We start from the raw sequence: 55,573 nt of genomic DNA on the forward strand, positions 1-55,573 counted from the left end.
CAGGCGCACCTGCCCGTCCAGCCACTCCTGGTTGCCGGCCAGGTGCGCCACGTCCCGGTGGCCGAGCTCGACCAGGTGGCGGACCGCCAGCCGGGCGCCCAGCTCCTGGTCCTCGTAGAAGACGGTCACCCCGGGCTGGCTGGCCTCACCGGGGGCGAGCACCACGACGGGGATCTCCGAGGGGGTCTCCTGCGCGACGTGGGCCAGGTCCACGCGGGGGGCGATGACCACCACTCCCTCGACGCCGCGCTCCATGAAGTCGCCGAAGGTGTCGGCCACGAGGTCACGGCTCGGGTGGCTCATCGTGACCACGAGCGCGGTGTAGCCCGCCTCGCGCGCGGCGGACTCCACCGCGGTGAGCGTGCTGACCGGACCGAAGCGCGGCGAGGCGTCGGCGATGACGCCGATCGTGCGGGACCGGCTCGTCTTCAGCGCTCGCGCGGCGTCGTTGCGGTGGTAGCCGAGCCTGGCGACCACCTCGAGGACGTGCGCGCGCGTGGCGCTCGAGACGCGCGGGCCGTCGTTGATGACGCGGGACACGGTCTGGTAGGAGACCCCGGCCTCGCGCGCCACGTCCTTCAACGACGGCGGACGGTTCCTCGAGATCCCCCGCCCTCCTGCCGTGCCCACCAGCGCATCTTCCACCGACCGCCTCCTCGGACAGCACCGACCCCGGTCAGCAGACCAGGTCAGCAGCCCAGGTCAGCTCGACAGCTGGTCGGCGGCCTCCTGCGAGGCCCGCCACACCAGGTCCCACCCCGGCGCCAGCGCCGCGGCCCGCTCGCAGGCCAGGACCAGGCTCGTCTCCCGCGCGACGCCGGTGCCGGCGATGTCGAACGCCGTCCCGTGATCGACCGACACCCGCACCACCGGCAGCCCCACGGTGATGTTGACGCCCTGGTCGCCGTACACCGCCTTGAACGGCGCGTGGCCCTGGTCGTGGTAGCAGACGACCACCATCTGGTAGCGCCCCTTCACGGCCGCCGGCAGCAGCGCGTCAGCGGGCAGCGGGCCCACCGCGTTGACGCCGCGGGCGCGGGCCGCGGCGACGGCGGGCGCCAGCACGTCGGCGTCCTCGTCGCCGAACAGCCGCGACTCCCCCGCGTGCGGGTTCAGCCCCGCCAGCGCCACCTCGGCGTCCGGGCGCCCGAGCGTGCGGGTGAACGCCCCGGCCAGGCGCAGCACCGCCTCGGTGCGCTCGGGGGTGACGTCGTCGATGGCCCGGCGCAGCGAGACGTGCGTGGTCAGGTGGAACAGGTACAGGTCGCCCGCGGACAGCACGAGGCTGAAGTTGGTCACCCCGAACTCGTGGGCGAGCAGCTCGGTGTGCCCGGGGAACTGGTGGCCCGCGGCGTGCATCGCCGCCTTGTTCAGCGGTGCGGTGACGATGGCGTCGACGGCGCCGCGCTTGGCGAGGTCGCAGGCGGCCACCACGAAGCGGTAGGCGCCGTCGCCGGCCACCAGGCTGAGCTCACCGATCGGCACCTGCGGCATCGGGTCGCCGACCTGCACCACCTCCACCGTCCCGGGCTCGTTGGTCGCGGCGCGTGGGTCGTCCACCTGCCGGACGGCGCCCGGGTCGCCACCGGCGGCGACGACGGCGCGCCGCATGACGTCGACGTCGCCCAGCACCACCGGGACGCACCGCTGGCGCAGGTCGTCGTGGCCGAGCAGCGCCTTGGCGGTGATCTCCGGGCCGATGCCGGCGACGTCGCCGACGGTCACCGCGAGCACGGGCGTGGTCATGGCAGGTCCCTCCTGGGGTCCGTGGTGTGGTCCGTGGGCGGGTGGCTGAGCCTGCGGACGACGTCGAGCAGCGTGCCAGGTGCCCCGAAGCCCCCGGCCTTGGTGGCCAGCGGCAGGCCGGCGGCCACCCCGCCGAGGAGCACGCCGTGCGGCACGCCCTCCGCGAGCGCCCCGGACACCGCCAGGCCCGTGGCGCCCCAGCGCCGCACCAGCGCCTCGGCGCCGTCCCCGCCGACCGCGACGACGGCGCGCAGCGGCTCCCGCCCGTGCAGCGCGGCCGCGACGTCGGCCAGCGCGGCCGCGACGCCCGGAGCGGCCGCCGCCCCCTGGCGCTCAGCGGGCGCGGTGAGCACGAGCACGTCGGGCCGCGGCGGCCCGTCGGCGGCGGCGAGCCACCGGGCGCGGGCCCCGTCGTCCGCGAGGACGGCGTGGGAGGGCGCCAGGTGGGCGATCGCCCCGGGCCGACCGGTGCGGAGCACCCCCGTCTGCTCCCGGGCGACGTCGTGCAGCGAGCTCACCAGCACAAGCACCGCTCCCGCGCGGCGCACCGGGGCGCCGGTCAACTGCCGGGGTGACGGCGGCGTGCAGCGCCAGCGGGTGGCCAGGGCGCCCGCCAGCCCCGCCGAGCCCACCGGGACCAGCGCCGGACCACCAGCGGCGACCGCGGCGGCGACGACGTCGAGGTCGGCCTCGTTCCCCGCGTCCACGGTGACCACCCGGGCCCCGTCCCGGCCGCTGGTGGCCGCGAGGACGGCGGCCAGCAGCGCGCGCCCCGCGCGCTCCGGCGGGCCGGCGCCGAGGTGGCCGAGGTGCACGGCCCCGGGCAGCAGCTCGCCCAGGACGGAGGTGACGACCGGGGTCACCGGGTCGAGCCCGGCGGGCCCCTCCTCGAGGCGCCGACCACCCACCAGCGCGACGCCGTCGACGACGGTGCGCCCCATGGCCGGGTAGGCCGGGCAGACGACGGCGACGGCACGCCGATCGACTCCGCCGCCGTCGTCCAGCGCGTCCAGCGCACCCGCCACCTGGCTCGCGACGGAGCCGCGCAGCGTGGAGTCGACCTTGAGGTACAGGTGGGAGGCACCGCGCCCCTGCAGCCGGCGCACCGCAGCCGCCGTCACCGCCCTGGCGCCCTCCCCCAGCGCACGGGCGTCGGTCGAGACGGCCACGACCCCGTCCGCAGCGCCGGCGGGCCCGTCGTCCACCGGCCCGTCGTCCACCGGCCCGTCGTCCACCGGCCCGTCGTCCACCGGAGGGCCGCCCGGCAGGGCCAGCACCGTGGGCCAGCCCGCCGTGGCGAACTGCACCGCGGTGTCGGCGGAACCGGTCAGGTCGTCAGCGACGACGCCGACCCGCACCGGCGCCCGGGCTGGCTCAGGCACGGGCTCGAGCACGGGGCCACCCTCCCCTGCCGCTCCCGGCGCCGCGCGCCGTCGTCGTGCACCGCCAGGTGCGCGCGCGACGAGGCGGTCCGGGACCTTCCCGAGGTGGCCCTTCTGGCCCGGGCGACCGCACCACTCCTGAAGGGCCATCTCGGGAAGGTCCGCGAGGTCGCTCCCGCGAGCGCGCCGGGGAGGTCACCACCCCGCGGCGACACGGGTGAAGAAGGCCGCCTTCCGCACCTCGTACTCCTCGACAGGCAGCGCCTTCAGCGCGTCGCACCCCTCGCGGGGCCCCGCGTCCGCCGCCAGCAGCGACGTGCCGCCGACCAGGCGCAGCTCCCCGCCCAGCCTGGCGCCGTCCAGCAGGAGGCGCTCGGCCGCGAGCGCGTCGGCCGCCTGCTGCAGCAGGGCCTCGGAGCGCACGAGGTGGGCAGCGGACACGGTCGTCGACTGTCGCAGACGAGGGGCGCGTACGCGCTTCGCCGTACAGACGGCCGCGCTGCGCCTGCCTAGCGTCCGTAGTGCCCAGGAACGACGAGCAGGGAGGTCACGATGGCTCGCATGAGGGTCGTCCTCGAGGACGTCTCGTGCGCCGACACCGAGGACGTCAGCGGCGGCGACGAGTTCTACCTGGCGGGGGCGGTCACCGACGGGGCGCAGAGCAGTGGGGTGCTGACGCGGCCGCTGTCCATCAACGACCGGCAGACCCAGCGCTTCGGCGTGGGCGGGGGCACGGTCTTCGACGCCGACGTGCCCGACGGCCGGCTGCTCAAGGTGGCCCTGGTCGCCTTCGACGAGGACGCCGGCAAGGACTGGGAGCGGCGCGGGGAGACGGTCACGAAGATCGGTCAGGCGGTCTCCGCCGGCCTGTCGAAGGTCCCCCACCCCTACACGACGGGGGCGGCGGTGGTGCTGCCCTTCGCGATCGCCGCGGTCGGGGGCGTCATGAGCCTGGACGGCGACGACGAGCTCGGGCAGCACCTGCGCGAGTTTCCCGTGGGGGCGGTGGCTGCCGGGTCGCACCAGCAGGTGTGGTCGCTGCGCGGAGGGTCGAGCTGGTGGTCGCGCTGGCGGTACACGGTGCGGTACCAGGTGCTCAAGGGCTGACCGCGCCGACCGCTGCGACGGGGCTGGCCGTGGTGGTCGTGGCGCCTCCCGGGGCGCGGTCGCGCCACCGGGCGAGCGCCTCCAGGCGCGTGGAGGCGCCGAGCTTGGCGTGGATGTGCTCCACGTGCTTGCTGACCGTGCGCGGGCTGCACCCGAGGAGGCGCGCCGCCTGCCCGCAGGTGCGCCCCGCGGCCAGGAGCGCCATCACCTCCTGCTCCCGGGCGGTGAGCAGCGGCGGGACGTCGACGACGGCGTCAGCCACGACCACCCAGCGCGGCGTGGGGACGGCCTGCAGGGCGAGGTGCCAGCCACCGCGGCGCTGCAGCCGCCCGGCGGCCGCGACCAGGAAGGGGCGCACCGCCGCCAGCCTGTCGCGCTCGCGGTCGGTGAAAGGCGCCCCGACGCGGAAGCAGCTGACCGCGCGGCGCACCGACCCGGCGGCCGTCAGCAGGCAGGCGAGCTGGTCGTCGGCACCCAGGCCGCGCAGCGACTCGCGGTAGACCCGCGACCTCTGCCAGGTGGCCTGGCTCTGCAGGTCGGTGATGCGCAGCACGGGGTGGGTGTGCAGGTGGTGCAGCTGCTGGATGAAGGGGTGATCCGGCATCTCCGCGGCGTAGCCGTCCAGCCTGCTCAGGGGGAAGGCGTCGGCGGGCCAGACCACGTTGAGCTCGCGGGGCAGCGCGAGGTCGACGTCGTGGTGGACCACCCCGTCGGCGCCGACGAGGGCGGCGAGGGCCGGCATCGCCGCGGACTGGAAGTCCTCCCAGGTGTCCACCGCCGCCAGCAGGCCGGCCACCTCGAGGACCTGCAGCAGGTCACCGGAGGCGAGCCCGGACATGCCGCGAGGGTGAGGCAGTCACACACAGTTGTCAAGAGGTCACACGACGGCAGGGATGACTGACGCACGAGGAGGCAGGCGTGAGCACGGACGTGGACGTCGACGCGGTCGGCGGTGCGACCGCGGGCGGCGCCGGGGATGACCTGGCTCCACCGGACGGCCGCCCAGCAGGGGCGGACGGCGCAGGCGAGGCGCCGTCGCACCTAGCAGCACCGCGTGCCGAGGCCGCCCCCCAGCAGTGGCCCCCGTGCTGCGCGGCCCGCACAGCGGTCTGCCCGAGGCTCGAGGCCGGGTGGACAGCGCTGCCCAAGGCTCCCGATGTCCCGGCACGGCCGCTGCACGTCTGGCAGGCGCAGGTGCTGACCCGCTGCGGCGAGCTGCGCGCGGGCTGGGAGGCGCTCCCGGCGGTGTGCACCGTCCGGCACGCCGCCTCCTTCGGCGCCCTGCTGCGGGCGGCCGAGGAGGCCGCGAGCACCCGGCCCTCGTGGCTCGCCAGGCTGCGCGGTGGTCAGGTGGAACGCGCCTGGGGCAGCGTGCACACCGCGGAGGCGCTGCTGCTGGGCTGGCGCTCACCCGGTTCCGCGTGCGCCGGCGCCGCAGGGCTGCGAGGGCCTGCCGGCGGAGGCGGCGGCGTCGGTGGAGGCGGCCCGACGGCCCCGCCCCCCACGCTCCTCACGAGCACGCTGCTCCAAGCGCGGGGCGCCTCCGCCGCCCGCCACGTGCGCGCCCGCAGCTTCCGGAACAGCGTGCTGCTCGCGGCAGGGGCCCTGCTGGTCGCCGTCTGCACGCTGGTCGCCCTCGGGGCCGTGGCGCCCGGCGCACTCCCCCTGCGCGACGCGGGCCCGCGCGGTGCAGACCTGCTGGTCGTATCGCTGGTCGGCGCCGCTGCCGGCGCGTTCACCGGGCTGACCTCCTTCTCGCGCCTGCGCGGCACCTCGACCCCGTACGCGGTGCCGATGGCGCTCGCGCTGCTCAAGGCGCCGGCGGGAGCGCTCAGCGCCGTCCTCGGGTTGCTGCTGGTCCGCTCCGGCCTGGGGGTGGGCGTCCTGGGCGCGGGCACCTGGACCGACGTGCTGGCGTGGGCCGTGGTGCTCGGCGCCTCCCAGCAGCTGCTGACGAGGCTGGCGGACATCCGCGGCCAGGCGGTGCTCACCTCGGCGCAGGGCCCGAGGACCGGGCCGACAGGTGGACCGGGCGGCGGAGGCGGACCGGGTGGAGGCGGCGCACCGCCGCCTGACGGCCTCTGACGCGCGCGCCCCGGCGCGCGTCCCCCGCAGCGGCTCGGCGCGGCCCTAGCCTCCGCTCACCACCGCTGCGCGAGCCGTCGAGGAGCCCGTCGTGAGCCGTCCGCTGCCCTGCCAGCCCACCGCCGCGGACAGGTCCGGCCCCCCGTCACGGCCTAGGCCGACGACGACGGCGCGCGTCGCCGCCGTCCAGCTCGCGCCGGCGCTGCTGGACCTGCCCGGCAACGCCCGCAGGACGGCGGCGGCCGTCGCCGAGGCCGTCGACGCCGGGGCCGACGTCGTCGTCCTGCCCGAGCTGGCGACCTCCGGCTACGCCCTCGCCGACACCGCGGAGGCCCGCTCGGTGGCGGTCCCGGCCGACAGCGCGGTGCTCGCCGGCTGGGCCGCGGCCTGCCGGCGGCGCCCCGGTGCCGTGGTGGTCGGCGGGTTCTGCGAGCTCGGCGAGGACGGGCGGGTGCACAACAGCGCCGCCGTCGTCGACGGCTCCGGGGTGCGCGCGGTCTACCGCAAGGCGCACCTGTGGGACGCCGAGCGCCTGCTCTTCACCCCCGGCGACGCTGCGCCGCCGGTCGTCGAGACCGCGCACGGCCGGATCAGCACGCTCATCTGCTACGACCTCAGCTTTCCGGAGTGGGCGCGCACCGCCGTCCTGGCCGGCGCCGACCTGCTCGCGGTGCCGACCAACTGGGCGCTCGGAGCGCGCCCGGCCGGTGAGCGGCCGATCGGGCAGGTGGTGGCCATGGCCGCCGCGCGCGCCGGCCACCTCGCCGTGGTCTGCACCGACCGCACCGGGCACGAGCGCGGCACGGAGTGGACCGAGGGCACCTGCGTGGTCGGCGCCGACGGCTGGGTGCTCGCCGAAGCGGGCCCCGGTGCCGCCACGGCGTGGGCCGACGTCGACCTGCGCGCCTCCCGCGACCGGCGCGCCGGCGCCCTCGGCGACCTGCTCGGCGACCGGCGCCCGGAGCTGTACGGAGCCCTGTCCGCGCCGCGCGTGCACCTGCCCGCGCAGCGCGACGCCCACGACCCGGTGCCCGTGGGCACCGGAGGCCGCTGAGCGGGCCTGCCCGAGGGGTCGCCCCAGGACGTGGCAGGAACGGTCAGGCCACCGCGCGCGAGCGGTGACGCCAGAAGGGCCACCTCCGGAAGGTCCGCAGCGGTGCTCCCGCCGCGGTCACCGAGGTGGGCCGCCCCGCCCCCGCGCCGGGTTGACGACGGTCACCTCCACGCCGGCGGCGCGCACTTGCTCGAGCACCTCGGGGTCGGCGGAGGTGTCGGTGACCAGGGCGTCGACGTGGTCGAGCCCGACGACGTGGGCGAAGGCGAGGTGCCCCACCTTGGAGCCGTCGGCGACCACCACCACCCGCTGGGCGTGCACGACCATGGCGTGGTTGGTGCGCGCCTCGGTCTCGTCGTGGGTGGTGACGCCGGCGGCGGTGATGCCGTCGGCGCCGAGGATCGCCGTCCCGAGGTTGATGGCGGAGAAGGTGTTCTCCGCGAGCTGCCCGACCAGCTCGAGGGACTCCGGGCGCAGGATGCCGCCCGTCATCATGATCTTCATCTGCGGGAAGCTCGTCACCAGCTGGGCGATGGAGAGCGAGTTGGTGACGATCGTCAGCTCGGTGTGGCCCGACAGCGCCCGCGCGACGGCGCCCGTGGTGGTGCCGCCGGAGAGGGCGATGGCGTAGCGGTGCCGCGGCACGGTCTGGGCGACGGCGGCGGCGATGGCGCGCTTGGCCTCCTGGTGGCGGGTGCCGCGCAGGCTGACGGGGACCTCGCCGCCTGAGTCGACGGCGCGCGCTCCCCCGTGGGTGCGCAGCAGCAGCCGCTGGTCGCCCAGGGCGGCGAGGTCGCGCCGGACGGTGGCGTGGGAGGTGCCGAGGGCCTCGGCCAGCTCGGTGAGGGAGACCTCGCCGCGCTCGGCGACGAGGTCGAGGATCGCCAGCATCCGCCGCGAGCGCTTGCCCGAGGCCGCCGGCCTGGCGTCACCGACCACCACCGCCACCCGCCCGCCCCCCTCTCGTCCCCGTGAGCGCCCCCGTCAGCGACCCCGTCAGAGCTCTAGATCGCTCACTATGATTGCACACCTTGCACGCTTTCTGCTCATGTCGTTGCGCGGAGTGCGCGGCTGACGCCACCATCCGACCGTGATCCGAGCATGAGCCGCATCGTCTTCATCGGCGCCGGCAGCGCCGTCTTCACCCGCCAGCTGGTCACCGACCTGCTGCGGATGCCCGACCTGCCGGTGCTCGACCTCGTCCTGCACGACGTCGACCCCGACCGCCTCGAGGTCGCCCGCGGCACCGCCGAGCAGCTCTCCCGGCGCCTGGGCCGCGAGCTGCGCGTCAGCGCCGAGACGGACCGCCGCCGCGCCGTCGACGGCGCCGACGTGGTGGTCAACATGGTCCAGGTCGGCGGCATCGCCTCCACCCGCACCGACCTGGAGGTGCCCGCCCGCCACGGGCTGCGCCAGACCATCGGCGACACCACCGGCGTCGGCGGCGTCTTCCGGGCGCTGCGCACCTTCCCGCTGCTCAGCGGCCTGGCCCGCGACCTGGCCGAGCTGGCGCCCGAGGCGTGGCTGCTCAACTACACCAACCCGATGACCATGAACGTCTGGTGGCTGGCGGCGGTGGCGCCGCGGCTGCGGGCCGTGGGGCTGTGCCACTCGGTGCACTGGACGGCCGTGGACCTGTGCGCGCTGGTCGGCGTGCCGCTGGAGGGCACCACCTACCGCGCCGCGGGCGTGAACCACCAGTCGTGGCTGTACCAGTGGGAGCGCGACGGCGCCTCGCTGTACCCGCTGCTGCGCGAGCGCATCGCCGCCGACCCCGAGCTGGAGCGCCGCGTGCGCGTGGAGGTCTTCCGGCGGATCGGGTACTACCCCACCGAGACCTCCGAGCACTCCAGCGAGTACCTCTCCTGGTTCCTGCGCGACGACGCGCAGGTGGAGCGGTTCCGGCTGCGCCCCAGCGAGTACCTGGGCATCAGCGAGGACAACGTCGCCGAGTACGAGGCGGCCCGCGCCGCGCTGGCCGAGGGCCGCGACCTGGAGCTGCACGACGCCGACGACGCCGCCGAGTACGCCCCGCAGGTCATCCACTCCCTGCTCACCGGCACCGAGCGGGAGATCCACGCCAACGTCGTCAACCGCGGGCTCGTCGAGAACCTGCCGCAGGGCGCCGTGGTGGAGGTGCCCGCGCGCCTGTCGGGCGCCGGCGTCGAGCCGGTCGCGGTGGGTTCGGTCCCGCTGGCGGGAGCGGCGCACAACCGCACCCAGCTGTCCGTGGCGGAGATGACCGTGCAGGCGGCGCTCACCGGGGACCGCGACCTGGTGCGCCAGGCGCTGCTGGTGGACCCCAACGCCTCCTCCACCCTGACGCCCGCGCAGCTGTGGGACCTCACCGACGAGCTGTTCACCGCCCACGCCGACCTGCTGCCCACCACCCTGGGCGGCCGCACCGAGCTGGTGCTCCCGTGACGCTGCGGGCCACCGAGGACCTCGTGGCCGCCGCGGTGGCGCGCGGGGGCGCCGTCCCGGCGGTCAACGTCATCACCCTCGAGCACGCCGAGGCGATCGTCGACGGCGCCGCCGACGCCGGTGCCGACGTGCTGCTCCAGGTCAGCCAGAACGCGGTGAAGTACCACGGCGGGGCCCTGCGGCCGCTGCTCGCGGCGTGCCGGGAGCTGGCTGCGGGCGCCCCCGTCGGCGTCGCCGTCCACCTGGACCACCTCGACGACCCGCAGCTCGTGGCCGCCGCCATCGACCTCGGCGGTGGTCCCGGCGGCGCAGCGGGCGGAGCGCAGCACGGCCCGTACGGGCACAGCTCCCTCATGGTCGACTTCTCGGTGCTGCCCTACGCCGAGAACCTGCGGGCGACGGCGGAGGCCACCGCGCGGGCGCACGCCGCCGGCCTGTGGGTGGAGGCCGAGCTCGGCGAGGTCGGCGGCAAGGACGGCGCGCACGCCCCCGGGGTGCGTACCGACCCCGGCGAGGCCGCGGCGTTCGTGGCGGCCACGGGCGTGGACGCCCTCGCCGTCGCCGTGGGCTCCTCGCACGCGATGACCTCGCGCACGGCGTCCCTCGACGTCGAGCTGGTCGCTCTCCTGGCGGCGGCCGTGCCGGTGCCCCTGGTGCTGCACGGCTCCTCCGGGGTGCCCGACGACGTGCTGGCCGCGGCCGTGCGCGCGGGCATCCGCAAGGTCAACGTGGGCACCGCGCTCAACGTGGCGGGGACCGCAGCGCTGCGGCGGGTGCTGGACGCCGACGCCGCCCTGGTCGACCCCCGCCGGCCGCTGCGGGAGTCGCGGGCGGCCATGGCGGGGGTCGTCACGGCCCTGTGCCGCACCCTCAGCGCGGCGTGAGCCCCAGCACGCTGCGGGCGTTCTCCCGGTAGAGCGCCCGCAGCGCGCCCTCGCCCAGGCCCAGCCCGGAGACGGTCCAGCGCCCCTGCGGCGGCACGTCCTCCTCGGGGGCGTAGGGGAAGGCCTCATCGAGGGTCTCGAAGAACCGGAAGTGCAGGCGCAGCGCGGCGGCGTCGAGGGGGAAGGCGTCGGTGCCGAACAGCACCCGGTCCCCGAAGCGCTCCAGCAGCGCCGCGGTGCGCCGGGGCTGGCGCCCCAGCTCGGCCAGGCGCCCGCCGGTGTCGACGCTGTAGTGCGGCGCCGCGGCCAGCAGCGCCTCGACCAGGTCGAGGCGCTCGGCGGCGCACCCGACGTGCGCGCCGACGACGCGCGTGCCCGGGCACGCGAGCACCAGGCGGGCGTGCGCGGCGAGCAGCTCGTCGAAGCCCGGGTGCACCGCGGGGTCGCCGAACCACCACTCGGGGTTGCCCAGCAGCTCCTCCAGGCGCTCGTTGCGCTCGTCGAGGGGGTCGAAGAAGGCGACCGGGTCAGCGGTGTGCACCAGCACCGGCAGCCCGAGCTGCCCGGCGGTGGAGAGCACCTCGACCACGCGCGGGTCGTCGGGGGCCACCAGCGCGCCGCCGGCGTCGCGCACGGACAGGCCGAGGTCCTTCCACACCTTGACCCCGCGCGCCCCGCGGGCTGCGGACTCGCGCAGCTGGCCCACCAGCGCCTCCAGCCCGCCCGGCTCGGCCAGGCGCGCCCACTCGACCTGGCAGAACGTCAGGAAGCGCCCCGGGTGCGCCTCGTCGTAGCGGGCCAGGTTGGCGGACAGCTCGCCGCCCCACATCCCGTCGAGGTTGACGACGGCCTCCACGCCGGTGGCGTCCAGGACGGCGACCAGCGCGCCGACGTCCTCGACCATCCACGGCGCCGTCCCGGCGCGCCAGTCCCCGCCGGTGAGCCAGCGGCCGAGGTGGTTGTGGACGTCGACGGCGGGCACCGCGGCGCGCCGGACCTCCGTGGCCGGTGCCCGCAGCTGCTGGCGCGGCGTCCACCGGGTCAGGGGCAGGTCGCGCAGGCGCTCGAGGTCGGGCGCGGACGGGTCTGGTGCGGACAGGTCCGGTGCGGGCGGGTCGGGCGTGGTCATCGGAAACCTCCCTGCAATCAACGATCACCAGGACTGAGCGTTTTGCGCAGAGTGCTTGTCGTTCGCTCAGTTGGTGAGCATCATCGTGGCACCGCTGCGAGGACGCAGCCCCGGACGCCGCACAGACCGCCAGACCACCCAGCAGGGAGCCCGACACCGATGAGCCTGACCTCCGACGAGATCGCCAGCCAGCCCGAGGTGTGGCGCGAGGCCCTGGCCGGCCTGGCCGCGGCGCGCGAGCTGCTCGCCGCCCCCGGCGAGCGGGTGCTGGTGCTCGGCTGCGGCACCTCGGCCTTCGTCGCCGAGTCCGTGGCCGCGCTGCGCGAGGCCGCGGGCCTGGGGGTGACCGACGCCGGCTACGCCTCCGAGCCCCGCGCCTGGCGCGACTGGGACCGCGTGGTGCTGCTCTCGCGCTCGGGCACCACCACCGAGGTGCTCGAGGCGGCGCAGGCGCTGCCCGCGGGGGTCCGCACGGTCGCCGTCACCGGCGTGGCCGACTCCCCCGTCGCCCGCCTCGCCGACGACGTGCTGCTGCTCGACTTCGCCGACGAGCGCTCGGTGGTGCAGACCCGCTTCCCCACCACCGTGCTGGTGCTGGCCCGGGCGGCCTTCGGGGAGGACGTCGCCCCCGCCGTCGCCCAGGCCGAGCTGGTGCTCGGCGAGCCGCTGGACCTGCCGGTGGCCCTGGACGAGCTCGACCACGTCGTCTACCTGGGCACCGGGTGGACCCGCGGCCTGGCGCAGGAGGCGGCGCTGAAGGTCCGCGAGGCGGCGCAGGCGTGGGCGGAGTCCTACCCGCTGCTGGACTACCGCCACGGGCCGCTGGCCGTGGCCCACCGCGGCAGCCTGGTGTGGATGCTCGGCGCCGCCGACGAGCGGCTCGCCGCCGAGGTCGAGGCGACCGGCGCCGCCGTCCGGCTGGGCCACCTCGACCCGCTGGTGGAGCTGGTGCAGGCCCAGCGCCTCGCCGTCGAGCTGGCCGGGCACCGGGGACTGGACCCCGACAGCCCCCGCCACCTGACGCGCTCCATCATCCTCGCCTGAGCCCCCCACCCACCGACGACGACGGGAGCGGAACTGTGATGAAGCAGGCCCTGCGCACCACCGCGGCACTGGCCGCGGCCCTCCTCGCGGCCGGCGGGCTCGCCGCCTGCAGCGGCGGAGGAGGCGGCGCCACCACCCTGGACCCCGAGGCCGACGTGACCATCACCTGGTGGACCGGCCAGACCGACGAGGCCCACGACATCCTCACCGGCCTGGCCGAGGAGTTCGAGGGCGAGCACCCCAACGTCACCATCGACGTCTCCCAGGGCGCCTCCAGCACCGAGGAGCTGCTGCAGAAGCTCTCCGCGGGCTTCGCCAGCGGCTCCTACCCCGACATGTCCTACGCCTTCGGCTCCTGGGCCAGCCAGCTGGAGTCCACCGGGCGCACCCTGGACATCACCGAGGCCACCCAGGACCCCGAGCTGGGCTGGGAGGAGTTCAGCGAGGCCGCGCGCGCCACGGTGCAGCCCACGGGGGAGAAGGTCATCGGCTTCCCGGCCCTGGTCGACAACCTCTCCCTCATCTACAACAAGACCGTGTTCGACGCCGCGGGCCAGCCCTACCCGACCGAGGACTGGACCTGGGAGGACTTCCGCGCCGCCGCGAAGGCGACCACGGACGAGGCCAGCGGCACCTACGGCTACGCCTACTCCGTCTCCGGCTCGGAGGAGACCACCTGGCAGTTCTGGCCGCACCTGTGGCAGCGGGGCGGCTCCATCCTCTCCGAGGACGGCACGACCGCCGCCTTCGACTCCCCCGAGGGCGTGGAGGCGCTGGAGTACCTGCGCACCCTCGCCGTGGACGACCGCAGCGTCTACCTCGACCAGACCGACACCAAGTTCGCCCAGCTCTTCGCCGCCGACAAGATCGCCATGATGACGTCGGGACCGTGGCAGCTGTACGACCTCGGCGTGGCCGGCACCCAGTACGGCGTGGTGCAGCTGCCGGGGGTCGACGGGGACCACCAGACCGTCTCCGGGCCCGACATCTGGGCGCTGTTCGACCACCGCGACGCCAACCGCGCCTACTGGACCACCGAGTTCGCCGCGTGGCTGACCTCCCCCGAGCAGGACGAGCGCTGGAACGTCGCGTACGGCAACCTGCCGCTGCGGGCCAGCGAGATCGACTCGGCGGCCTTCGCCGAGCAGGTCGCGGCGATGCCCGGCCTGGAGGTCATGGCCGCCAACGGCGCCAACGCCGAGCAGGCCCGGCCCACCGTGCCCGGCTACGTGGGGCTGTCCGAGGCCGTGGCCCGCGCCATCGGCCAGGTGCTGCAGGGACAGGGCACCCCGCAGGAGGCGCTGGCGCAGGCCGCCGACGAGGCCGACGAGGCGCTGGCCCGATGACGCTGCTGCAGCGGCGCACCGCCGGACCGGAGCACCCCGGCGGCCCCGAGGACGACGACGGCGCGGGCGCGGCCGTGCCCGCCCGCCGGCCGAAGGGCTTCGTGGCCGGGCTGCGCGCCGACCTGCCCGGCTGGCTGTTCGTGCTGCCGGCCACGGTGCTGGTGCTCGGCCTGTCGGTCTTCCCCGCCGGGTGGGCCTTCCTCATCTCCCTGCAGGACTGGGACGGCTTCAGCCCGCCGGAGCTGGTGGGGACGGCGAACTACGCCGAGCTGGCCACCGACCCCGGCTTCTGGGACGCGGTGCGCAACAGCGGGGTCTACGCCGTGCTCTTCGTGCCCGCCTCGGTGCTGGCCGGGCTCTTCCTGGCCGTGGCGCTGAACCGGCGGATCCGCTTCATCGGCTTCTACCGCACGGCGATCTTCGTGCCGTTCGTGGCGTCGGCAGCCGCCACCGGCATCCTGTCGACCTACCTGTTCTCCCCGCAGTTCGGACTGGTCAACAACGTGCTGCGCCACCTGGGGCTGCCCCCGCAGGGCTGGCTGGAGGACCCGGCGCAGGCGATGGTGGTCATCGCGGTGATGTCGCTGTGGGGGCAGGCCGCCTTCACCACCGTGCTCTACCTCGCGGCGCTGCAGGACGTGCCGCCCGAGCTGGTCGAGGCTGCGCGCATCGACGGCGCCACCCGCTGGCAGGCCTTCTGGATGGTCGTGTGGCCGCAGCTGTCGGCGGTGACGGTCTTCACGACCATCTGGCAGACCATCGGGGCCTTCCAGCTGTTCGACCTCGTCTACACCACCACCCGCGGCGGACCGCTGGACGCCACCACCACGGTCGTCTACTTCCTGTGGGAGAAGGCCTTCCGCAGCCTGGAGTTCGGCTACGGCTCCGCGGTGGCCTACGCGCTGTTCGCCATCACGCTGCTCGTCACCGCCGGCGCGGTGCTCTACGCGCGCCGGCGCGGGACGGAGGCCTTCTGATGCGGGTGCGCCGCCGGCCCAGCGGCTGGCACCTGGTGCTGGCGCCGCTGGCCTTGCTGTTCCTGCTGCCGTTCGTGCAGATGGTGCTGGCCTCGCTGTCCCCCGCCAAGGAGCTGGTGACCTACCCGCCGCCGTTCGTGCCCTCCCGGCTCGACCTGGGCGGGTACCGCTCGCTGCTGACCGACACCGACGTCCTGCGGTGGCTGCTCAACACCGCCGTGGTGGCCGCCACCGCGATCGCCTCGCACCTGGTGCTGTGCTCGCTGGCCGGCTACGGCTTCGCCCGGCTGCACTTCCGCGGGCGCACGGTGGGCCTGTTCCTCGTGCTGGCCACCATCATGATCCCCACCCAGCTGCTGATGATCCCGACCTACGTGCTGTTCGCCCGCCTCGGGCTGGTCGACGGGCTGGGGGCGGCGATCGTGCCCTGGCTGGCCAGCGCCTTCGGCATCTTCCTCATGCGCCAGTTCTTCCTCTCCATCCCCCGCGAGGTGGAGGAGGCCGGCCGCATCGACGGCGCCAACCGCTGGCAGGTCTACCGCCACCTCGTGCTGCCGCTGGCCCGCCCGGCGCTGGCGACCCTGGCGGTCTTCACCCTGCTCGGCTCGTGGAACGACCTGGTGTGGCCGCTGATCGCCATCAACGACGACAGCGCCTTCACCCTGCAGCTGGGCATCGCCAACTTCCAGAGCACCCGGCGCACCGAGTGGTCGCTGCTCATGGCCGGCAACGTCGTCGCGACGCTGCCGCTGGTGCTTTTCTTCCTGGTCGCGCAGAAGCAGTTCGTGGCGACGATGACCCTGTCGGGGCTGAAGTGAGCGGGCCGCTGCCCGTGCTCGTCGTCGGCGACGCCAACGCCGACCTCGTGCTGCGCGGCGACGTCGTCCCCCGCTTCGGGCAGGCCGAGCAGCTGCTGGAGGCCGCCGACGTCGTCCTGGGCGGCAGCGCCGCGATCGTCGCGCACGGCCTGGCCCGCCTGGGTGTGCCCGTGCGGCTGGCCGCCGTCGTCGGCGACGACGCCTTCGGGGAGGCGACGACGACGGCGCTGCGCGCGGCCGGCGTCGACACCTCCGGCGTGCGGGTGCAGCCCGGCGGGGCCACGGGCCTGTCGGTCGTCCTCGCCCCGGCGCACACCGGCGGTGACCGCGCGATCCTCACCCTGCCCGGCACCGTGCCCGCGCTGCGGCCCGACGACGTCGAGGTGCGCGACGCCACCTGGGTGCACTCCGCCTCCCCCTTCCTCATGCCCGCCTTCACCGAGCACCTCGCGGCGGTGCTGGCGAGCGCCCGGGCCGCGGGCGCCCGCACCAGCCTGGACACCAACTGGGACCCCGCCGAGCGGTGGACGGCGGTGGGCGAGGCGCTGCGGCACGTCGACGTGCTGATGCCCAACCGCTCCGAGCTGGCCGCGCTGCGCGCCAGCGGCGCCCTGGCGCACGCCGGGCGGCTGCGCGTCGTGCTCAAGGACGGCGCCGCCGGGGGCCGCTCCAGCGGACCGGACGGGCCGGACGTCGCGGCGCCCGGCCTGGCCGTCGACGTCGTGGACACCACCGGCGCGGGCGACAGCTTCGACGCCGGCTACCTCGCCGCGGTCTCCCACGGCGTGCGCGACGAGGCCGAGCGGGTGCGCTGGGCCGCCGTGGCCGGCTCGCTGTCCACCCGCGCCGCGGGCGGCACCGCCGCCCAGCCCGACCTCGCCGAGCTGCGGAGCCACCTGTGAGCGGCCTGGTGGTGCTGCTGGCGGCCCCGGCGCTCGACGTCACCCACCTCGTCTCCGGGGTGGCCCCCGGGGCGGTGCACCGCCCGCAGGAGGTGCTGCGCCTGGCCGGCGGCAAGGGCCTGAACCTCGCGAGGGCCGCCGCCGCGCTGGGCACGCCGGTGCGGGTGGTCGCGCCGCTGGGCGGGCCCACCGGGGTGCGGGTCGCCGAGGCGGCCCGCGCCGAGGGGCTCGACCTGGTGGCCGTGCCGGTGGCCGGGGAGACGCGCACGTGCTTCACCGCCGCCACCGGCGACGGGGCGCCCACCGACTTCTACGAGCCCGCAGCACCCCTCGCGGCGCCGGAGGCGGCGGCGCTGCTCGCGGCGCTGCGCGACGCGCCGCTGCGCGGGTGGACCGTGGTCTCCGGCAGCCTGCCCGCCGGCCTGGACCCCGCCGCGGTGGCGGCGGTGCTGCGCGGGCGGCGGGCCGCCGGTGACGCCGTGGCCGTCGACACCCACGGCGCCGCGCTGGCGGTGCTCGTCCAGGACGGCCCCGACCTGGTCAAGGTCAACCGCGCCGAGGCCTCCGCGCTGCTGGGCGAGGAGCACCTGGACCTCGCCGCGGCGACCGCAGCGCTGGTGCGCCGCACCGGCGGCGCGGTGGTGGTCACCGACGGGGAGGCGGGCGCGGTGGGCGCGGACCCGTCCGCCGTCGTCCGGGTGCCGCCCCACCCCTGCCGGGGCGGGTACCCCACCGGCAGCGGCGACGCCCACCTCGCGGGCCTGCTGACGGCCCTCTCCCGCGGGCAGGACCTGCGCAGCGCCCTTTTGGCCGCGGCGGCGGCGGGCGCCGCGAACGCCGCCGTGCCGGGCGCGGGGCGCCTGGCGCAGCACGTGCTGACGGCCTGAGCGGCCCGGGCTGAGGGGATGGGGCCCGCCTGTTACGGCTGCGTCACCATCTGGTGACCTCCGGCTCGCCTCCCCCCGCGGCGGCGCGAGGGCGCGCACCATCGGCAGACGGCGTCGGGAGCCCCCGCAGGGGGTGGCGCCGAGCGCCCTGCCCACCGCGAGCCAGGAGGAGCCACCATGCCGACACCCGAGGAGTTCGCGCTGGCCTGGGCGCGGTCCTGCTACGCCGAGTCCCGCCTGGACGGCAAGCGCGCGCTGGACGCCCTCCTCGACGAACGGCTGGCCGAGGAGGCCTGACCCCGCTGGGGCTCAGCGCGGGTGGGCGACGTCGATGACGAGGCGGGGGTGCGCCCCACCGATCTCGAAGACCCGCAGCCCGCTGACCCGGGACGCTGCCCCGGTCCGCACGCCGACGCCCACCTGGACGGTCGCCTCGAAGCTGGGTGAGAGGTAGGTCGAGCGGACCGCGGGCAGCCGCGGCGCCGTGCGGCGGGCCGCCTCGAACCTGTCGGCGCCGAGGAGCACGACCTCCAGCACCCGCTCGCCCTGCAGCGGCACGACGCGGCCGCTGCCGTCGGCGCGCAGGCGCTCGCCGCGGGCCAGCCAGCGCACGCGGTACTCCGGGACGCCGCCGGCGAAGTCGATGACCACCCTGTCGAAGCAGGCGTGCCGTCCGGTGCGCAGGCCGGTGACCGTGGCGTGCGCCACGGCGCCGTCCGAGCGGGGCGGCGAGGTGCGCGGGGAGCTGTCCGTGGGCGCGCCGAGCCCCGTGCTCCCCGCCTGCGCGCAGCGCACGGCCGCTGGGGCCGCCTGCACCGTGCTGGTCAGCGCCGCCGGGCGCGTCTGCGCCTGGGCGGCAGGAGTCGCGCCGGGGAGTCCCGCCGCACCGCCCACGACCAGCGCCAGCGAGCAGCCCCCGCTGGCCACCACCCGCCACACCGCTCGGAAGCGCCCCGCGTCCATGCAGGTGAGTACCCGTTCCCGCACGACGCGCCACCACGACACGCCGTGCGCCGACACACCGGCCGGCGCCTCGTCAGCGGCCCGGGTGCGGTCCGTCGTGGTGGCCGTGGTGCTCGACGTCCTCGTGCGGCCCGGGGTTGCCGCTGCCCTGGCGCGGCGCGTCGGCGTCGAGGTCGTCGGGCCCGGGGTTGCTGTCGCCGCGGCGGGGCAGGTCGGCGTCCAGGTCGTCGGGGCCGGGGTTGCTGTCGCCCCGGTGCGGGACGTGGGGGCCGAGGTCGTCGGGGCCGGGGTTGCTCGTCATGTCGCGCCTCCTCGCGCTCGCGGCCAGCAGCGCCGCTGACCACCGCCCACCCTGCCCCCGCCCGGGGCGGAGCGCCAGGGGCCGGCGGGCGTGAGACCGTGGGCGATGGCCCGGAGGGCGCACGAGGACGTCGAGGTCCCGCTGGTCGACCTCGACGCGCCCTGCCCCCGCGCCGCCAGCGCGGCGCAGGCCCCGCCCCGGCACGTCCAGCGACGGCGGCGCGCCGCCGTGCTCGCCGCTGCGGCGCTGCTCGCCGCCGTCGTCGTCGACCTGCTCGCGCCGGGCCGGCCGGCGCCGCCGCCGGGGCCGCGGCCGCCGGTGACCGCCGAGCAGCAGTTCACCGTGCTGTCCCAGCCGCAGGTGCCCGGCACGGGGCTGCCGGACGCCTCGCTCGCGGCGGCGGTGGGGGTGGTGCCGGGGTCGGAGCGGCTGCTGGCGGTGGCGCCGGACGCCTCGTTCTGGGTGTCGCGCGGCAGGGCGGGCAGGGTCTGCCTGGTGGTGGTGCCCTCCCGTCCCGGAAGCAGCCGTGGGGGTGCGTGCGCTGCGCCGTCGGTGGTGGCGCGCGGTCTGCGGTACAGCACCGCGTCGGGCCCCGGCGCGGCGCTGCTGCCGGTGGGCAGCGACGCCACCGCCACCGTGCGCGCCGGGTACGCCCAGCTGGCGCCCGGGGTGTGGGTGGACGCCCGCACGGCCGAGCGCACCGCCGAGGCGCGGGTGCGCAGCGCCTCGCGGCAGACCGTGGTGGTGCCGGCGGACGGGCGCCGCGGCAGCAGGGCGCTGCCGTACATGCTCACCACCGAGGGCACCCGCTACGCCGTGGTGCTCACCTGCCTGCGGCCGGCGCCGCTGGAGGTGGCCGTGGACGGTGAGGCGCCGCAGCGGCGGACCTGCCCGGCGGGGGGCACGGTGGGCCGCTTCACCGGGCGCGGGCAGCTGGTGCAGGTGAGCGTCGAGGTGCCCGACGACGTCGTGTGGGCCGCCGAGGTGGTCGAGGACTGAGCCTCCGCGGGACGGAGCTAGACCGTCTCGCAGCCGACGCCGTCGCCGTCCCTGTCGAACTTGTCCTCGAACCCCGGGTCGCCGCGGCGGATCGGCGCCTTGCCGGCGGCGCGGACGGCGTCGCAGTTCGCGTACAGCGACCCGCCGGAGGGCGAGGGCGCCGGTGACGAGGACGGCGCGGGTGCCGGGACCGCCGCCGGCAGGGCGCAGACCCGCCCGCGCAGGGCGTCCTCGCTGAGCACCGCGGTGCCGCCCAGACCGACGACCTCCTCGACGCCCATCGCGCCGATCGCGTCAGCGGTGACCTGCGGCAGGCAGTCCGGGCGGGTCAGCAGCAGCGGCACGCCCAGCGCGGCGCCGGCGAGGGCGTCGGGGAAGTTGAGCCCGCTGGCCAGCAGCGTGCCGGGAGAGGTGGGGCTGACGTCGCGGGCGACCTTCGCGGCGGTGGCGTACCGGTCGCCGCCGCTGATGCGGCGGACCGTCCCGGGCCAGGCGGCCTCCAGCTGGGCCTGGACCGCCGGGGAGATGACGGCCTCGCCGCCGACCACGGTGATGCGGGTGGGCTCGAGGGCCTCCAGCGCCGCGAGGCTGCTCGGCGGGAGGGCGCCCTTGGTGGTGAGCACCAGCGGCGCCAGGTCCGCGGCGCCCGCAGCCCCGGCGGCGAGGGCGTCCGGGAAGCCCTCGCCGGAGGCGACGTAGACCTCGTCGGCTCCGCCGGCGAACTCCTGCTCGGCGACGGCCGCCGCGGTGCCGTAGCGGTCGTCACCGGAGATGCGGTGGGCGCCGTCGATGGTCCGGGAGCCCACCTCGCCGTAGACGGCGTCGCTGACGGCGGTCCTGCCGCCGACCACCAGGGCGCGGTGTGGCCGCAGGCGCACCAGCTCCTTGGTGGTCGCCGCGGGCACGCGGTCGGCCGTGACGGTCAGCAGAGGCGCGTCGTACAGCGAGGCCAGCGGCGCCGCCGCCAGGGCGTCGGCGAAGCTGGTGCCGTTGACGACGACGACGTCGTACGCCCCGTCCGGCCACGCGTTCGCCGAGACGGTCGCCGCGGTGGCGTAGCGGTCGTCGCCCGCCCACCGGTCGGTGGTGAGCGCCTGCGCCGGCGCGCCGGCTGCCACCAGCGCTCCCACCGCCAGCGCTGCCGCCGCTGCGGCCCGCGCCCCGTGCCGGACCCCTCGTCTGTCGACCACACCAGCACCCTCGCAGGCGGCAGGCCCGCGGCGGAGGAGAACGCGCCGGTGAGCCTCAGGCCCTGCGGATCAGGAGGAGCGCTGCACGTCGTGGAGGTGGTGCACCGGGTCGTGCAGGAAGTACAGGGCGAGGCTCTCGACGGTGAAGGCGCTGCCGTCCGAGCGCAGGCCCGGCCGCTGCAGGTCCTCGGGCGGGACCGCGGCGAAGGCGTCGGCAGCGGCCTCGCCCGCCGCGAGCAGCTGCTCGGCGACCACGGCCGGGTCCTGCTCGGCGTAGCGCTCCTGCTCCGCGGTGGCGTCCTGGTCCCAGTTGGCGAAGCGCGGGGCGTCCTGCTCGCGCATGAGCGCCAGCCGCTCGGTGAAGATCGTGAAGACGTCGCGGACGTGGGCGGCGTACTCCAGCACCGACCAGCGGTCCGGGCTCTGGCGCTGCGCAGCGCCGGGGCGCTGCAGCTCCGCGGGCCACGCGGCGGCGTTGCGCCGCACCAGCGCCGGGACGTCGGAGAAGGCGACGGCCGCGGCGTCGAAGCCGCACTCCGCGCAGGGGCGCTGCAGCACCCAGGTCCAGTCCTTGGTGTCCGGGACGATCGCCACGCGCGGAGGCTACTGGCGCTCGCGGTGGCGCCAGCGGTCCGGGTCGACCTCCAGCGCCGCCCTATCCCACCCGGCGCGGTCGGCCGCGGCCTCGTAGGTGCGCTGCAGGAAGGCCATCAGCGTCGCGTCCGGGTCGGCCGCGGTCCGCACCGCCTCGTACGGCAGCCGGTACTGCCCGCCCTCGGTGCTGTAGACCGACCCCTCCGGCAGCCCGGTCGCCTCCTGGAAGCCGTCGGGCTCGGGGTAGGCGTAGGCGTAGAAGGCGCCCTCCTCCCCGCCGCCGGGCCAGAAGCCGCAGCTGCTGAGCTCGTGGGAGTAGCCCTCGACCATCACCCAGTCCCCGCAGTTCGGGGCACCGCCGGGGTGCTCGGGCGCGGGCCGCCCGGAGAAGCGGGTGCACGCCAGGTCCATCGAGCCCCAGAAGAAGTGCACCGGGCTGACCTTGCCGGCGAAGCGCGCCCGGAACCGTCCCAGGACGCGGTCGGCGGCCAGCAGCTGGCGCCAGAAGAGGTGCACGGCGTCGGGGTCGTAGGCGGTGTGCTGGTGGTCGTCCGCGAACGGGATGGACGGGTCGACCTCGTTGGGCCGCGGCTGGCGCGGCCTGTCGATGCCCAGGGCGTCCAGCGCGGCGACCACCTCGGCGTAGAAGTCGGCCACGGGCCGCTCGCGCAGCGCCACCTCGCGCCGCTCCCCTCCGCTGGTGCGCACGACCAGGCGGTGGTCGACCAGGTCGAGCTCCAGGTCGGCCACACCGGAGCCGACCGGCAGCGCCGACGTCGTCAGCCCGCGCGCGCTGACGTACAGCGCGCTGTTCCACCAGTGGTTCACCAGCGGCGCGTGCGCGAGACGCACCTTGCCGACCACCTGCGTGACCATGTGCAGCGTCTCGCGGGTGGGCGCCCAGTCCCCCACGCGCAGCGCGGGCCACGCCTCCGTCGTCGTCATCTACGGCGTGGCCTCAGGCGTGCAGGTGCTGCTGCCAGTCGGCCGGCACCGCGCCGGCCGGGCCGGGGGCGGGCTGGTCGGCGGGGTGGCTGCGCGGCTCGCGCAGCTGCGGCCCGCGCGCGTAGGTCTGGTCGCGGTAGTCCCACATCCAGTCCTCGCCGGGCTCGAAGCTCTGCACCACCCGGTGCCCCGTGGCCTGCGCGTGCGCGGTGGCGTGCTGGGACGGGGAGGAGTCGCAGCACCCGACGTTCCCGCACGCCGCGCAGCGCCGCAGGTGGAACCACCAGCCGGTCGGCTGCGCCGCGAGGCAGTCCGCGCAGCCGTCCCCGCTGGGCGCGGCGTCCGGGTCGACCACGGGCTCGGCGTCCCACTCGACAGGCACGGAGGTCCTCCTCGTCTCGCGGCGCCGTCCCCCGGCGCCTCCGGCGGCGCTGCCGCCCATCCACGGCCACACCGCCGCCCCGCGTCAAGACCCCGCGGCCACGGCGCTGTCACCGCGGGGTGGCAGCCTCGGGACATGGCCGACGACGACGATGACGCCCGCCCCCGCCTGCGCCTGACCGCGCTGACGTTCGCCTCCTCCGACCCCCGGCGCCTCGCGGGCTTCTACGCGCGGCTGCTCGGGCACGAGGTGACCACGGACGAGCCGGGGTGGGTGCAGGTCGGTCCCGGCCCCGCCTTCGGCGGGACGCTGAGCTTCGAGCTCGACCGCGCCTTCACCCGCCCGGCGTGGCCGAGCGTGCCGGGCGGGCAGAACGCCACCGCGCACCTCGACATCGAGGTGGACGACCTCGAGGCCGCCGTCGCGTGGGCGGTGCGAGTCGGCGCGGAGGTCGACAGCTTCCAGCCGCAGGACGACGTGCGCGTGATGCGCGACCCCGACGGGCACCCCTTCTGCCTGTACCTGCCGGAGCAGGACGACTAGGCCCTTCTGCGGGGGGCCTCGCGGGTCTACCGTCGGGACCGACTCGGGAGGCCCCCATGGCGGTGGACGTCGACGACTACCGACCGGCGCTGCAGGCGGCAGCCGGCCACGCGCAGCGCTGGCTGGAAGGGGTGGGCACCCGGCCGGTGCGTCCCAGCGCGACCGCCGACGAGCTCGCGGGCCGGCTGGCCGTCCCTCTCCCCGCCGAGGGCGCGCCGCCGCAGCAGGTGGTCGACGAGCTGGCCACCACCGCGGAGCCGGGACTCCTGGCCATCCAGTCCGGCCGCTTCTTCGGCTGGGTGATGGGCGGCACGCTGCCCGCGGCGCTCGCAGCGGACTGGCTGGTCAGCGCGTGGGACCAGAACGCCGGGCTGCGCTACGCCACCCCTGCGGTCGCGGCGCTCGAGGAGGCGGCGGCGGGCTGGGTGCTGGAGCTGCTCGGCCTGCCCCGCGGGTCCGGAGTCGGCTTCACCACCGGCGCGACCACCGCGAACTTCACGTGCCTCGCCGCCGCACGCTCCCGCGTGCTGCGAGACGTCGGGTGGGACCTCGACGCCGACGGCCTCACCGGCGGCCCGCGGGTGCACGTGCTGGTGGGCGCCGAGCGCCACGACACCGTCGACCTCGCCCTGCGCTACCTGGGGCTGGGCCGGCCGGCGGTCGTGGCGGCCGACGACCAGGGGCGGGTCGAGGTGACGGCCCTGCGGACGGCGCTGGCGGCGGTGCCGCGCGAGGCGCCGCTCATCGTCTGCCTGCAGGCGGGGAACGTGCACTCCGGCGCCTTCGACCCCTTCACCGAGGCGGTCGCTGCAGTCCGAGAGTCGCGCAGCCCCGGTGGGAGGGCCGGCGAGGGTGGTGCAGCCGCGACGTGGGTGCACGTCGACGGCGCCTTCGGGCTGTGGGCAGCCGCCTGCCCGGAGCTGCGCCACCTGACCTCAGGCGTGGCGGGCGCCGACTCGTGGACCACCGACGCCCACAAGACGCTCAACACCCCCTACGACTGCGGCATCGCCGCGGTGCGCGAGCCGGCCGACCTGCGCCGGGCGATGGGCGTGCACACCAGCTACCTCGTGGCCGACGTGACGGGCGCCGGTGATCCCCTCGAGCACGTGCCGGAGCTCTCCCGACGGGCGCGGGGGGTGCCGGTGTGGGCGGCGCTGCGGTCACTGGGCTCCGACGGCGTCGCGCGGCTGGTCGGCGGGCTCGCGGCGAACGCGCGCGCTCTCGCCGGGGGGATCGCGGACGTCCCGGGCGCGACGGTGCTCAACGACGTCGTCCACACCCAGGTCTGCGTGGCCTTCGAGGACGACGAGCGCACCCGGGCGGTCACGCAGCGCCTGCTCGCCGGCGGCGAGGCGTGGATGTCGGGCTCGCGCTGGAGAGGGCGCGACGTCATGCGGATCTCGGTGAGCAACGCGGCCACCGACGCCGAGGACGTCCGCCGCTCCGTCCAGGCAGTCCGAGCAGCAGCGACGGAGCGTGCGCTGACCGGGTGAGCAGACCACGTAGCGTGACGGGGTGCACTTCCCCGGCACCCCTGGCTTCGCCGTGCTCGACCTGGAGACGACCGGCCTCTCCCCGCGCACCGAGCGCGTCGTGGAGGTGGCCGTCGTCCACGTCTCCCCCGGCGGCGAGCTGGGCGCGCAGTGGTCGACGCTGGTCCACCCCGGCCGCCCGACCGTCGGGGCCACGCACGTGCACGGCATCCGCCCCGCCGACGTGCGCTCGGCCCCGCGCTTCGCCGACGTCGTGGCACCGCTGGTCGAGGTGCTGGCGGGCCGGGTGCTCGTGGCGCACAACGCCCGCTTCGACGTGCCGTTCCTGCGGGCCGAGCTCGAGCGCGCCGGCGTGCTCATGCCCGAGGTCGCCCAGCTGTGCACGCTCGCCGAGAGCCGGCGCCACCTGCCGCACCTGCTGCGGCGCAAGCTGGCCGACTGCTGCGCCGCCGCGGGCGTGCGGCTCACCGGCGCCCACTCCGCCCTCGGCGACGCGCGCGCCACCGCGGAGCTGCTCGCCTGCTACCTGCGCGCCGGTGGGCCTGACGCCCACGCCGACCTCCTGCGCCGGGCGACGACGACGGCGTGGCCGCCGGTCGCACTGCCGGCGGCTGCTGCGGCGCTGAGGCCCCGCGGGTCGGTGGGCGGGGACAGGTCCAGCAGCCCGGTCCCGTTATCACGATCCGTGGCAGCGCCCTCCTCGCAGCCGCTGCCCGCGCTCCGCGCCGGCGACGCCGTCGTCTTCACCGGCGGCGACCCCGACGTCCGCGCCGACCTCGAGGCCCGCTGCCGCGAGCGCGGCCTGCGCGTCACCAGCGCCGTCTCGCGCCGCACGGTGCTGCTCGTCACCGACGACGTGCGCTCCGGCACCCGCAAGGCCACCCGCGCCCTCGAGCTCGGGACGCCGGTCGCCGACCTCGCCACCGCCGCGGCGCTCGTCGACGCCCTGCCCGTCGACGCCCTGGCCCTCGACGCCCTGGCCATCGACGACAGCTCGCTCGGGAGCGCGCCGGCCGTCATCGACCTGCGCCCGCGCCGCGCCGGCTCGCCGGCCGCGGCGGTCGGGCGCACGATGGCGACCCGGACGCGGTAGGGCCGCCTCGCAGCCCGCACCCGGGGGCGAGGAGGCCATGTGCACGTCGACGTCGCGGCCGTCACCAGGACGGCCCGGCTCGTCCTCGCCGGGGTGCTCGCCTACCTGCTGACCACCTGGCTCACCGACGGGCCCGTCGACCTCACCGGCGCCCTCACCGCGCTGCTGGTGCTGCAGGCCTCCGCCCACGCGAGCCTGCGGATGGCGGCCGTCCGCGTCGGGGCGGTGCTGACCGGAGTGCTCGTCGCCGTCGTCCTGTCCACCCTGGTCGGGCTGACGTGGTGGAGCCTGGGCCTGGCCATCGCCGCCTCGCTGGGGCTGGCGGCCCTGCTGCGCCTCGGCGCGCAGACCCTGGAGACCCCGATCAGCGCGATGCTCGTGCTGGCCGTCGGCGGCCAGCAGCTCGCGGCGGAGACCCGCGTGGTGACCACCCTCATCGGCACGGGCGTGGGCATCGCCCTGGCCCTGCTCCTGCCGCCGGCGGTGCCGACGCGGCGCGCGGTCGCCGAGGTGCGGGAGGTGGCCGAGCAGCAGGCCGCGTGCCTGGAGCTGGCCAGCCGGTCCCTGGCCGAGCGGGCCGTCACCCAGGCGGAGGTCGCCCAGTGGCTGGGGCGGGCGCGCGCGGTGGCCACCACGGCCGCGGCGGCGGCCGAGGCCGTCAGCGAGGTCGGCGACCTGCGCCGCTGGAACGCCCGCGCCCTGGGCACGAGGGAGGTGGAGCCGGCGCTGCGCACGGGCCTGGACGCCCTGGACCAGTCGGCCCTGGCCCTGCGCGCCCTCTTCGTGGCCGTCCACCACGAGGCGCCCCGGGCCCCCACCCCCGACGACGGCTACGGCGAGGACGTCCGGCCCGCGTTCGCGGTGCTGCTGGAGGAGGTCGCCTCCTGCCTGCGCGCCTTCGGCGAGCTCGTGGCCGCCGAGACCGAGGGCGCCGAGGCCGACGTCGCCCGCCAGCTCGCCGAGGGGCTGGAGCGGGCGCGGGAGGCGCGGGCGCTGCTGGCCGAGCTGCTCTTCGTCGACGCGCGGGCGCAGACCTCCCTGTGGCTGCTGCGCGGCACGCTGCTGACGGCGGTGGAGCAGGTGCTGGTGCCGCTCGACCTCGAGGAGCGCGCCCGCGAGCGCGAGCAGCACACCGGTCCGGTGCCGGCGACGGCGGTGGTCGCGCCGCTGGTGCGGCGCACGCTGGCGCAGCAGCGGCGGGGCCCGTGGCCGGCGACCTGGCGGAGGGCGTGGCCGGCGTGGCGGCGCCGGGCGGCGGCGCTGCGGCGGCTGGCCGGCCCGGCTCGCCGCGGCCGGGGTGATCGGCGAGGGTGACCGGGTGCGCCTGCCCACCCCGCCGGTCGACAGCAGCGGCGACAGGGCGCGGGTGGTCGCCTGGGTGCGCGAGCACCTGGGCCACCTGGCCTGCGACGACGTCCGCGCCTCACCCGTGCGGGGCGGGCAGGCCGCCGCGGACGCGGCGCTGGCCTCCCTGGACCTCACCGGCTACGCCGCGCGCCGCAGCACCGTGCTGCCCGAGTCCAGCCGCGGGGCGAGCCAGCTCTCCCCCTACATCCGCCACGGGCTGCTGACGCTGCCGGCGGTGTGGGAGGCCGCCGGCGCCGCGCCCCACCGGGACCGGGAGAAGTTCCGCGACGAGCTGCTGTGGCAGGAGTACTCCCGCCACGTGTACGCCCGGGTCGGGCGGGCCAACGGCGCGCCGCTGCGCTTCGGCGCCCCCGTGCCCGTCCCGGGCAGCGGGCGGGGCAGCGGGCGGGGCAGCGCGTCCTGGGACGGCGACCCCTGGCCGCGGGAGATGGCCTGCATGGACGCCACGGTCGGTGAGCTGCAGGAGAAGGGCTGGCTGGTCAACCAGACCCGGATGTGGCTGGCCTCGCAGTGGGCCGTGCGCGCCGGCGCCGACTGGCGCGAGGGCGAGCAGCGCATGTACCGCCACCTGCTCGACGGCTCCCGCGCCGCCAACCGGGTCGGCTGGCAGTGGGCCGCCGGGATGGGCACCGGCAAGGTCTACGGCTTCAGCCGCTGGCAGGTGGAGAAGCGCGCCCCGCAGCTGTGCGCCGGGTGCGCGCTGCGCGACGCGTGCCCGGTGCAGGACTGGCCCGAGGTGCAGTCGGGCCCCAAGGTCGAGGGCCCCGCCTCGCTGGCCGGAGGCCCCACCGACGCGGGCCCCGTCGAGCCGCTCGTCAGGGGCGAACCGGAGTCGGTGTGGCTGACCGCGGAGTCCCTCGGCACCGACGAGCCCGCCCTGGCCGCCCACCCCGACCTGCCGGCGGTGTTCGTCTTCGACGAGCCGCTGCTGACCCGCCTGGCCCTGTCGGGCAAGCGCCTGGTCTTCCTCACCGAGGCCCTGGCCGACCTGGCCGCCGAGCGGGAGGTGCAGGTGCACCTCGGCGACCCGGTGGCCGAGCTGGCCGGGCGCCCCCTGGCCACGACGTGGACCTACGTGCCGGGCTGGAAGAGGCGCTCGGCGGCGCTCGACGTCGTCGCCCTGCACCCCTGGCCGTGGCTGCGGCGGCCGGGGTCGGGCTCCCTGCGCTCCTTCAGCGCCTGGGTCGGCAGGCCGCCCCGTGGCGGCGGGAGCAGGCGACCGCGCCGCTGACCGCGCGCCCAGCGGCGAGGGAGCGAGGGGGACCCGGACGGGCGGGTCCGCGGACGTCGGGCGATCGGCCCCTCCACCGTGACGGACCCGTCACCGCCAAGGGGCCGGTCTTCCGAGGCCCGCTGCACCGCCTCGCACCGCCGGGGCTGACCGCGTCGCCCGACGGTGGTCGGTCGACGAGGCTTGCCCCCGAGGGGCGCGCGGCGCCACGCTCGGGGCGTGGCCACGCCGAAGACGCAGCGCACAGGCACCGACCTGGCCGGCCACCTCGACGCGCTACCCCCGGCGCGCCGGGAGGGCGCGCGCCGGCTCGCCGACGTCTTCGCCGCCGCCACCGGCGAGCAGGCCGTGCTCTGGGGCTCGATCGTCGGGTACGGCACCACCACGACGTCGTCCTCGGGCGGGCGCACGCACGAGTGGCCGGCGGTCGGCTTCGCGGTCCGCGGCGCCCGGCTGGCGCTCTACGGCCTGCGCAGCGGCCCCGACGCCGAGGAGCTGCTGGCCCGGCTCGGCCCGCACGAGACCGGCGCCAGCTGCGTCTACCTCAGGGGTCTGGACGACGTCGACGTCGCCGTCCTGTCCGAGCTGGTCCGCCGGGGCCACGCCCGCAGCGCGGTCAGGCCTCGGTGAAGTCGTTGGCCCACCACGAGGTCGGGCGCACGACGAAGGCGACGAAGCCCTCGCGCTGGGGGTAGTCCTCACCGGTGTAGGCGCGCGAGACGCGGTCGACCACGGCCATCGCCGCCTCGCCGGTGAGCCGCTCGGCGACCTCCCCGCGCACCGTCGCCAGGCTCAGCGGGTTGGCCGGGGCGGTGACGGAGAAGGCCAGGCGCGGGTCGCGGGCGAGGTTGCGGTCCTTGACGCTGCCCTCCTCGGTGAAGAAGAGCAGCTCGCTGCCGCGCACGTCCACCCACACGGGCACGGAGCGGGGCCCGCCGTCCTTGCCGATGGTCGCGAGGTGCGCCACGGCGTCGGTGGAGAAGTACCTGACGACGTCGTCCCAGTCGGCCACCCCACCACCCTGCCCGACCGCCTCCGGAGGCCGGGCAGGGGGTCCGCCTCAGAGCTGCTGGCCGCCGGAGACCTCGATGCGGGTGCCGCTGGCCCAGCCGAAGCCGTCCGACAGCAGCTGGGGCACCACCGCACCGATGTCCTCGGGCAGGCCGACGCGCCCGAGCGCGGTGGCCCGCGCGACGACGTCGCCCACCGCCGCGACGTCGCGCACCACGCCGCCGCCGAAGTCGGTGGCGATGGCCCCGGGGGCCAGCACGTTGACGCGGATGCCGCGCTCCCCCAGCTCCGCGGCCTGGTAGCGGGTCATCACCTCCACAGCGCCCTTGGCCGCGGCGTACGCGGCGTAGCCGGGGTTGGTGAAGCGCGCCAGGCCGCTGGAGACGTTGACCACGCGGCTGCCCTCGCCCAGCAGCGGCAGCAGCGCCTGGGTGAGCAGGAAGGGCGCCGAGACGTGCACGCGCAGCAGCTCCTCGAGCTGCTCGGCGGTGGTCTCGGCGTACGGGGCGTGCACGCCGTGGCCGGCGAAGTGGACGACCGCGCGCAGCCCGTCGGCGCCGGCCCGGCCCAGGGCGTCGCGGACCGCGGCGACGAACGCCTCGCGCACGGCGGCGTCGGACGCGGCGGCGCCGACGTCCAGCTGCAGCGCCGCCGCCGGCACGCCCTGCCCGCGCACCTCGGCGAGCACGGCCTCGGCCTCGGCGCGCTCGGACCGGTAGGTGCCGATGACGCCCCAGCCGGCGCGGGCCAGGTGCAGCGCGCTGCTGCGGCCCAGGCCGCGGCTGGCTCCGGTGATGAGAGCGGTCTTCGGGGTGGTCTGCGTGGTCATGGGAGGTGCTCCGTCCGTCGTCGTCCTGGTCGGTGTGCCACCACCCTGCGACGCGACGGACGCGCGTCCCGCGCACGGCTCATCCCCGGACGGGCCGTCCGGGGATGGACGGCCGGAGCGGCAGCACACTGGGCCGGTGAGCGAGCAGAGCAAGGACGCGCTCGGGGAGTTCCTGCGCCACCGGCGCGAGCTGCTGCAGCCCGCCGACGTCGGCCTGGTCGCCGGCGCCCGCCGCCGGACCCCGGGCCTGCGGCGCGACGAGGTGGCGCTGCTGGCGGCGATCTCCACCGACTACTACGAGCGCATCGAGCAGGGCCGCGGGCCCCGGCCCTCCCCGGAGGTGCTGGGCGCCGTCTGCCGGGCGCTGAGGTTCACCCTGGACGAGCGCGACCACGTGCACCGCCTGGCCGGGCAGCCCGTGCCGGCGCGCCACCGCGCGGTCGGGTACGCCGACGCCGGCCTCATGTGCGTGCTGGACGCCCTGGCACCGACCGTGCCGGCGATGGTCACCGACGACCTCAGCGTGGTGGTCGCGCAGAACCCCCTGAACCGCGCGCTGCTCGGGTCGATGACCGACGCGCGCGGGCTGGACCGCGCCTTCGTGTGGCGCTGGTTCACCGACCCCGCGATCGCGGCGCTGTACGCGCCGGAGCAGCGCGAGCAGCTGGGGCGCGAGCACGTCGCCGACCTGCGCGTCACGAGCGGGCAGCGCGGCGAGGACGACGACGTGCGCGCCCTGCTGGCGGCGCTGCACCGCGAGAGCGCGGAGTTCCAGGAGATCTGGGCGCGCCAGGAGGTGGCGCTGCGCCGCTCCACGCGCAAGGTGCTGCTGCACCCGCGGGTGGGGCGGCTGGACCTGGAGTGCGACGTGGTGGTCAGCCCGCCGTCGGGGCAGCGGCTGGTGCTGTTCCGCCCGCAGCCGGGCACGGGCACCGGCGAGCGCCTGGACCTGCTGCGCGTGGTGGGCGTGCAGGACCTCGAGGCGGTCAGCGCCGCCGAGTGAGCAGGTCCGGGGCGAGCGCCACGAGGGTGGCGACGGCGAAGCCGGGAACCATGAGCGCGGCCATCGCCAGCACCGACTCGTCACCGACCAGGCCCGTCAGCGGCGTGACGGCGGCACCGACGAGGAAGCCCGAACCGCCCAGGAGGGAGGAGGCGGTGCCGGCCGAGCGCCGACCGGCCTCCTGGGCGAGCACGGTGCTCGCCGGCAGGGTGAGGCCCATGCCGGCGACGACGACGGTGAGCAGCGGCCAGACCGCCCCCAGGGGCACCTCCTGCCCCCGCCCGGCGGCGGTGGCCGCGACGGCGAGCAGCGCCAGCGCGCCCGCGGTGGAGGTGAGGAGCCCGACCTGGCGCAGCGCCCGTGCGCCCAGCCGGGTCACGGTGAGCCGGAAGGCCAGGCTGGTGGCCGCCATGGCGGCGGCGTTGGTGGCGAAGACGAGGGAGTAGGTGCCGCTGGACAGGCCCAGGGCGTCCTGGAGCACGATCGAGGAGCCGCCGATGTAGACGAAGAAGCCGGCGGTGGCCAGGCACTGCACCACCACCGGGTGCACGAAGCGGCGGTCGCGGGCGAGGTCGGCCACGCGCGCGCCCAGGGCGCGCAGCCCACCGGGCTGGCGGCGCTCGCGCGGCAGGGTCTCGGGGACGCCCACCAGCGCGGCGCCGAGCATCAGCGCACCGAGGGCGCCCATGAGGCCGAACACGGCCCGCCAGTCGGCGACCTGCAGCACCAGCCCGCCGGCTGCCGGCGCGATGACCGGTGCGAGCAGGGTGATGGCCGCCAGGGTGCCGAACGCCTTCGCGGCGGCCGGGCCGTCGTGGGAGTCGCTGACGACGGCCCGCCCGACGGCCACGCCGGCCCCCGCGACCAGCCCCTGCAGCACGCGCAGCACCACGAGCAGGGGCGCGCTGGGGGCGAGCACGCACAGCAGCGAGACGGCGGTGAAGGCGGCGGCGCTGCCGACGACGACGCCGCGCCGCCCCCGCCCGTCGCTGACCGGCCCGGCGACGAGCTGGCCGACCGCCAGCCCCACGATGAAGCCGGTGATGGTCAGCTGCGCGCCCGCCGAGCTGGTGGCCAGCGCCTCGCGGACCTGCGGCAGCGCGGCCAGGTAGGTGTCGGTGGCGAAGGGGCCGATCCCGGTGACCAGCGCGAGCGCCAGCAGCGAGGGCCTGCGGACGCGGGTCTGCTCACCGGTCGCCATCGCGGCCCATCCTGCGCCGGTGCCGTGGTGCCCGCCTCCCGGCTGGCGCTCGCGGGCGACGTCGTCACGCGGCGGGCCGGCAGTGGGGAGCCTCAGGTCCGGTGGGGAGCCTGAGGCCCGCTTCCGGGCTCGGACCCGGGCGTGAGGCTCCCCACCGGGCGTCAGGCTGCCCAGCCCCGCCGCGCGGGTGGAGGTGGGTCAGTGGCGGGCGGCGCGGGCGAGGGCGCGGACCCCCAGCGCGGCACCGGCGGCCGCGGCCACCCACGGGCCGGCGACGAGCACCGGGTCGAGCATCTGGTGGCCGGTGTCGGTGCGGCTGCCGCGCCGTCGGGAGGCGATGCCGTGGTGGCTCACCTCGGCGGCCACGCCGGTCTCGGTCAGCGGCTGGTCCGGGCGGGCGCTGGCCAGGGAGCGCCCCCGCGCGCCCCAGGCCTCGATGCGGTCGCCGGCGATGAGCAGCAGCCAGTGCGCCGCGCGCCCCTCGCTGTAGCGGCGGTAGGCCAGGCGCCTCACGGCGCCGGACAGCCCGTGCAGCGGCTGCGCCGTGCCGTAGACCGGCGTCAGCTGGGCGTGCTCGACCGACCGCTCGCGCCGGGGGTCGCGGGGCTGCTCCGGCGGGTACTCCCAGCGGGCGCCGGAGTCGGCCTGCCACTGCATCTTGGGGAAGGAGGGGCGGTCGGCGGGGTCGAGGTCGGCGCCCCACCCGGGGATGCGGGCCCGCAGCTCCTCGGCCGAGGGCGTCGGGCGCCGGCGGTGGGCGACGTACGGGGTGGCCGGACCGCCGGCCGGCTGCCCGGTGCTGCTCGGCCCGGTGCCCGTCGGCTCGGTGCTGCTCGGCTCGGTGCTCATCGTCGTCGTCCTCCTCAGGCCGCGTCGGGGATCACGAGCGGCTTGATGCAGCCGTCGAGCTTGCTGGAGAACACGTGGTAGGCCTCGGCGATGTCGTCCAGCGCGAAGCGGTGGGTGACCAGCTCGCTGGGGCGCAGGTGCCCGGCGCGCACGTGCTCGAACAGCCGCGGCCACTGGCGCTTGACCGGCGTCTGGTTCATCCGCAGCGTCAGGCCCTTGTTCATCGCGTCGCCGAACTTCACGGCGCTGAAGATGGGGCCGTAGGCGCCCATCACCGAGACGGTGCCGCCCTTGCGCACCCCGTCGATGGCCCAGTTCTGCGCCACCGGCGAGCCGCCCTGGAGCTTGAGCTTGGCGGCGGTGAGGTGCTGCAGGAGGTTGCCGTCGGCCTCGGCGCCGACGCAGTCGATGACGGAGTCGGCGCCGAGCCAGTCGGTCTGCTTCTTCATCTCGACGACGACGTCGTCCACGTGCGTGAAGTTGATCGTCTCGGCGTAGGCCCAGGTGCGGGCGCGCTCGAGGCGGTCGTCGAGGTGGTCGACGACGATGACGCGCCCGGCGCCCATGAGCCACGCCGACCGGGCCGCCACCAGGCCCACCGGGCCGGCGCCGAGCACCACCACGGTGTCGCCCTCGACGACGTCGGCCAGCTGCGCGCCGAAGTAGCCGGTGGCCGTCATGTCGGTGAGCAGGACGGCGTCCTCGTCGGACATCCAGTCCGGGACCTTCGTCGGGCCGACGTCGGCGAACGGCACCCGCACGCGCTGCGCCTGGCCGCCGTCGTAGCCGCCGGTGGTGTGGGAGTAGCCGTAGATGCCCCCGACGGCCGTCGCGTTGGGGTTGACGTTGTGGCAGTTGGAGAACAGCCCCCGCGCGCAGAACCAGCACGTGCCGCAGTAGACGTTGAACGGCACCATGACGCGGTCACCCACGGTGAGCTCCTCGACCGCCGAGCCGACCTGCTCGACGACCCCGATGAACTCGTGGCCGAAGGTGTGCCCGACCCGGGTGTCGGGCATGAGCCCGTGGTAGAGGTGGAGGTCCGAGCCGCAGATGGCCGCCAGGGTCACCCTGATCACGGCGTCGCCCGGGTGCTCGATCCGCGGGTCGGGCTTCTCCTCCGCCCGCACCTGGTACGGCCCTCGGTACACCATCGCCTTCATCGGGACACCCCCTCGCGCTCGGCTGCGCCCCACGCTGCCGCAGCGTCGGCGCGGGGGCGAACCGATCACGCACGGTGATCACACGGCCCGGCCGGCCAGCACCTCCAGCAGCTGCAGCCGCTCGTGGCTCTCGCTGCCCGGCGCGGCGGTGTAGACGAGCAGGCGGTGCCCCTGGTCGGGGTCGAGCAGCGTCTGGCAGCTCAGCTCCAGCAGGCCCACCTCGGGGTGGACGAAGCGCTTGGTCTCCCGCGGCCTCACGCCCACCTCGTGGGCCTGCCAGAGGGCGGCGAACTCCGGGCTGCGCCGCAGGAGGTCGTCCGCGAGCGCCGCGGCGCGCGAGCCGCGTCCCCGCAGGGCCACCAGCTCGCGCAGGCCGGAGGCGAACAGGCGCGAGAGGTGCTCGTGGTCGTCGGCGGCGTACAGGGCCCGCGTGCCCGGGTCGGTGAACCAGCGGTACCCCAGGCTGCGCGCCGGCCCGGAGCGCTGCGAGGCGTCGCCGGTGAGCGCGACGCCGAGCCGGGTCTGGCGCAGCGTCTCGCCGACCTCGGTGACCACCTCCGCGGGGGTGTCGTCGAGACGGTCGAGGATGCGCAGCATCCCGGGGCTGACGTGCTCCCCCGCGGCGCCGCGCAGCGGTGCGGCGTGGCCGGCGAGGCGGAAGAGGTGGTCGCGCTCGGCCACGGACAGGTGCAGGCCCTGGGCGATCGCGGCGAGCATCGCCTCGGACGGCTGCGGCCCGCGCTCCTGCTCGATGCGGGTGTAGTAGTCGGCCGACATGTGGCACAGCGCCGCGACCTCCTCGCGGCGCAGCCCCCGGGTGCGGCGGCGCGCGCCGCGCGGCAGGCCGACGTCCGCCGGCTGCAGCGCCTCACGACGACGGCGCAGGAACTCCGCCAGGCCCGCCCTGTCGATCACGCCGCCTCCCGTGGTGTGCGTCCGCCGCCCATCCTGCGCGACGGGCGCCACCGGGCACGACGGCCCAGCCAGGGACCGCCGGTCCCCGGATGCGCCGGTCCTGGAGGGGCGCCGTCCCAGGGCCCAGGCTCGGGGCATGGCGAACGAGCGAGCACAGCAGCCGTCACAGGGACGGGCCGAGGGACGAGCCGGGGCACGGGCGCGGGCGGCGGCGGACGCCGTCGTCGTCCCCGACCTGCGCGGGCGGCGGGCGGTGGTGACCGGGGGCAGCGACGGCATCGGGCTGCGGATCGCCACCCGGCTGGCCGCCGCGGGCGCGCAGCTGGTGCTGCCGGTGCGCTCGCGCACCAAGGGCGAGGCGGCGGCTGCGGGCATCCGGCGGTCGGTGCCGGGGGCGGACGTGGTGCTGCGCGACCTGGACCTGGGGTCGCTGGCCTCGGTGGCCGCGCTCGGGGAGCAGCTGCGCGCTGAGGGCTCACCGGTGCACCTGCTCATCGGCAACGCCGGGGTGATGACCCCGCCGACCCGGCAGACCACCGCCGACGGCCACGAGCTGCAGCTGGGCACCAACCACCTGGGGCACGTGGCGCTGGTGGCGCACCTCCTGCCGCTGCTGCGGGCGGGCCGGGCCCGGGTGGTCTCCCAGATCAGCGTCGCCGCGGCGCGCGGGTCGGTGCACTGGGACGACGTCGACTGGGAGCGCTCCTACGACGGCATGGCCGCCTACCGGTCCTCGAAGATCGCCTACGGCCTGTTCGCCCTCGAGCTCGACCGGCGAAGCCGCGCCGGCGGGTGGGGCCTGACCAGCGTGGTCTCCCACCCCGGCGTGGCGCCGACCAGCCTGCTGGCCGCGCGCCCGGAGGTCGGCCGCAGCGCCGACACCCCGCAGGTGCGGGTGATCAGGTGGCTGTCGGCGCGGGGCGTGCTGGTGGGCACCCCCGAGACGGCCGGGCTGCCGGCGCTGCTGGCGGCCACGGTGCCCGAGGACGCGGCGGCGACGGCGGCCGACCGGGGCGTCATGTACGGCCCGCGCGGGCCGGGCCGGGTGGGCGGTCCGCCGGCGGAGCAGCCGCTGTACCCGTCGCTGCGCAGCACCACCGAGGCGGCCCGGGCGTGGGAGGTCTCGCAGGCCCTGGCCGGCGTCAGCCTGCCCTGAGGCCGGGTGCCGCTCAGTCGACGGTGAGCGTGCCCTCGCGGATGGCGGCCATCACCGCGCCGTGGCGGGTGCCCACCTCGTACTTGGCCAGGATGTTGGACACGTGGTTCTTCACCGTGTGCTCGCTGATGAACAGCGTCGCGGCGATCTCCGCGTTGGTGCGCTCCTGGGCCAGGAAGTGCAGCACCTCCCGCTCGCGCCGCGAGATCCTCGTCTTCGGCGCCGGCGGCGGCCCGGGCGGCTCGACCACCTCGGCCATGCGGGAGAAGAACATCTCCATCGACTCCGAGCCCTCCTGCCGGGACAGGCGCGCGGCGAGCAGCCGGCGCACCCGCAGGTACAGGTCGAGCAGCTCGAACTCGGACAGGCCGTCGAGGTCGTCGTGGACCCTGAGGTCCACCACCTTCACCGACGTCACCGGAGCCCCACCGCCGTGGCGTCGTCGCGCATCCGCACAGTCTGTGGTGACTCGCCGCTGATCGCTACCACCCGGTCACTGATCGTCATGGTCTCGCGGGCGGGGGACGCGGCGCCCCCGGCCGTGAGACCGTGCCGCCGTGGGGCGGGTCGCCGACGGCGGTGACGAGGTCGAGCTGGAGCTCGACGACGACGACGACGGCGACGGCGGCCGCCGCGCCGGGGCGGCTGCGCCGGCAGCGGTGCCTGCGCTCGGCCGGCGCGCGCTGCGGCGACGGCGGCTGGTGGCCGCCGCCGGCGTCGTCGTCCTGCTGGCCGCCGTCGCGGTGGGCGTGCGCGTGCAGCGCGGGGCCGACGCGGCCGGGGACGGGCCGGCGCCGCTGGACGGCACCGCCAGCGCGCAGGAGCTCTTCCCCGTGCTCGCCCAGCCCGCGCGCCCGGGCACGGGGCTGCCCGACGACGGGCTGGCGCAGGACGTGGGCGTCGAGCCCGGGTCGGAGCGGCTCCTCGCGGTGGCGCCGGCGGCCTCGTACTGGGTGGCGCAGACGCCGACGGGCGGGGTGTGCCTGCTGGTGCGCTCCACCGACGACCGGCTGGCGCGCAACGGCATCTGCACCTCTCCCGCCCGGGCCGTCGGCGGCCTGGCGCTGCCCGCGGGCGGCGGCCCGAGCGGCACGCTGCTGCCGCGCGGCGCCAGCACCGCCGAGGTCGAGGCCGCCGGGGACGCCGAGCTCGTGCCGGGGCTGTGGGTGGACTCCGCGACGGCGTCCGGGGTGGTGGTCGCGGCCGTGGAGGGCGCCTCGGACCGGCTGCCGGCGGTGCCGGTCACCGTGCGCCGCGGCACCGGGTGGCTGCCGGTGCTGCTCACCACGCAGGGCCGTCCGTACGCGGTGGTGCTCTCGTGCCTGAGCACGGCGCCGGTCAGGCTCAGCCTCGACGCCGAGGAGGTGCCCTCGCGCACCTGCCCCGCCGACGGGCTCGTGCGCCCGTTCGTCGGCACGGGCGAGCCGGTGCAGGTCGGGCTGCAGGCACCGACCGGGCTGCTGTGGGCCGCCGAGGTGGTCACGTGCACCGGCCCGGCCTCCGCCCCCACCTGCTGAGGCTCTGCTGCCCGGCGGGGCGGTGGCGGCGGCGCCCTCAGGCCGCGAGGTGCTCGTAGCGGGGCAGCTCCACGTCGGCCGGCGGGGAGATGAGCCGCTCCCCGAGTCGCAGCCGCTGCACGGGGCGGCTGGCCGCCAGGCCCACCACCGCGCCGATGACGCGGATCGCCGCGGTGGAGCGGGGGTTGCCGACCGCCGGGGTGCCCGGCGGGAGCTTCTGCGCGGCGTCGACGACGGGGCGCACCCGGCGCTCGTAGGCCTGCAGCGCGCCCTCCAGCGACGCGCCGGGCCGCGTCAGCTCCCCGGCCAGCACGTGCGTGCCGACCAGGGCGAGGGTGGTGGACATCCCCGACATCGGCGAGGCGCAGTGGGCGGTGTCCCCGGCCAGCACCACCCGGCCCTGCGACCAGCGGGGCATCCGCGCCTGCCCGATCGCCTCGAAGTAGAACGGGTGCTCGGCGGTCGCCGCGGCCAGCCGCTCGGCGGCCGGGCCCGCGCCGGTGAAGACGCGCCGCAGGACGGCGGACTGGGCCGCGGGCTCCAGCTGGTCCAGCCCCGGCACGTCGGCCCGGAAGGCCAGCAGGCCGCGGGTGCTGCCGACGTCGTCGGGGCGCAGGTGCGCGCTGCGGCCGCGGCCGAGCAGCTGGAAGGTCCACCAGTCGTCGTCGCCGGGCTCGCGCGGCACCGCGAGGTAGGCGAAGTACATGCCCAGCTCGCGGACGTGCTCCCCGCGCTCCAGCCCGAAGACGCGGTCGCGGGTGCGCGAGCGCAGGCCCTCGGCGAGCACGACGAGGTCGACCCGCTCCCGGGCGCCCGAGGCCAGCTGCACGTCCACACCGTCGGCGTCCTCGTGCACGTCGGCGACCTGCTCGCCGAACCTCACCTCCACGGTGCCGGGCAGCCCGGTGCAGGAGTCCAGCAGCAGCCGGCTGAGGCGCCCGCGCAGCACCTCGACCTCGGCCGTCGGGCCGCCGGTGGCGGAGGTGGAGGCAGGGAAGGCGCCCATGGTGCGACCGCGCTCGTCCACGAAGCGGGTGCCGGCCTCCCCGGTCGTGTTGGCCAGCACCTCCTGCTCCAGGCCCATGCGGCGCAGCACCTCGCGGCCCGCGCCGCGCACGTCGATGTTGTGGCCCTCGTCGCGCAGCCGCTCGGCCCGCTCGAGCAGGACGACGTCGACGCCGGCGCGGGCGAGCCAGTGCGCCAGGGCCGGGCCGGCGATGCTGGCGCCGGCGACGAGGACCCTCGAGACGGCCGGGCGGGTGGTCGAGGTGGCCATGGTGACTCCCTGTCGCTAGAGCGTCGTGTCGCTAGACAATCTAGCGGTAGCGTCGCCGTCGTGCCCTTCGAGCCGGACGACGTGACGCGCGCGCTGCAGGCCTTCTCCGACGCCAGCCGCGAGCTGCTGGCGCGCGTCGCCCGCGCCCAGCAGCTGGGCACCACCGACGTCACCGCGCTCTACCTGCTCGAGGGCCACGGGCCGCTGGGCGTGGCCGAGCTGGCCGAGCGCCTGGGCATCAGGACGGCGTCGGCCACCGTGCTCGTCGACAGGCTCGCCGCCGCCGGGCACGTGCGCCGCGAGCCGCACGCCACCGACCGGCGCCGCACCCTCGTGGTGCTGCAGGAGCAGGCCCGGGTGGCCAACGGCGCGGCGTGGGAGCCGTCGCTGGCGCTGCTGGACGCCGTGAGCCGCTCCCTGCCGGCGGGCGAGCGGACGGTGGTGCTGGCCTTCCTGCAGCGGGCGACCGCGGCCCTGTCGCAGGGCGCCCGGGACGCCTGAGGCACCCCGGGCGTCCGGCGTCACCGGCCGGCGGCTGACGGCCCGCGTCAGCGGCGCCGGTGCACGCGCTTCTCGGTGAACATGCGCTGGTCGGCCGCGTGCACGAGGGCCGTGACGGCGTCGCCGTCGGCGGGGTGCAGCGCCACGCCGGCGCTGACGCCGACCGACACCTCCCCGGCGCCCACCGCGACGGGCCGGGTGAGGTCCGCGCGCAGCTGGGCCACCACGGCGGCGGCCTGCTCGGCGGCCAGCCGCCCCGCCTGGCCCGGGTCCAGCCCGGGCAGGGCCACGAGGAACTCGTCGCCGCCCAGGCGGCACACCAGGTCCGCCCGGCGCAGGCGGCGGCGCAGGCGCTCGGCCAGCGCCACGAGCAGCTCGTCGCCCGTGGCGTGGCCGTGGGTGTCGTTGACGGCCTTGAACCCGTCCAGGTCCAGCAGCACCACCGCCAGGCCGCTGCCGGTGGCGCGGGCGTCCCACAGCGCCGCCTCCAGGCGCGACTCGAAGCGGCGGCGGTTGTCCAGCCCCGTCAGCGGGTCGGTGTAGGCCAGCTCCTCGATGCGCGCCAGGTGGGCGCGGCTGCGGTCGCGCTCGGCGGCCAGCTCGCGCTGGGCCTGCACGCGCTCGGTGACGTCGGTCTGCACCCCGATGTAGTGCACGAGGCGCCCGTCGGCGTCGCGCACCGGGGACAGGTGGATCTCGTTCCACCACGGCGTGCGCTCCACCCCCCGGTGGTTGAGCAGCACCCCGCTCCACTCCAGCCCGGCGTCGAGGGCGGCGCGGATGGAGGTGACCACCGCGGGGTCGGTGTCCGAGCCCTGCAGGAAGCGGCAGTTGCGCCCCAGCACCTGCTCGGCGGGGAAGCCGCTGAGCCGCTCGAAGGCCGGGTTGACGTAGACCAGCGGCTGGTCGGGACGGCGCAGGTCGGCGATGGTGACGCCGCTGGTGGAGGCGGCCAGCGCGCGGCGCAGCACGCTCTCGTCCACCTCGCCGCTGCCCTGGCGCGCCTCGGCGCGGGCCGGGCCGCGGCCGCGGCCGGGTCCGGCGGGCGGGCGCGGGCCCTCCTCAGCGCCGCCCTCGGGGCCGGTCGCGCGGGAGAGGTCCTGGGCGACCACCCGGGCCAGCAGCGAGCGCCCGGCCGCGGCCACGGTGGAGCGCTCGTAGGTCAGGGCGTACTCGAAGCGGCGCTGGGCGTCGGGGCCGGTGTCGCCCAGGTCGCGGGCCAGCAGCGCGGCGCTGAAGTGCGGCGCGAGCACCACCACGTCCCACTCCCCGCGCACGGGGTCCTCCGGGGAGAGCGTCGCCCCGCGCACCCCCGGCATCGGCTCGGCCGGCAGGTCCTCGCCCAGGGCGCACACGAAGGCGGTGCGCTCCACGAGGTCGCGGTAGCGGCCGGTGGTGGCCGGGGTGAAGTGGCGCGCCTCCTGGAAGGTGGAGGCGACCACGCAGGTGCTGCCGGCGCGCATCGCCTCGCGCTCCAGCTGCTTGCTCAGCTCCACGAGCAGCTTCTTGGGCGCCTGGCGCAGCTCGGTGCTCGGCGGCAGCAGCGCGAAGGGACTGGTGGCGGCGGCGCCCTGCCCGGTGCCGCTGGGCGGCGGCGGCAGCCGCAGCGACCCGGTCGGCAGGTCGGTGGCGGGCACGGGCTGCGGACGGCCGAACAGCCACCCCTGGCCCAGGCTCGCGCCGAGGGCGTGCGCCAGGCGCAGGTGCCGCTCGTCCTCGATGCCCTCGGCCAGGACCAGCGCGCCGCTCTCCTCGGCGTAGGCGTTGACGGCGTTCATCACCTGGGCGACGTCGGGGCCGGGGGCTGACTGCACCAGGCGCAGGTCCAGCTTGACGACGTCCGGCCGCAGCAGCGGCATGAACGCCAGGGAGAGCTCCTCGGCCCCGACGTCGTCCAGCGCCACGGCCCAGCCGGCCTCGCGGACCCGCTCGACGGTGCGCAGCAGGTCGCTGGGCCGGTGCGCCAGCGCGCGCTCGGTGAGCTCCACCACCACCCGCAGGTGGCCCGGGGCGCTGGCGGCGATCTCCAGCAGCACGTCCAGCGGGGCGCTGTCGAGCACCTCGGGCTCGACGTTGACGAACAGCGCCAGCGGCTCGACCAGCCCGTGCGCCGCGGCGCCCCGGAACGCGGCGGCCCGGCAGGCGGCGTCCAGCTCGGCCAGCAGCCCGTGCCCGCGGGCGGTGGCGAACAGCTGGTCGGGCAGGTGCAGCGGGGAGCCGGCGGGCCCGCGGACCAGCGCCTCGTGGGCGACGACGGCACCGGTCGCCAGGTCGACGACGGGCTGGAACCAGCTCACCAGCCGGTCCTCGCGCAGCAGGCGGCCCAGCTCGGCGGCCTGGTCGACGGGCAGGTCGACGGGCAGGCCGGCGGCGGGCGCGACGGGCAGGCCGGCGGCGGGCGCGACGGGCAGGCCGGCGGCGGGCGCGGTGGCGGGGTCGACGGTGGTGATGGTGGCTCCCCGGGCAGGTGCTGGCGGCCGAGTCGTCGACCAGCCCCTGCTTCGGCCACCCCCGGGCCCGCCTTGAGCCCCCGTGGCGGCGCTGGGCGGGCCCTCCCCCGATCGGGCGGCGCCCTCAGAGCTCGACGACCTCGAACTCCAGCAGGGTGGAGCCCGTGGCCACCGGCCGGCGCTGAGCGGGCCCGCCGTCGCCGTCGCTGTGGGCCACGCGGGCGCTCCCGTCGCGCCACGCCTCGAAGGCCTCGCGGCTGGCCCACTGGGTCACCACGAAGTAGCGGCTCTCCCCGGCCACGGGGCGCAGCAGCTGGAAGCCCTCGAAGCCCTCGGCGCCGTCGACGGCGTGCTTGCGGGCGGCGAAGCGGCGCTCGACCTCCGGTCCGCCGCCGTCGGGGACGTCCAGGGCGTTGATGACGACGACGGACACGGGCTGACCTCCACGGCTCGGGCGAGCCCCCATCGTCACCCGGCCGGTGAGGTCGGTGGAAACGACCCCGCGGCAGCGGCGCGGTCCCTAGCGTCGGGGCGTGATGGTCACCCGCCGCCCCGCCCCGGCGACCCGGCTCACCGGGCTCGCGCTCGCCGGCGCGCTGTGCGCCGGCGGTGCGGTGCTCGGCGGCGCGCTGGCGGCGCCGCCCGCCGAGGCCGCCGTCTCCGCCTCCCAGGTGGCGGCGCAGCGGGCCGCGCTGGCCGCGATCCAGGCGGGCCACGACGCCGAGCGCACCGCGAAGGGCCTGGACGCGCTGCACCGCGACGCCCGCCTCGACGCCGTCGCGCAGCGCTGGTCGGACCGGATGGCCGAGAGGTCCGACGCCGGCGCGGGCGGCGCGGCGCTGGTGCACTCCCCCACCGAGCCCGCCTACGACTACAGCCGCACGATGCCGGCCGGGTGGCGCGGCGCCGCGGAGAACATCGCCTACAACTCCGGCTCGGGGCCGCAGATGCAGCAGATGTGGATGGCGTCCCCGGGCCACCGCGCCAACATCGACAACGGGGCCTTCGACTCCGCCGGGTACGGCATCTCCTACGACAGGGCCGGCCGCATGTGGGGCACGGTGGTCTTCGGCGACTACTACGCCGGGCCGTGGGCGGGCACGGCGGACCCCGCGCCGTCGTCGTCGCCGGCGAGCTCCCCGGCCAGTCCCCCGGCCAGTCCCCCGGCCGACGCGGCCGGGGTGGTGGCGACCACCGTCGTCTCCGGCGAGGACCGCTACCGCACCGGTGCGGCGCTGGCCGGCCGGGTCGCCGCGGCGCCCACGACGGCGGTGCTGGTCTCCGGGGAGCGGCTGGTCGACAGCGTGCCGGCGGCGCCGCTGGCCCGGCGGCTCGGCGCCCCGCTGCTGCTCACCACCGCCGGGCGGCTCTCCCCGGCCGTCGCCGACCTCCTCGCGGCCACCCCCTCGCTGAGGTCGGTGGTCGTGGTCGGCGGGGAGGCCAGCGTCTCCCCGCGGGTGGTCGCCGACCTGGAGGCGCTCGGCGTCCGCGTGACCCGCGTGGCCGGCGCCGACCGCTACACCACCGCCCTGGCCGTGGCGGCGCGGCCCGAGCTGGCCTCCAGCGCCACGGCCTACGTCGCGCGCGGCAGCGGGTCGCTGGCCGACGCCGTCGCCGTCGGCGGGACCGCCGCGGCCCTGGGCGCGCCGGTGCTGCTGGCCCCGCCGCGCGCCGCCGACGTCAGCCCGGCGCTGGCGGCCGCGGTGCGCGGGCGCACCGTGGTGGTGGTCGGCGGCACGGCCTCGGTGCCCGAGCAGGTGGCCACCGCCCTGGGGGCCTCGCAGCGCCTGGCCGGGGACGACCGGTACGCCACCGCCGCGGCCATCGCCGACCACGCCGTCACCAGGGGCGTGGCCACGCAGCGGGTGCTCGTGGCCAGCGGCGACGAGCCGCGCCTGGCCGACGCCCTGGTCTCCGGAGCCGCCGGCCAGGTGGTGCTGCTCGTGCGCCCCGGCGGCTGGGGCGCGGCGACCACCGCGTGGATGACCGGGCACGGGGTCCGTGAGGCGCTCGTGGTCGGCGGGGCGACTCCCACCCGCTGACCCGGCGGGGGCTCAGGCGCCCCCGAGGAGCAGGTTCCGGCGGAGCTCCTCGAAGCGGTCCGGGGGCTCGGCCGGCCCGTGCTCGACCGGCTGGGCGGTGGACCAGGTGCTCGGGTCGGGCCCCGGCGGCAGCGCCCCGAAGCGCGTGAGCCGCGCAGCGGCGCCGTCGTCGGCAGCGGCGCGGGCGGCAGCGGCGCGGGCGGCAGTGGCGCTGGCGGCAGCGGCGGGGGCGGCGGTGTCGCGGACGCCCGTGTCGCGGGGCTGGTCCTCGGTCATGGGCAGATGGTCGGCCTCCGGCGCGCCCAGGGCAACGCCCCACGCCCTGGCGGGCGCCCGCCGCTGCCCGTCCTGCGGTGCGCCGTGCCGGCACCCGCCGTGAACTGTCGGAACCCCGGCGCGAGGTGTCGGAACCCCGGCGCGAGGTGTCGGAACCCGGGCCCGGTTCCGACACGACCGGGCAGGGTTCCGACACGAAGCGGCAGGGTTGCGACACCTCCGGGCGGGCGGCGAGCGCCACGCGGCCGCGGAGGGCGCGCGGTGGGCCGCGGGGCGAGGATGGTCGCGTGGTGGGCCGGAGCGACGACGTCGAGGAGCTCGACGCCGACCTCGACGCCGACCTCGACGCCGACCTCGACACCGGCCCCACCATCGGCCCCGGCCACCGCCCCGGCGCAGACGCCGACCCGGACGGGGCGGCCCCGCCGTCGGAGCTCCCGCGGGCGCGGCGCTCACGGCGCCGCCGGCGGCTGCTCGCGGCCGCCGTCGCCGTCGTCGTCGTGGTGGGAGCAGCGGTGGCCCGCCAGGCGGCGGCGCGCGAGGAGCAGGGGCCCCGGCTGGACGTCAGCGCCCCCGCCACCGAGCTCTTCCCGCTGCTCGGCGCCGCCGGGGCCGCCGCGGGGGCCGGCACGTGGTGGCCGGCGGCGCAGGCCGAGGCCGGCCTGGGGGTCGACCCGGGCTCGGCGCGCCTGCTCGCCGCGGCCGGTGGGCTGCTGTTCTGGGTGGCGCGGGACTCCGGGGGCGGGGTGTGCCTGGTCGTGCGCACCAGCGAGCTGCCGCTGCGCCTGGGCGGGCGGTGCCTCCCGGTGCGCGAGGCGGCGGTCCGCGGGGTGGCGCTGCCCGACGGGGACGGGGTCGCGGCCACCCTGGTGCCCGCCGGCTTCGACACCGCGCCGCTGCGCGAGCAGGGGTACGCCAAGCTGGCCGACGGGCTGTGGGTCGACGACCAGACCGCTCAGGACGTGGCCGCCGCGGCCGTGGGCGCCGTCACGGCGCGGCCGGTGGTGCCGACGCAGGCCCAGGCCGGCGACGGGCGCCTGCCGGTGTTCCTCACCGAGCAGTCCGCGACGTACGCCGTGGTGCTCGCCTGCGTGGGCAGCGCCGAGGGCCCCGACGGCCGCAGCCCCGACGCCCAGGGCTCCGGCGGCGGACTCGCCGCGGACGGGACGGTCGAGCTCAGCGTGGACGGCGCCGCCGAGCGCCTGGAGTGCTCCACCACGCCCGCCTTCGCGCGCTTCACCGGGGACGGGGGCCCGGTGCGCGTGGGCCTCGCCGTGCCCGAGGGGGTGCGCTGGGCGGCCAGGGTGGTGCAGTGCGAGGGCTCGCTGCGGGGACCGGTGTGCGACCTGGGGGGCATCTGATGGACGTGGCGGCCATGCAGCGGGCGCTGCGGGAGTTCTCCGCCGAACGGGAGTGGCAGCGCTTCAACACCCCCCGCAACCTGGCGCTCGCCCTGGTCGGGGAGGTCGGGGAGCTGGCGGAGCTGCTGCAGTGGCTCACCGACGAGGAGGCCGCCGCCATCGCCGACGACGGCGGGGACGACGGCGCCGACCCGGCGGCGCAGCGGCTGCGCCAGCGCGCCGGGGAGGAGGTCTCCGACGTGCTGGCCTACCTGCTCCTGCTCGCGGAGTCCCTCGGGGTGGACGTCGAGCGGGCGTTCACGGCCAAGCTGGCCGCCAACGCCGAGAAGTACCCGGCGCACCTGGCGCGCGGCAGCGCCGCGAAGTACACCGACCTGCGCCCCGAGGGATGAGCAAGCCGCTGAGCGGCCCAGGGAGCGGCCCGGTGGGCGGCCGTCAGTCCTTGACGAGGTCGAGGGCCAGGCCGCCGGACAGGAACGGCACCCGCTCCAGCAGGCGCTCGAGGCGCTCGGCCCACGGCGGCACCTGCTGCACGGTGGAGGGGAAGATGTACAGGCGGTCCCTGCCGGCCAGGCGCCAGCCCGCGGCCCGGGCCCGGCGCAGGAAGTCGCCGGCGTCGAAGGTCCGCTCGCCCGCGGTCACGGTGTGCCACAGGAAGACGTAGGGGTGCAGCCGGTTCGGCTCCATCGCCCGCCAGCGCGCGCCGGGGGCTGCGACCCGGGAGGCCTCGGCGATGACGGCGTCCAGGTCCTCGACGTGGTGCAGCGCGTCGACGCTGATGATGAGGTCCACCGAGCCGTCGGCCACCCCGGCGGGCAGCGCCTCGCCCGTGCCGACCTCGAAGACGACGTTGGTCAGCCCCAGGTCCGCGGAGCGGGCGTTGGCGAACTCCACGTAGTTGGGCAGCGGCTCGACCCCGGTGAAGCGGCGGTCGGGGTGGGCGCCCGCCAGGCGCCGCAGCAGGGTCCCGGTGCCGGAGCCGACCTCCAGCACCCGGCCGGGCACCCGGCGCAGCACGCCCTCGAAGTACTCCACGCGGCGGCGCGTCATGTGGCCGGCGGCCCGCAGCGACTCGTAGGCCTCTGGCTGCTCGTCGTACCCGGCGTTGTAGCGCCGCTGCTCGTCCGCCGAGCGAGCGGGCTGCGCCTGGCCGGCGGCGGGGCGGTCGCTGGGCATCGCAGAAGAGTACGGGTCGCTCACTGCGCCACGCCCGGCGGCTCGGGCGAGGCGGTGGCCCCCGTGGTGTCGGCCTGGCGGAGCTCCCACAGCTCCACGCGCAGCCAGTTGTGGTCGGTGCTGGAGACCAGCCGGCGCCCGTCCATGGCGGCTCGCGCGTTGCCGGTGGTGCGGCCCAGGTCCTCGGTGGCGGTGGCCACCGAGCCCACCAGCCACACCCGCTGGTGCGGGGCCAGCGCCGCCACCTTGTCGCCGACGCGGCGCACCTCCAGGCCGCCGAGGGTGTCGCTGTCCTCCGGGGAGGCCACGAGCAGCGCGTCGTCCAGGCGGTCACCTCCGGCCAGGCCGGGCGGGTAGTACGCCTCGAGCATGGGCCGCACGACGTTGCCGACGTAGACCACCGCGTCGCCGGGCTGCGCCTGCGCGGCGATCTGCCGGGCGGCGCCCTGCGGGTCGTCGAAGCCCGCCCGCTGCGCGCGGTAGGCCAGCCCCCCGGGGGCCAGGGCGCCGAGGAGGGCGACGACGGCGGCCACCGCGGCCCAGCCCGCCCAGCGGCGCCCGCGCGCCGCCCGCCGGGCGGCGGCGGGCGCCGCGGTGAGGGCGACGGCGGCGAGCACCGCGGCCGGCGGCACCGCCGCGCTGGCGTAGCGGGCGTTGAAGTACCCGCCGGTCAGACCCAGCACGGTGATGGCCAGCACCGGCACGGGCGCCCACAGCACCGGCACCAGCGCGTGCCGGGCGCCCGGCTCGCCGCGGCGGGCGCGGCGCGCCAGCACCGCCGCCCCGACCACCGCGAGCGCCAGGAGCGGCCAGCCCAGCCAGGGGACGTCGCTGGCCAGGCGCCAGAAGGTGAAGTACTCCGGCAGCGTGGCCGGCGCCGGGGGGCGCGCGGCGGCCTGCAGCGAGCCGGCGACCACCAGGGCGGCGCCCGCCAGGCCGGCGGGCAGGGCCGTCAGCACCAGGGCCCAGCGGCTGGCGCGGCCGGGCCGCAGCCACACCGCGAAGAACGCGGCGCCGACCGAGGGCAGCGTCACGAGGGGGTGCAGCGCCACGGCGAGCAGCGCGACCGCACCGGTGAGGGGCCACAGCCACGCCCGCGGGCGGTGCGTGGCGCGCAGCAGGAGCAGCACGGTGACCACCACGGCCGTCAGCGCCATCGGGTAGGGGCGGGCCTCCTGGCCGTGCACGTAGACCGCGGGGGCCAGCGCCGCCAGGGTGCCGGCGACCAGGGCGCCCCACGGGCCGGCGAAGCGCCGGGCGAGCACCGCCACCAGCGCCACGAGGACCACGGTGGCCACCGCGCCCGGCAGCCGGATCCACCACGAGGCCTCGCTGACCGCGAGCCAGGGGTGCATCACCAGGTAGTAGCCGACCAGCCCGGCGTCGCGCTCGGACAGCAGCCCCATCATGTCGCCGACGCCGCGGCCGGCGGTGCTCAGCGTGTAGACCTCGTCGCGCCAGAGCGGCTTGGCGTCGTACCGGTAGGCGGTCAGGGCGGCGGCCAGCAGCGCGGGCAGCAGCACCGGCAGCCAGCCGGAGGCGTCGCGCCAGCGCGCGCGGCGGGTGGCGGCCCGCTGCACCGGCGGGTCGTCGATGAGCAGGGTCACACGCGCGATCCTCGCAGGAGGGGCCGCGAGCGGCGCGCCGATGATCTCCGTCGCTGGTCAGCGCGACGCGCCCGTGCACAGTTCACGCGGAAGAAACCCGCGCGGAGCCCGCGCGACGCTAGGTTCACGCCATCCTCACCGAGATCGATCCCTTCGTCGGGACCGCTGCGACCCGGCTGCCGGCGCCACGCGGTCTCGCCGCCGCGTGGTGGTGGCCCAAGCCGCAGGTCGGCAACACCCACCCGGGCGCCACCAGCCCGCTGGGCATGGTCAGCGCCTGCGCGTACTCGGGGGCCTACCCCACCGGGTACGGCCAGTACGACAAGAGCCTCGAGGGCCTGCCCAGCGAGGTCTTCGACACCCTGCAGGCCAGCGGCTTCACGCACTTCCAGCAGTCCGGCACCGGCGCCATCCGCAAGTACTACAACTACCTGCGGGTCACGCCGATGGTGCAGCCCCTCGACGACCTCGGGCAGAGCTGGGAGCTCACCGACGAGGTGGCCGAGGCCGGCTGCTACGCCGCCACGCTGGAGTCCGGGATCCGCTGCGAGCTGACGGTCGGTCCCAAGACGGCCGTGCACCGGTACACCTTCCCCGCGCACCGCTCCGCCCGCGTCGTCGTCGACGCCTCCTGCGGCGGCCTGGCCATCGAGCACGGGCGGACGGTGCCGCTGCGCGCGCAGGTCGAGAACCTCGGCCAGGGCCGCGCGCAGGGGACCATCGTCGTGGAGGGCGTGCCGCTGTCCTTCGCCCTCGAGGTCGACACCGACGTGCCCGGCCCGTCCGGCCCGGCCCGGCACGCCGCCCCCTGGCGCCCGATGCTCTGGCACGACCGGCGCCTCATCGAGGGCGGCACCCGGCTGGACTTCGACAGGATCCGCCAGACCACGCTGCGCCCCTTCGGCCTGCTCTTCATGGGCCCCGCCCGCGCCGGGCAGACCGTGGAGGTGCGGATCGGCTTCTCCCTGCGCGGGGTGGAGCAGGCCCGCGCCAACCTGGCCGCGGAGGGCGCCGCCCGCCTGCCCGGCAGCCCCGGGGAGCCCGTCTTCGACGCCGTCCGCGAGCGCACCCGCGCCCGGTGGGCCGACCACGTGGGCCGGGTGGCGGTCGAGGGCGGCACCCCCGCGCGGCGCACGGTCATGGCCACCGCGACGTACCACTCGCTCATCAAGCCGTGCATCGCCGACGACGAGAGCCCGTTCTGGCCCTCCGACGGCCCCTTCGCCTTCGACGTCTCCACGATGTGGGACATCTACAAGACCCAGCTGCCGCTGCTCGCCGCCATCGCGCCGGGGCGGGCTGCGGACCTGCTGGAGTCGCTCATCAGGGTCAGCGAGGAGGAGGGCAACTTCCCCATCGGCTACCGGATGGCGCGCGGCGCGGACAGGTTCTTCCGGCAGGCCAGCGCGCTGGCCCACACGGCGCTGGCCGACGCCCACGCGACCGACCTGGCCCCGATCGACTGGTCGTGGGCGCTGGTGCACATGGACGACGACCTGCGCCGCGGCTACGGGGAGATGTTCATCGACCACGGGGTGGTGCACCCGATCTCCCACACCCTCGACCTGGCCTTCGCCCACCACTGCACCGCGCAGGTGGCGCGGGCCGTGGGAGACCGGCGCCTCGCGGACGACCTCGCCGAGCGCTCGCTGCGCTGGGTCAACGCCTTCGACGCGAGCACCGGGCTGCTGCGCGACTCGGAGTACTACGAGGGCGGCAAGTGGAACTACTCGTTCCGGCTGCTGCACGACATGGCCGGCCGGATCGCGCTGGCCGGCGGTGACGAGGCGTTCACGGCCATGCTCGACAGCTTCTTCGGCTTCGGCGCGCCGCCGGTGCGCCAGCCGGGGCTGCGCCCGGGCGCCGCGGAGATGGCCGCCGGGTACGCCCTGAACCGGTTCGAGGGGCTCAACAACGAGCCGGACATGGAGGCCCCGTGGGCCTACCACTGGGCGGGCCGGCCGGACCGGACCGCGCAGGTGGTGCACGCGGCGCTGACCCACCAGTTCGGCACCGGCCGCGGCGGCCTTCCCGGCAACGACGACTCCGGCGGCCTGTCGTCCTGGTACGTGTGGGCCTCCCTGGGCCTGTTCCCCGTCGCCGGGATGGACCTGTTCCTGCTGTCGGCGCCGGCCTTCGAGCGCTCGGTGCTGGCGGTGCCGGGCGGTGAGCTGGTGGTCGAGGCCGTCGGGCACCGCGAGCAGCCCATCAGCTGCGACGACGGCGTCGACGCCGAGGCCCCGTCGTCGTCGGCGACCCGGCCGCAGCACCTGCTGTCGGCCACGCTCGACGGCGAGCCGCTGCCCGGACCGCACCTGTCGATGGCGCGGGTGCACCGCGGCGGCCGGCTGGTGCTCCACCTCGGTGAGGAGCCGAACGGCTACGGGCGCGCGGTGCGGCCGCCCTCGCCGGCGGCCCGCCCCCGCTGACCCTCCCCCGGGGGCGGCTCGGCCGTCCCCGCTGACCTGGTCCCGCCGGGGCCGGAGCTCCACCCCGTCCGCAGCACCCACCACACCCGAGGAGGACCTCATGACCGGCATGAGCAAGCCCGAGCGCCGTCTCGTCATCCTGGTCCGCGCCGACCCGGTCATCTGCGGCCACTCCGGGGAGGCCCGCAACCTCGCCGAGGCGGCGCTGCTGCGCGGCTTCGACGACGTGCGGATCCTCACCTGGCCGCTGGAGGCGCTGCAGGCGGCGGGCCTGCCGCTGAAGCCCCTCGACGCGCTGCTGCCCTACTCGGCCGGCATCACCGTGGAGCGGCCGGACCCGATCGGCGACAACCGCGTGCCCGACGGGCGCTACATCGCGGGCCTGACCGGGCGCCTGGTGGAGCTGCTCGCCGAGGGCGTGCCGACCGTCGTGCTGTCGATGTACCTCACCCCGCACACCGACGTCGTCGTGCAGGCGGTGGCCGGCGCCCGCGTGGCGGGCTTCGCCCCCGACGTGCGCACCCTGGCCAAGGCGGTCGGCTCCGACATCACCAACGTCGTCTCCAACGCGCTGCGCACCGGGGCGTGGGGCGCGGCGGCCGGGGTGCTGTCCACCTACCTGCGCAGCGACGACCTCCTCGCGGTGTCGGAGTTCACCAAGGAGGAGGTGGTGCGCTGGGCCGAGCAGGTCGACGCCCTCGCCGGCACCCGCTTCGCCGCCGAGCTCGCGCACCGGGTGCGGATCAGCTACCCCCCGATCGACACCTCGGCCTTCCTCGACCTCGACCCGGCGGCCGTCGACGCCGCGCTGGCCGCCCGCGGCCTCGAGCGCGACGGGTACGTGCTGTTCCTCTCGCGGATCACCCGCGCCAAGGGCGTGGACGACCTCATCAGCGCCTGGCGCGCCTCGCGCGCGCAGGCCACGAAGAAGCTCGTCATCGCCGGGGCCGGCAACGCCGTCGAGGCGGCGCGCGCGCAGATCGCGGAGGTGCCCGGGGACTCCGAGCGCATCCTGCTGCTCACCGACGTCTCCGACGCCGAGAAGCCGCTGCTCATGCGCGGGTGCGCCGCGTACGCGCTGCCCACCAAGCCGGTGCCGGAGTTCGTGGAGACCTTCGGCATCGCGCTGACCGAGAAGATGCTCGCGGGCGGCGGGCCGGTCATCACCACCATCGTCGGGGGCACCGGCGAGGCCGTCGGCGACACGGCGCTCATCGTCGAGCCGGGCGACGTGCCCGGGCTGACGGCGATGATCGACAGGGCGGTGCTGGAGATGGACGAGGTGGAGCGCCTGGAGCTGGAGCAGCGCGCCCGCGAGCACGCGCTGCGCTTCGACAGGCTCCGCGTCTTCGACGAGATGCTCCCCGCCGGCGGGGGCGTCGGGCAGCTCGTGGAGCTGCCCGAGGAGCAGCAGCGCGTCGTCGAGCTCCCCCGCGAGGGCGCTCCCCTCTGATCTGGCGCTCAGCTCCGTGATCGTCGCGGGAGCCCCCCTCCCGCGACGATCACGGGCGTCCGCGCCACACCCCCGCGACGATCACGGAGCTGGACGTCACGAGCGGCCGGCGGTCATGTCCAGGAGGCGGGAGAGCACGCGGTCGCCGTCGGCGCGCAGGCCGTTGTGCAGCAGCTCGTCGGTGACCCACGTGCGGGCCCCCAGCAGCGACGCCGTGGCGCGGGAGTGCTCGGCGAGCACGTACGGGTCGTCGAGGTAGACCGCGGCGGCCACCGGCACCCCCGACGCGCCGCGGGCGACGCCGTCCAGCACCGCCGGGTCGTACAGGCGCGGCCACGGCCGCTGCGCCAGCAGCCGCGCCGCCTCGGCCACCGGCGCCAGCGCGCCGACGCCGCCCCGCTCGGGGTCGAGCAGCCAGTCCCCGACGTGCTCGCCGGACAGCAGCGACGGGTCTCCCCCCTCCTCGACGTCACCGACGTCGTCGGGACGGGTGCGCTCGGCCGACCACGCGGTGGTGGTGCCGTCGGCGTAGCAGGCCTCGTGCACCAGCAGGTAGAGCGGGTTGCGCGCCAGGCCGAGCGGGTCGGCGGCGTCGGCGCGGAACGCCGGGGAGCCCACGGGCCGCTCCAGCAGCGCGTGCAGGCCGTCCGCGCCGTCGCTCATGCCCAGGGAGTGGCCCGCCGCGCGCAGCGTGCGGGAGGTGACGCGGTCCCCCGCGGTGGTCCTGACGTCGTGCGCGGCGAGGTGGGCGTGCAGCGCCCTCAGCCGCTCGGCGTCGTGCGGGTAGCGCTCGTGGTAGCGGGCCGAGAGCACCCTCATCTGCGCCCACGTGGCGGCGTAGACCTCGTCGGGGTGCACGCCGACGGGCGGCAGCCCGCCGGTGACGTGGACGGCGGTCAGCGACGCCGGCGCCAGGGAGAGGTAGGTGAGCGCGCAGAAGCCGCCGAAGGACTGCCCGAGCAGGCTCCACCGGTCCACGCCCAGGGCCTCGCGGAGCAGCTCGGCGTCGCGCACGATGCTGTCGGCGCGGAAGTGCGCGAGGTGGTCGGCCTGCTCGGCCGGGGTGAGACCCGGCAGGTCGCCGACGGGCGTGGAGCGGCCGGTGCCGCGCTGGTCGAGCAGCACGAGGCGGAAGTCCCGCAGCGCCCTGGCCATCCACCCGCTGGTCAGCGGTGCGCCGGCGGGGCGGGTGGCCTCCTGCCCTGGCCCGCCCTGCAGGAACAGCAGCGCCGGCTTGGCGCTGCCGGCTTCGGGCGCCCAGGGCGCCTCGGCGGCGGCGACCTCGCGGGCGAAGACCGTCAGCTCCCCCGCGGCGGGGTCGGCGTGGTCGAGGGGGACGTCGAGCTCGTGCTCGAGCACCCGCAGCCCGGGCAGGTGCAGCTCGGCGGTGCGCAGGTCCGGTGCAGCCATCGCCCCACCCTGCCGCACGGGCCGCCGTCCGTCGCTGGCCGTGCGCGGCGCTGCGGACCCGGGCGCTGCAGACCAGACTGGGACGCTGTGAGGACCGTTCTGGTCACCGACTGCGACATGGGCCCGGCCGACCTGGAGCGCGCCGTCCTCGCCCCCGCCGGGCTGGCCCTGGTCGAGGCGTCCTGCCGCACCGAGGACGACGTCGTGGCCGCCGTCCGCGGCAGCGGGGCCGAGGCGCTGCTCGTGCAGTACGCGCCCGTCACGCGCAGGGTGCTGGAGGCGTGCCCCCAGGTGCGAGCGGTGGTCAGGTACGGCGTCGGGCTCGACGTGGTCGACCTCGAGGCCGCCGCCGAGCTCGGCGTCACCGCCCTCAACGTGCCCGGCTACGGCTCCCGGGAGGTGGCCGACCACGCCACCGCGCTGCTGCTCTGCCTGCTGCGCGGGCTGCCGGCGTGGTCCGGCGCGGTGGCCGCGGGCGCCTGGCCGGTGCGCGGGGACCTGCCCGACCCGCCCGAGCTGGCCGGGACCACCGTCGGGCTGCTCGGCTTCGGCGCCATCGCGCAGCAGGTGGCCCGCCGGCTGCGCGCCTTCGACGTCGTCGTGGTCGCCAGCGACCCGGTCGCCGACCCCGGGGCGGCGCAGCGGCTGGGCGTGGAGCTGGTCGAGCCCGCGCAGCTGTGGGCCCGCAGCACCGCGGTGAGCGTCCACGTCCCCCTGACCCCCGCCACCCGCGGGCTGGTCGGGGCGCAGCAGCTGGCCGCGATGCCGCGCGGCGGCTTCCTGGTCAACACCGCCCGCGGCGGCCTGGTGCAGCGGGCGGCCCTGGAGGACGCGCTGGCCTCGGGCCAGCTGGCCGGGGCGGGCCTGGACGTGTGGTGGACCGAGCCCGCCGACCCCGCCGACCCGCTGCTGCGCGACCCGCGCGTGCTGGTGACCCCGCACGTGGCGTGGCTCTCGACGGGGTCGTTGGGGCGTCTGCGCACCGGCGCGGCCGAGTGGGTGCTCGAGGCCCTGGGCGGTCCGGGCCGGCGGTGACGCGGGCCGCAGCGCCGCCGCGG

General features: G+C 77.0%; 55 protein-coding genes. 28 read left to right on the top strand and 27 right to left on the bottom strand.

The window, feature by feature from the left end:
* The 4 genes from ACUN9U_RS06875 to ACUN9U_RS06890 form a co-directional block, all read right to left on the bottom strand.
* Window positions 1–645 (bottom strand): LacI family DNA-binding transcriptional regulator (locus ACUN9U_RS06875; protein ID WP_445484194.1); only part of this gene is annotated, 645 nt, incomplete at its 3' end.
* 57 nt (window positions 646–702) lie between these two features.
* On the bottom strand, window positions 703–1,746 hold the full coding sequence (gene pdxA, locus ACUN9U_RS06880; RefSeq protein WP_445484195.1) for a 4-hydroxythreonine-4-phosphate dehydrogenase PdxA: 1,044 nt from the start codon (window positions 1,744–1,746) through the stop codon (window positions 703–705).
* Window positions 1,743–3,140 (bottom strand): four-carbon acid sugar kinase family protein, encoded by a 1,398-nt coding sequence (locus ACUN9U_RS06885; RefSeq protein WP_445484196.1) that lies wholly within the window; start codon window positions 3,138–3,140, stop codon window positions 1,743–1,745. Before ACUN9U_RS06885 ends, pdxA begins: the two co-directional genes overlap by 4 nt.
* A 183-nt stretch (window positions 3,141–3,323) precedes the next feature.
* A complete protein-coding gene (locus ACUN9U_RS06890; RefSeq protein WP_445484197.1) occupies window positions 3,324–3,569 on the bottom strand; it encodes a hypothetical protein in 246 nt (81 codons plus the stop codon).
* A 120-nt stretch (window positions 3,570–3,689) separates the two neighbouring features.
* Between ACUN9U_RS06890 and ACUN9U_RS06895 the strand changes: the two genes are divergently transcribed.
* Window positions 3,690–4,235, top strand: coding sequence for a hypothetical protein (locus tag ACUN9U_RS06895; protein WP_445484198.1), 546 nt, complete (start codon window positions 3,690–3,692; stop codon window positions 4,233–4,235).
* Here the strand turns inward: ACUN9U_RS06895 and ACUN9U_RS06900 are convergent.
* A complete protein-coding gene (locus ACUN9U_RS06900) occupies window positions 4,225–5,073 on the bottom strand; it encodes a response regulator transcription factor (protein WP_445484199.1) in 849 nt (282 codons plus the stop codon). The two genes, ACUN9U_RS06895 and ACUN9U_RS06900, sit on opposite strands and share 11 nt — an antisense overlap.
* Window positions 5,074–5,429: 356 nt before the next feature.
* Here ACUN9U_RS06900 and ACUN9U_RS06905 point away from each other — a divergent pair, with 356 nt between their 5' ends.
* A complete protein-coding gene (locus ACUN9U_RS06905; RefSeq protein WP_445484200.1) occupies window positions 5,430–6,320 on the top strand; it encodes a hypothetical protein in 891 nt (296 codons plus the stop codon).
* A gap of 91 nt (window positions 6,321–6,411) precedes the next feature.
* The gene (locus ACUN9U_RS06910; RefSeq protein WP_445484201.1) at window positions 6,412–7,374 is read left to right on the top strand and encodes a nitrilase-related carbon-nitrogen hydrolase; all 963 of its coding nucleotides are present in this window, start codon (window positions 6,412–6,414) and stop codon (window positions 7,372–7,374) included.
* A gap of 117 nt (window positions 7,375–7,491) precedes the next feature.
* Here the strand turns inward: ACUN9U_RS06910 and ACUN9U_RS06915 are convergent, their stop codons facing one another.
* Window positions 7,492–8,322 carry a DeoR/GlpR family DNA-binding transcription regulator gene (locus tag ACUN9U_RS06915; RefSeq protein ID WP_445484202.1) on the bottom strand — a complete coding sequence of 277 codons (831 nt, stop codon included), beginning with the start codon at window positions 8,320–8,322 and terminating at the stop codon, window positions 7,492–7,494.
* Between the two features lie 153 nt (window positions 8,323–8,475).
* Between ACUN9U_RS06915 and melA the strand changes: the two genes are divergently transcribed.
* Window positions 8,476–9,798, top strand: coding sequence for an alpha-galactosidase (melA, locus tag ACUN9U_RS06920; protein ID WP_445484203.1), 1,323 nt, complete (start codon window positions 8,476–8,478; stop codon window positions 9,796–9,798).
* Window positions 9,795–10,682: a class II fructose-bisphosphate aldolase gene (locus ACUN9U_RS06925; RefSeq protein WP_445484204.1), complete on the top strand. Its 888-nt coding sequence runs from the start codon at window positions 9,795–9,797 to the stop codon at window positions 10,680–10,682. The genes melA and ACUN9U_RS06925 overlap by 4 nt, the downstream gene beginning before the upstream one ends.
* Here the strand turns inward: ACUN9U_RS06925 and ACUN9U_RS06930 are convergent.
* Window positions 10,669–11,811, bottom strand: coding sequence for an amidohydrolase family protein (locus ACUN9U_RS06930; protein WP_445484205.1), 1,143 nt, complete (start codon window positions 11,809–11,811; stop codon window positions 10,669–10,671). The genes ACUN9U_RS06925 and ACUN9U_RS06930 overlap by 14 nt on opposite strands.
* Window positions 11,812–11,970: 159 nt before the next feature.
* Here ACUN9U_RS06930 and ACUN9U_RS06935 point away from each other — a divergent pair, with 159 nt between their 5' ends.
* Genes ACUN9U_RS06935 through ACUN9U_RS06960 form a run of 6 tightly spaced genes read left to right on the top strand, consistent with a single transcriptional unit; the run spans window position 11,971 to window position 17,785 of the window.
* Window positions 11,971–12,855, top strand: coding sequence for an SIS domain-containing protein (locus ACUN9U_RS06935; protein ID WP_445484206.1), 885 nt, complete (start codon window positions 11,971–11,973; stop codon window positions 12,853–12,855).
* Between the two features lie 38 nt (window positions 12,856–12,893).
* The gene (locus tag ACUN9U_RS06940; protein ID WP_445484207.1) at window positions 12,894–14,201 is read left to right on the top strand and encodes an ABC transporter substrate-binding protein; all 1,308 of its coding nucleotides are present in this window, start codon (window positions 12,894–12,896) and stop codon (window positions 14,199–14,201) included.
* Window positions 14,198–15,178 carry a carbohydrate ABC transporter permease gene (locus ACUN9U_RS06945; RefSeq protein ID WP_445484208.1) on the top strand — a complete coding sequence of 327 codons (981 nt, stop codon included), beginning with the start codon at window positions 14,198–14,200 and terminating at the stop codon, window positions 15,176–15,178. Before ACUN9U_RS06940 ends, ACUN9U_RS06945 begins: the two co-directional genes overlap by 4 nt.
* Complete coding sequence (locus ACUN9U_RS06950) at window positions 15,178–15,996, top strand: carbohydrate ABC transporter permease (RefSeq protein ID WP_445484209.1); 819 nt, start codon at window positions 15,178–15,180, stop codon at window positions 15,994–15,996. Before ACUN9U_RS06945 ends, ACUN9U_RS06950 begins: the two co-directional genes overlap by 1 nt.
* A complete protein-coding gene (locus ACUN9U_RS06955; RefSeq protein WP_445484210.1) occupies window positions 15,993–16,898 on the top strand; it encodes a carbohydrate kinase family protein in 906 nt (301 codons plus the stop codon). Before ACUN9U_RS06950 ends, ACUN9U_RS06955 begins: the two co-directional genes overlap by 4 nt.
* The gene (locus ACUN9U_RS06960) at window positions 16,895–17,785 is read left to right on the top strand and encodes a PfkB family carbohydrate kinase (RefSeq protein WP_445484211.1); all 891 of its coding nucleotides are present in this window, start codon (window positions 16,895–16,897) and stop codon (window positions 17,783–17,785) included. The genes ACUN9U_RS06955 and ACUN9U_RS06960 overlap by 4 nt, the downstream gene beginning before the upstream one ends.
* A gap of 309 nt (window positions 17,786–18,094) precedes the next feature.
* On the opposite strand, the gene ACUN9U_RS06965 is transcribed toward ACUN9U_RS06960, so the two are convergent.
* Window positions 18,095–18,748 (bottom strand): AMIN-like domain-containing (lipo)protein, encoded by a 654-nt coding sequence (locus tag ACUN9U_RS06965; protein WP_445484212.1) that lies wholly within the window; start codon window positions 18,746–18,748, stop codon window positions 18,095–18,097.
* A 73-nt stretch (window positions 18,749–18,821) separates the two neighbouring features.
* On the bottom strand, window positions 18,822–19,049 hold the full coding sequence (locus ACUN9U_RS06970; RefSeq protein ID WP_445484213.1) for a hypothetical protein: 228 nt from the start codon (window positions 19,047–19,049) through the stop codon (window positions 18,822–18,824).
* Between the two features lie 105 nt (window positions 19,050–19,154).
* Between ACUN9U_RS06970 and ACUN9U_RS06975 the strand changes: the two genes are divergently transcribed.
* Window positions 19,155–20,048: a hypothetical protein gene (locus tag ACUN9U_RS06975; protein WP_445484214.1), complete on the top strand. Its 894-nt coding sequence runs from the start codon at window positions 19,155–19,157 to the stop codon at window positions 20,046–20,048.
* Between the two features lie 17 nt (window positions 20,049–20,065).
* On the opposite strand, the gene ACUN9U_RS06980 is transcribed toward ACUN9U_RS06975, so the two are convergent.
* From ACUN9U_RS06980 to ACUN9U_RS06995, 4 genes are all read right to left on the bottom strand, one after another.
* Window positions 20,066–21,238, bottom strand: a complete 1,173-nt coding sequence (locus tag ACUN9U_RS06980) for a cell wall-binding repeat-containing protein (protein WP_445484215.1) — start codon at window positions 21,236–21,238, stop codon at window positions 20,066–20,068.
* Window positions 21,239–21,307: 69 nt separating this feature from the next.
* Entirely contained in the window at window positions 21,308–21,832 is a 525-nt protein-coding gene (locus ACUN9U_RS06985) for a DinB family protein (protein ID WP_445484216.1), read from the bottom strand.
* Between the two features lie 9 nt (window positions 21,833–21,841).
* The gene (locus tag ACUN9U_RS06990) at window positions 21,842–22,777 is read right to left on the bottom strand and encodes a DUF5996 family protein (protein ID WP_445484217.1); all 936 of its coding nucleotides are present in this window, start codon (window positions 22,775–22,777) and stop codon (window positions 21,842–21,844) included.
* Window positions 22,778–22,790: 13 nt separating this feature from the next.
* The gene (locus tag ACUN9U_RS06995) at window positions 22,791–23,159 is read right to left on the bottom strand and encodes a UBP-type zinc finger domain-containing protein (protein ID WP_445484218.1); all 369 of its coding nucleotides are present in this window, start codon (window positions 23,157–23,159) and stop codon (window positions 22,791–22,793) included.
* A 135-nt stretch (window positions 23,160–23,294) separates the two neighbouring features.
* Here ACUN9U_RS06995 and ACUN9U_RS07000 point away from each other — a divergent pair, with 135 nt between their 5' ends.
* The 6 genes from ACUN9U_RS07000 (at window position 23,295) to ACUN9U_RS07025 (ending at window position 29,520) form a co-directional block, all read left to right on the top strand.
* Window positions 23,295–23,702, top strand: a complete 408-nt coding sequence (locus tag ACUN9U_RS07000; protein WP_445484219.1) for a VOC family protein — start codon at window positions 23,295–23,297, stop codon at window positions 23,700–23,702.
* A gap of 56 nt (window positions 23,703–23,758) precedes the next feature.
* The gene (locus ACUN9U_RS07005; RefSeq protein ID WP_445484220.1) at window positions 23,759–25,198 is read left to right on the top strand and encodes a pyridoxal phosphate-dependent decarboxylase family protein; all 1,440 of its coding nucleotides are present in this window, start codon (window positions 23,759–23,761) and stop codon (window positions 25,196–25,198) included.
* A gap of 22 nt (window positions 25,199–25,220) precedes the next feature.
* The gene (locus tag ACUN9U_RS07010; RefSeq protein WP_445484221.1) at window positions 25,221–26,291 is read left to right on the top strand and encodes an exonuclease domain-containing protein; all 1,071 of its coding nucleotides are present in this window, start codon (window positions 25,221–25,223) and stop codon (window positions 26,289–26,291) included.
* Window positions 26,292–26,330: 39 nt separating this feature from the next.
* On the top strand, window positions 26,331–27,605 hold the full coding sequence (locus ACUN9U_RS07015; RefSeq protein ID WP_445484222.1) for an FUSC family protein: 1,275 nt from the start codon (window positions 26,331–26,333) through the stop codon (window positions 27,603–27,605).
* A gap of 4 nt (window positions 27,606–27,609) precedes the next feature.
* Window positions 27,610–28,890 carry an FAD-binding domain-containing protein gene (locus ACUN9U_RS07020; RefSeq protein WP_445484223.1) on the top strand — a complete coding sequence of 427 codons (1,281 nt, stop codon included), beginning with the start codon at window positions 27,610–27,612 and terminating at the stop codon, window positions 28,888–28,890.
* A gap of 219 nt (window positions 28,891–29,109) precedes the next feature.
* Entirely contained in the window at window positions 29,110–29,520 is a 411-nt protein-coding gene (locus ACUN9U_RS07025; RefSeq protein ID WP_445484224.1) for a DUF1801 domain-containing protein, read from the top strand.
* Here the strand turns inward: ACUN9U_RS07025 and ACUN9U_RS07030 are convergent.
* Both ACUN9U_RS07030 and ACUN9U_RS07035 read right to left on the bottom strand, forming a co-directional pair.
* Entirely contained in the window at window positions 29,507–29,902 is a 396-nt protein-coding gene (locus ACUN9U_RS07030) for a TIGR03618 family F420-dependent PPOX class oxidoreductase (protein ID WP_445484225.1), read from the bottom strand. The genes ACUN9U_RS07025 and ACUN9U_RS07030 overlap by 14 nt on opposite strands.
* A 48-nt stretch (window positions 29,903–29,950) precedes the next feature.
* Window positions 29,951–30,730: an SDR family NAD(P)-dependent oxidoreductase gene (locus tag ACUN9U_RS07035; protein WP_445484226.1), complete on the bottom strand. Its 780-nt coding sequence runs from the start codon at window positions 30,728–30,730 to the stop codon at window positions 29,951–29,953.
* Between the two features lie 136 nt (window positions 30,731–30,866).
* On the opposite strand from ACUN9U_RS07035, the gene ACUN9U_RS07040 reads away from it, so the two are divergent.
* The gene (locus ACUN9U_RS07040) at window positions 30,867–31,733 is read left to right on the top strand and encodes a helix-turn-helix transcriptional regulator (RefSeq protein WP_445484227.1); all 867 of its coding nucleotides are present in this window, start codon (window positions 30,867–30,869) and stop codon (window positions 31,731–31,733) included.
* On the opposite strand, the gene ACUN9U_RS07045 is transcribed toward ACUN9U_RS07040, so the two are convergent.
* The 4 genes from ACUN9U_RS07045 to ACUN9U_RS07060 form a co-directional block, all read right to left on the bottom strand.
* Complete coding sequence (locus ACUN9U_RS07045; protein ID WP_445484228.1) at window positions 31,717–32,934, bottom strand: Bcr/CflA family efflux MFS transporter; 1,218 nt, start codon at window positions 32,932–32,934, stop codon at window positions 31,717–31,719. The genes ACUN9U_RS07040 and ACUN9U_RS07045 overlap by 17 nt on opposite strands.
* A 198-nt stretch (window positions 32,935–33,132) precedes the next feature.
* A complete protein-coding gene (locus ACUN9U_RS07050) occupies window positions 33,133–33,783 on the bottom strand; it encodes a hypothetical protein (protein WP_445484229.1) in 651 nt (216 codons plus the stop codon).
* Between the two features lie 14 nt (window positions 33,784–33,797).
* Window positions 33,798–34,946, bottom strand: a complete 1,149-nt coding sequence (locus ACUN9U_RS07055) for a zinc-dependent alcohol dehydrogenase (protein ID WP_445484230.1) — start codon at window positions 34,944–34,946, stop codon at window positions 33,798–33,800.
* A 78-nt stretch (window positions 34,947–35,024) separates the two neighbouring features.
* Window positions 35,025–35,861, bottom strand: a complete 837-nt coding sequence (locus ACUN9U_RS07060) for a helix-turn-helix transcriptional regulator (RefSeq protein ID WP_445484231.1) — start codon at window positions 35,859–35,861, stop codon at window positions 35,025–35,027.
* A 136-nt stretch (window positions 35,862–35,997) separates the two neighbouring features.
* Between ACUN9U_RS07060 and ACUN9U_RS07065 the strand changes: the two genes are divergently transcribed.
* Complete coding sequence (locus tag ACUN9U_RS07065) at window positions 35,998–37,017, top strand: SDR family oxidoreductase (protein WP_445484232.1); 1,020 nt, start codon at window positions 35,998–36,000, stop codon at window positions 37,015–37,017.
* A 13-nt stretch (window positions 37,018–37,030) separates the two neighbouring features.
* Here the strand turns inward: ACUN9U_RS07065 and ACUN9U_RS07070 are convergent, their stop codons facing one another.
* The gene (locus ACUN9U_RS07070; RefSeq protein WP_445484233.1) at window positions 37,031–37,426 is read right to left on the bottom strand and encodes a helix-turn-helix domain-containing protein; all 396 of its coding nucleotides are present in this window, start codon (window positions 37,424–37,426) and stop codon (window positions 37,031–37,033) included.
* A gap of 148 nt (window positions 37,427–37,574) precedes the next feature.
* Between ACUN9U_RS07070 and ACUN9U_RS07075 the strand changes: the two genes are divergently transcribed.
* On the top strand, window positions 37,575–38,534 hold the full coding sequence (locus ACUN9U_RS07075) for a hypothetical protein (RefSeq protein ID WP_445484234.1): 960 nt from the start codon (window positions 37,575–37,577) through the stop codon (window positions 38,532–38,534).
* A gap of 37 nt (window positions 38,535–38,571) precedes the next feature.
* Here ACUN9U_RS07075 and ACUN9U_RS07080 read toward each other — a convergent pair whose 3' ends face one another.
* Entirely contained in the window at window positions 38,572–39,810 is a 1,239-nt protein-coding gene (locus ACUN9U_RS07080; protein WP_445484235.1) for an FAD-dependent monooxygenase, read from the bottom strand.
* 60 nt (window positions 39,811–39,870) lie between these two features.
* On the opposite strand from ACUN9U_RS07080, the gene ACUN9U_RS07085 reads away from it, so the two are divergent.
* Window positions 39,871–40,311, top strand: coding sequence for a MarR family winged helix-turn-helix transcriptional regulator (locus ACUN9U_RS07085; protein ID WP_445484236.1), 441 nt, complete (start codon window positions 39,871–39,873; stop codon window positions 40,309–40,311).
* A gap of 47 nt (window positions 40,312–40,358) precedes the next feature.
* On the opposite strand, the gene ACUN9U_RS07090 is transcribed toward ACUN9U_RS07085, so the two are convergent.
* Together ACUN9U_RS07090 and ACUN9U_RS07095 are read right to left on the bottom strand one after the other, a co-directional pair.
* On the bottom strand, window positions 40,359–42,698 hold the full coding sequence (locus ACUN9U_RS07090; RefSeq protein ID WP_445484405.1) for a diguanylate cyclase domain-containing protein: 2,340 nt from the start codon (window positions 42,696–42,698) through the stop codon (window positions 40,359–40,361).
* A 187-nt stretch (window positions 42,699–42,885) separates the two neighbouring features.
* Window positions 42,886–43,194 carry an antibiotic biosynthesis monooxygenase family protein gene (locus ACUN9U_RS07095; protein WP_445484237.1) on the bottom strand — a complete coding sequence of 103 codons (309 nt, stop codon included), beginning with the start codon at window positions 43,192–43,194 and terminating at the stop codon, window positions 42,886–42,888.
* Window positions 43,195–43,297: 103 nt separating this feature from the next.
* Here ACUN9U_RS07095 and ACUN9U_RS07100 point away from each other — a divergent pair, with 103 nt between their 5' ends.
* Window positions 43,298–44,803 carry a cell wall-binding repeat-containing protein gene (locus ACUN9U_RS07100; protein WP_445484406.1) on the top strand — a complete coding sequence of 502 codons (1,506 nt, stop codon included), beginning with the start codon at window positions 43,298–43,300 and terminating at the stop codon, window positions 44,801–44,803.
* Between the two features lie 12 nt (window positions 44,804–44,815).
* On the opposite strand, the gene ACUN9U_RS07105 is transcribed toward ACUN9U_RS07100, so the two are convergent.
* Complete coding sequence (locus tag ACUN9U_RS07105) at window positions 44,816–45,079, bottom strand: hypothetical protein (protein ID WP_445484238.1); 264 nt, start codon at window positions 45,077–45,079, stop codon at window positions 44,816–44,818.
* 287 nt (window positions 45,080–45,366) lie between these two features.
* Here ACUN9U_RS07105 and ACUN9U_RS07110 point away from each other — a divergent pair, with 287 nt between their 5' ends.
* Both ACUN9U_RS07110 and ACUN9U_RS07115 read left to right on the top strand, forming a co-directional pair.
* Window positions 45,367–46,440 (top strand): hypothetical protein, encoded by a 1,074-nt coding sequence (locus tag ACUN9U_RS07110; protein ID WP_445484239.1) that lies wholly within the window; start codon window positions 45,367–45,369, stop codon window positions 46,438–46,440.
* The gene (locus ACUN9U_RS07115; protein WP_445484240.1) at window positions 46,440–46,832 is read left to right on the top strand and encodes a nucleotide pyrophosphohydrolase; all 393 of its coding nucleotides are present in this window, start codon (window positions 46,440–46,442) and stop codon (window positions 46,830–46,832) included. Before ACUN9U_RS07110 ends, ACUN9U_RS07115 begins: the two co-directional genes overlap by 1 nt.
* 43 nt (window positions 46,833–46,875) lie before the next feature.
* Here ACUN9U_RS07115 and ACUN9U_RS07120 read toward each other — a convergent pair whose 3' ends face one another.
* A complete protein-coding gene (locus tag ACUN9U_RS07120) occupies window positions 46,876–47,616 on the bottom strand; it encodes a class I SAM-dependent methyltransferase (RefSeq protein WP_445484241.1) in 741 nt (246 codons plus the stop codon).
* Window positions 47,617–47,636: 20 nt separating this feature from the next.
* Entirely contained in the window at window positions 47,637–49,223 is a 1,587-nt protein-coding gene (locus ACUN9U_RS07125; RefSeq protein WP_445484242.1) for a glycosyltransferase family 39 protein, read from the bottom strand.
* Window positions 49,224–49,354: 131 nt separating this feature from the next.
* On the opposite strand from ACUN9U_RS07125, the gene ACUN9U_RS07130 reads away from it, so the two are divergent.
* Both ACUN9U_RS07130 and ACUN9U_RS07135 read left to right on the top strand, forming a co-directional pair.
* Complete coding sequence (locus ACUN9U_RS07130; RefSeq protein ID WP_445484407.1) at window positions 49,355–51,652, top strand: glycoside hydrolase domain-containing protein; 2,298 nt, start codon at window positions 49,355–49,357, stop codon at window positions 51,650–51,652.
* Between the two features lie 100 nt (window positions 51,653–51,752).
* On the top strand, window positions 51,753–53,105 hold the full coding sequence (locus ACUN9U_RS07135) for a glycosyltransferase (protein ID WP_445484243.1): 1,353 nt from the start codon (window positions 51,753–51,755) through the stop codon (window positions 53,103–53,105).
* A 96-nt stretch (window positions 53,106–53,201) separates the two neighbouring features.
* Here ACUN9U_RS07135 and ACUN9U_RS07140 read toward each other — a convergent pair whose 3' ends face one another.
* Window positions 53,202–54,515, bottom strand: a complete 1,314-nt coding sequence (locus tag ACUN9U_RS07140) for an alpha/beta fold hydrolase (protein WP_445484244.1) — start codon at window positions 54,513–54,515, stop codon at window positions 53,202–53,204.
* 87 nt (window positions 54,516–54,602) lie between these two features.
* Here ACUN9U_RS07140 and ACUN9U_RS07145 point away from each other — a divergent pair, with 87 nt between their 5' ends.
* On the top strand, window positions 54,603–55,550 hold the full coding sequence (locus ACUN9U_RS07145) for a C-terminal binding protein (protein ID WP_445484245.1): 948 nt from the start codon (window positions 54,603–54,605) through the stop codon (window positions 55,548–55,550).
* Window positions 55,551–55,573: the final 23 nt, after the last annotated feature.

This window comes from Quadrisphaera sp. KR29, from assembly GCF_052644995.1.

Coding starts and splice junctions, on each gene's coding strand:
- pdxA (WP_445484195.1), bottom strand. CDS start 1,746: ATGACCACGCCCGTGCTCGCGGTGACCGTCGGCGACGTCGCCGGCATC.
- ACUN9U_RS06895 (WP_445484198.1), top strand. CDS start 3,690: ATGAGGGTCGTCCTCGAGGACGTCTCGTGCGCCGACACCGAGGACGTC.
- ACUN9U_RS06900 (WP_445484199.1), bottom strand. CDS start 5,073: ATGTCCGGGCTCGCCTCCGGTGACCTGCTGCAGGTCCTCGAGGTGGCC.
- melA (WP_445484203.1), top strand. CDS start 8,476: ATGAGCCGCATCGTCTTCATCGGCGCCGGCAGCGCCGTCTTCACCCGC.
- ACUN9U_RS06930 (WP_445484205.1), bottom strand. CDS start 11,811: ATGACCACGCCCGACCCGCCCGCACCGGACCTGTCCGCACCAGACCCG.
- ACUN9U_RS06935 (WP_445484206.1), top strand. CDS start 11,971: ATGAGCCTGACCTCCGACGAGATCGCCAGCCAGCCCGAGGTGTGGCGC.
- ACUN9U_RS06940 (WP_445484207.1), top strand. CDS start 12,894: ATGAAGCAGGCCCTGCGCACCACCGCGGCACTGGCCGCGGCCCTCCTC.
- ACUN9U_RS06945 (WP_445484208.1), top strand. CDS start 14,198: ATGACGCTGCTGCAGCGGCGCACCGCCGGACCGGAGCACCCCGGCGGC.
- ACUN9U_RS06950 (WP_445484209.1), top strand. CDS start 15,178: ATGCGGGTGCGCCGCCGGCCCAGCGGCTGGCACCTGGTGCTGGCGCCG.
- ACUN9U_RS06965 (WP_445484212.1), bottom strand. CDS start 18,748: ATGGACGCGGGGCGCTTCCGAGCGGTGTGGCGGGTGGTGGCCAGCGGG.
- ACUN9U_RS06970 (WP_445484213.1), bottom strand. CDS start 19,049: ATGACGAGCAACCCCGGCCCCGACGACCTCGGCCCCCACGTCCCGCAC.
- ACUN9U_RS06975 (WP_445484214.1), top strand. CDS start 19,155: ATGGCCCGGAGGGCGCACGAGGACGTCGAGGTCCCGCTGGTCGACCTC.
- ACUN9U_RS06990 (WP_445484217.1), bottom strand. CDS start 22,777: ATGACGACGACGGAGGCGTGGCCCGCGCTGCGCGTGGGGGACTGGGCG.
- ACUN9U_RS07000 (WP_445484219.1), top strand. CDS start 23,295: ATGGCCGACGACGACGATGACGCCCGCCCCCGCCTGCGCCTGACCGCG.
- ACUN9U_RS07005 (WP_445484220.1), top strand. CDS start 23,759: ATGGCGGTGGACGTCGACGACTACCGACCGGCGCTGCAGGCGGCAGCC.
- ACUN9U_RS07035 (WP_445484226.1), bottom strand. CDS start 30,730: ATGACCACGCAGACCACCCCGAAGACCGCTCTCATCACCGGAGCCAGC.
- ACUN9U_RS07045 (WP_445484228.1), bottom strand. CDS start 32,934: ATGGCGACCGGTGAGCAGACCCGCGTCCGCAGGCCCTCGCTGCTGGCG.
- ACUN9U_RS07050 (WP_445484229.1), bottom strand. CDS start 33,783: ATGAGCACCGAGCCGAGCAGCACCGAGCCGACGGGCACCGGGCCGAGC.
- ACUN9U_RS07055 (WP_445484230.1), bottom strand. CDS start 34,946: ATGAAGGCGATGGTGTACCGAGGGCCGTACCAGGTGCGGGCGGAGGAG.
- ACUN9U_RS07065 (WP_445484232.1), top strand. CDS start 35,998: ATGGCGAACGAGCGAGCACAGCAGCCGTCACAGGGACGGGCCGAGGGA.
- ACUN9U_RS07080 (WP_445484235.1), bottom strand. CDS start 39,810: ATGGCCACCTCGACCACCCGCCCGGCCGTCTCGAGGGTCCTCGTCGCC.
- ACUN9U_RS07100 (WP_445484406.1), top strand. CDS start 43,298: ATGGTCACCCGCCGCCCCGCCCCGGCGACCCGGCTCACCGGGCTCGCG.
- ACUN9U_RS07105 (WP_445484238.1), bottom strand. CDS start 45,079: ATGACCGAGGACCAGCCCCGCGACACGGGCGTCCGCGACACCGCCGCC.
- ACUN9U_RS07115 (WP_445484240.1), top strand. CDS start 46,440: ATGGACGTGGCGGCCATGCAGCGGGCGCTGCGGGAGTTCTCCGCCGAA.
- ACUN9U_RS07120 (WP_445484241.1), bottom strand. CDS start 47,616: ATGCCCAGCGACCGCCCCGCCGCCGGCCAGGCGCAGCCCGCTCGCTCG.
- ACUN9U_RS07135 (WP_445484243.1), top strand. CDS start 51,753: ATGACCGGCATGAGCAAGCCCGAGCGCCGTCTCGTCATCCTGGTCCGC.
- ACUN9U_RS07140 (WP_445484244.1), bottom strand. CDS start 54,515: ATGGCTGCACCGGACCTGCGCACCGCCGAGCTGCACCTGCCCGGGCTG.